This is a genomic window from Streptomyces albidus (ex Kaewkla and Franco 2022) (genome assembly GCF_013870515.1).
Classification (GTDB): Bacteria; Actinomycetota; Actinomycetes; order Streptomycetales; family Streptomycetaceae; genus Streptomyces; species Streptomyces albidus.
This window is the reverse complement of sequence record NZ_JACBXA010000012.1, coordinates 1-56,597: the sequence shown is the minus strand read 5'-3', so window position 1 is coordinate 56,597 and position 56,597 is coordinate 1. Positions and strand designations below refer to the sequence as shown.

At 70.1% G+C, this 56,597-nt stretch carries 49 protein-coding genes and 3 pseudogenes (1 of these 52 running past the window's edge); 14 read left to right on the top strand and 38 right to left on the bottom strand.

Annotated elements, in window-relative coordinates; translation table 11 throughout:
• Positions 1-75, bottom strand: the 5' portion of a protein-coding gene (locus H5J26_RS04280) for a hypothetical protein (RefSeq protein ID WP_181764316.1). Its footprint begins 222 nt before the window's first position; the window shows 75 of its 297 coding nt (coding positions 1-75); it begins with the start codon at positions 73-75; its stop codon lies beyond the left edge, outside the window.
• Between the two features lie 319 nt (positions 76-394).
• On the opposite strand from H5J26_RS04280, the gene H5J26_RS04275 reads away from it, so the two are divergent.
• Positions 395-1,996: an ABC transporter substrate-binding protein gene (locus H5J26_RS04275; RefSeq protein WP_181764315.1), complete on the top strand. Its 1,602-nt coding sequence runs from the start codon at positions 395-397 to the stop codon at positions 1,994-1,996.
• Positions 1,997-2,151: 155 nt separating this feature from the next.
• On the opposite strand, the gene H5J26_RS04270 is transcribed toward H5J26_RS04275, so the two are convergent.
• Complete coding sequence (locus H5J26_RS04270) at positions 2,152-2,511, bottom strand: VOC family protein (RefSeq protein WP_181764314.1); 360 nt, start codon at positions 2,509-2,511, stop codon at positions 2,152-2,154.
• Positions 2,512-3,222: 711 nt separating this feature from the next.
• Here H5J26_RS04270 and H5J26_RS04265 point away from each other — a divergent pair.
• Both H5J26_RS04265 and H5J26_RS04260 read left to right on the top strand, forming a co-directional pair.
• Positions 3,223-4,281, top strand: a complete 1,059-nt coding sequence (locus H5J26_RS04265) for a family 2 encapsulin nanocompartment cargo protein terpene cyclase (protein ID WP_181764313.1) — start codon at positions 3,223-3,225, stop codon at positions 4,279-4,281.
• Between the two features lie 60 nt (positions 4,282-4,341).
• Positions 4,342-5,202, top strand: a complete 861-nt coding sequence (locus tag H5J26_RS04260; RefSeq protein WP_181764321.1) for a geranyl diphosphate 2-C-methyltransferase — start codon at positions 4,342-4,344, stop codon at positions 5,200-5,202.
• Between the two features lie 69 nt (positions 5,203-5,271).
• On the opposite strand, the gene H5J26_RS04255 is transcribed toward H5J26_RS04260, so the two are convergent.
• The 6 genes and pseudogenes from H5J26_RS04255 to H5J26_RS04230 all read right to left on the bottom strand — a co-directional run bounded on the left by H5J26_RS04255 (position 5,272) and on the right by H5J26_RS04230 (position 11,734).
• Positions 5,272-7,215 carry an ABC transporter permease gene (locus H5J26_RS04255; RefSeq protein WP_181764312.1) on the bottom strand — a complete coding sequence of 648 codons (1,944 nt, stop codon included), beginning with the start codon at positions 7,213-7,215 and terminating at the stop codon, positions 5,272-5,274.
• Positions 7,216-7,314: 99 nt separating this feature from the next.
• Positions 7,315-8,115 carry a molybdate ABC transporter substrate-binding protein gene (gene modA / locus H5J26_RS04250; protein ID WP_181764311.1) on the bottom strand — a complete coding sequence of 267 codons (801 nt, stop codon included), beginning with the start codon at positions 8,113-8,115 and terminating at the stop codon, positions 7,315-7,317.
• A gap of 86 nt (positions 8,116-8,201) precedes the next feature.
• Positions 8,202-8,597, bottom strand: coding sequence for a TOBE domain-containing protein (locus H5J26_RS04245; protein WP_181764310.1), 396 nt, complete (start codon positions 8,595-8,597; stop codon positions 8,202-8,204).
• A 494-nt stretch (positions 8,598-9,091) separates the two neighbouring features.
• Positions 9,092-9,504 (bottom strand): annotated as a pseudogene (locus H5J26_RS04240) (VOC family protein).
• 249 nt (positions 9,505-9,753) lie between these two features.
• Positions 9,754-10,392: a DUF4142 domain-containing protein gene (locus H5J26_RS04235; RefSeq protein WP_181764309.1), complete on the bottom strand. Its 639-nt coding sequence runs from the start codon at positions 10,390-10,392 to the stop codon at positions 9,754-9,756.
• A 322-nt stretch (positions 10,393-10,714) separates the two neighbouring features.
• Positions 10,715-11,734 (bottom strand): helix-turn-helix transcriptional regulator, encoded by a 1,020-nt coding sequence (locus tag H5J26_RS04230; RefSeq protein WP_181764308.1) that lies wholly within the window; start codon positions 11,732-11,734, stop codon positions 10,715-10,717.
• Between the two features lie 63 nt (positions 11,735-11,797).
• Here H5J26_RS04230 and H5J26_RS04225 point away from each other — a divergent pair, with 63 nt between their 5' ends.
• Entirely contained in the window at positions 11,798-14,062 is a 2,265-nt protein-coding gene (locus tag H5J26_RS04225) for an ATP-binding cassette domain-containing protein (protein WP_181764307.1), read from the top strand.
• 113 nt (positions 14,063-14,175) lie between these two features.
• Here H5J26_RS04225 and H5J26_RS04220 read toward each other — a convergent pair whose 3' ends face one another.
• Both H5J26_RS04220 and H5J26_RS04215 read right to left on the bottom strand, forming a co-directional pair.
• Positions 14,176-14,940 (bottom strand): maleylpyruvate isomerase family mycothiol-dependent enzyme, encoded by a 765-nt coding sequence (locus H5J26_RS04220; protein WP_181764306.1) that lies wholly within the window; start codon positions 14,938-14,940, stop codon positions 14,176-14,178.
• 151 nt (positions 14,941-15,091) lie between these two features.
• Entirely contained in the window at positions 15,092-16,060 is a 969-nt protein-coding gene (locus H5J26_RS04215; RefSeq protein ID WP_181764305.1) for an AraC family transcriptional regulator, read from the bottom strand.
• A gap of 440 nt (positions 16,061-16,500) precedes the next feature.
• Here H5J26_RS04215 and H5J26_RS04210 point away from each other — a divergent pair, with 440 nt between their 5' ends.
• Entirely contained in the window at positions 16,501-16,953 is a 453-nt protein-coding gene (locus H5J26_RS04210) for a lamin tail domain-containing protein (protein WP_181764304.1), read from the top strand.
• A gap of 148 nt (positions 16,954-17,101) precedes the next feature.
• Here H5J26_RS04210 and H5J26_RS04205 read toward each other — a convergent pair whose 3' ends face one another.
• The 7 genes from H5J26_RS04205 to H5J26_RS04175 all read right to left on the bottom strand — a co-directional run bounded on the left by H5J26_RS04205 (position 17,102) and on the right by H5J26_RS04175 (position 26,711).
• Positions 17,102-19,300: a xanthine dehydrogenase family protein molybdopterin-binding subunit gene (locus H5J26_RS04205; RefSeq protein ID WP_309237767.1), complete on the bottom strand. Its 2,199-nt coding sequence runs from the start codon at positions 19,298-19,300 to the stop codon at positions 17,102-17,104.
• Positions 19,301-19,305: 5 nt separating this feature from the next.
• Positions 19,306-20,295, bottom strand: coding sequence for an FAD binding domain-containing protein (locus H5J26_RS04200; protein ID WP_181764302.1), 990 nt, complete (start codon positions 20,293-20,295; stop codon positions 19,306-19,308).
• Entirely contained in the window at positions 20,282-20,881 is a 600-nt protein-coding gene (locus H5J26_RS04195) for a (2Fe-2S)-binding protein (RefSeq protein WP_181764301.1), read from the bottom strand. The genes H5J26_RS04200 and H5J26_RS04195 overlap by 14 nt, the downstream gene beginning before the upstream one ends.
• Before the next feature lie 211 nt (positions 20,882-21,092).
• Positions 21,093-22,049, bottom strand: coding sequence for a helix-turn-helix domain-containing protein (locus H5J26_RS04190; protein WP_181764300.1), 957 nt, complete (start codon positions 22,047-22,049; stop codon positions 21,093-21,095).
• 59 nt (positions 22,050-22,108) lie between these two features.
• Entirely contained in the window at positions 22,109-23,083 is a 975-nt protein-coding gene (locus H5J26_RS04185) for an AraC family transcriptional regulator (RefSeq protein WP_181764299.1), read from the bottom strand.
• A gap of 139 nt (positions 23,084-23,222) precedes the next feature.
• Complete coding sequence (locus H5J26_RS04180; RefSeq protein WP_181764298.1) at positions 23,223-23,717, bottom strand: DUF6069 family protein; 495 nt, start codon at positions 23,715-23,717, stop codon at positions 23,223-23,225.
• Positions 23,718-23,948: 231 nt separating this feature from the next.
• The gene (locus H5J26_RS04175) at positions 23,949-26,711 is read right to left on the bottom strand and encodes a SpoIIE family protein phosphatase (RefSeq protein ID WP_181764297.1); all 2,763 of its coding nucleotides are present in this window, start codon (positions 26,709-26,711) and stop codon (positions 23,949-23,951) included.
• Between the two features lie 165 nt (positions 26,712-26,876).
• Between H5J26_RS04175 and H5J26_RS04170 the strand changes: the two genes are divergently transcribed.
• A complete protein-coding gene (locus H5J26_RS04170) occupies positions 26,877-27,242 on the top strand; it encodes a PH domain-containing protein (protein WP_181764296.1) in 366 nt (121 codons plus the stop codon).
• 192 nt (positions 27,243-27,434) lie between these two features.
• On the top strand, positions 27,435-28,676 hold the full coding sequence (locus H5J26_RS04165; RefSeq protein ID WP_181764295.1) for a cytochrome P450: 1,242 nt from the start codon (positions 27,435-27,437) through the stop codon (positions 28,674-28,676).
• Positions 28,677-28,715: 39 nt separating this feature from the next.
• Here H5J26_RS04165 and H5J26_RS04160 read toward each other — a convergent pair whose 3' ends face one another.
• The 12 genes from H5J26_RS04160 to H5J26_RS04105 all read right to left on the bottom strand — a co-directional run bounded on the left by H5J26_RS04160 (position 28,716) and on the right by H5J26_RS04105 (position 40,797).
• Positions 28,716-29,531 carry an SDR family NAD(P)-dependent oxidoreductase gene (locus H5J26_RS04160; protein WP_181764294.1) on the bottom strand — a complete coding sequence of 272 codons (816 nt, stop codon included), beginning with the start codon at positions 29,529-29,531 and terminating at the stop codon, positions 28,716-28,718.
• A gap of 147 nt (positions 29,532-29,678) precedes the next feature.
• Positions 29,679-30,320 carry an ATP/GTP-binding protein gene (locus tag H5J26_RS04155; protein WP_181764293.1) on the bottom strand — a complete coding sequence of 214 codons (642 nt, stop codon included), beginning with the start codon at positions 30,318-30,320 and terminating at the stop codon, positions 29,679-29,681.
• Positions 30,301-30,750, bottom strand: a complete 450-nt coding sequence (locus H5J26_RS04150; protein WP_181764292.1) for a DUF742 domain-containing protein — start codon at positions 30,748-30,750, stop codon at positions 30,301-30,303. The genes H5J26_RS04155 and H5J26_RS04150 overlap by 20 nt, the downstream gene beginning before the upstream one ends.
• Before the next feature lie 10 nt (positions 30,751-30,760).
• A complete protein-coding gene (locus tag H5J26_RS04145) occupies positions 30,761-31,186 on the bottom strand; it encodes a roadblock/LC7 domain-containing protein (RefSeq protein WP_181764291.1) in 426 nt (141 codons plus the stop codon).
• On the bottom strand, positions 31,186-33,918 hold the full coding sequence (locus H5J26_RS04140) for an ATP-binding protein (protein WP_181764290.1): 2,733 nt from the start codon (positions 33,916-33,918) through the stop codon (positions 31,186-31,188). The genes H5J26_RS04145 and H5J26_RS04140 overlap by 1 nt, the downstream gene beginning before the upstream one ends.
• A gap of 60 nt (positions 33,919-33,978) precedes the next feature.
• The gene (locus H5J26_RS04135; protein WP_181764289.1) at positions 33,979-34,776 is read right to left on the bottom strand and encodes an MHYT domain-containing protein; all 798 of its coding nucleotides are present in this window, start codon (positions 34,774-34,776) and stop codon (positions 33,979-33,981) included.
• A gap of 416 nt (positions 34,777-35,192) precedes the next feature.
• Positions 35,193-36,185: a DUF3048 domain-containing protein gene (locus tag H5J26_RS04130; protein WP_181764288.1), complete on the bottom strand. Its 993-nt coding sequence runs from the start codon at positions 36,183-36,185 to the stop codon at positions 35,193-35,195.
• A gap of 187 nt (positions 36,186-36,372) precedes the next feature.
• Positions 36,373-37,380 carry an ABC transporter permease gene (locus H5J26_RS04125; protein ID WP_181764287.1) on the bottom strand — a complete coding sequence of 336 codons (1,008 nt, stop codon included), beginning with the start codon at positions 37,378-37,380 and terminating at the stop codon, positions 36,373-36,375.
• Positions 37,377-38,399: an ABC transporter permease gene (locus H5J26_RS04120; protein ID WP_181764286.1), complete on the bottom strand. Its 1,023-nt coding sequence runs from the start codon at positions 38,397-38,399 to the stop codon at positions 37,377-37,379. Before H5J26_RS04120 ends, H5J26_RS04125 begins: the two co-directional genes overlap by 4 nt.
• A complete protein-coding gene (locus H5J26_RS04115; protein ID WP_181764285.1) occupies positions 38,396-39,304 on the bottom strand; it encodes an ABC transporter ATP-binding protein in 909 nt (302 codons plus the stop codon). The genes H5J26_RS04120 and H5J26_RS04115 overlap by 4 nt, the downstream gene beginning before the upstream one ends.
• Entirely contained in the window at positions 39,301-39,687 is a 387-nt protein-coding gene (locus H5J26_RS04110; protein ID WP_181764284.1) for a GntR family transcriptional regulator, read from the bottom strand. The genes H5J26_RS04115 and H5J26_RS04110 overlap by 4 nt, the downstream gene beginning before the upstream one ends.
• Before the next feature lie 345 nt (positions 39,688-40,032).
• A complete protein-coding gene (locus H5J26_RS04105; protein WP_181764283.1) occupies positions 40,033-40,797 on the bottom strand; it encodes an SDR family NAD(P)-dependent oxidoreductase in 765 nt (254 codons plus the stop codon).
• A gap of 97 nt (positions 40,798-40,894) precedes the next feature.
• Here H5J26_RS04105 and H5J26_RS04100 point away from each other — a divergent pair, with 97 nt between their 5' ends.
• Positions 40,895-41,107, top strand: a complete 213-nt coding sequence (locus H5J26_RS04100) for a hypothetical protein (RefSeq protein WP_181764323.1) — start codon at positions 40,895-40,897, stop codon at positions 41,105-41,107.
• 89 nt (positions 41,108-41,196) lie between these two features.
• Here the strand turns inward: H5J26_RS04100 and H5J26_RS04095 are convergent, their stop codons facing one another.
• The 5 genes from H5J26_RS04095 to H5J26_RS04075 form a co-directional block, all read right to left on the bottom strand.
• Entirely contained in the window at positions 41,197-42,156 is a 960-nt protein-coding gene (locus tag H5J26_RS04095) for a cation diffusion facilitator family transporter (RefSeq protein ID WP_309237766.1), read from the bottom strand.
• A 218-nt stretch (positions 42,157-42,374) separates the two neighbouring features.
• Positions 42,375-42,857, bottom strand: a complete 483-nt coding sequence (locus H5J26_RS04090) for a VOC family protein (protein ID WP_181764282.1) — start codon at positions 42,855-42,857, stop codon at positions 42,375-42,377.
• Between the two features lie 84 nt (positions 42,858-42,941).
• Entirely contained in the window at positions 42,942-43,682 is a 741-nt protein-coding gene (locus H5J26_RS04085) for a flavodoxin family protein (RefSeq protein WP_181764281.1), read from the bottom strand.
• Positions 43,683-43,846: 164 nt separating this feature from the next.
• Entirely contained in the window at positions 43,847-45,076 is a 1,230-nt protein-coding gene (locus H5J26_RS04080) for a hypothetical protein (protein WP_181764280.1), read from the bottom strand.
• Between the two features lie 389 nt (positions 45,077-45,465).
• Complete coding sequence (locus H5J26_RS04075) at positions 45,466-46,263, bottom strand: SDR family NAD(P)-dependent oxidoreductase (RefSeq protein WP_181764279.1); 798 nt, start codon at positions 46,261-46,263, stop codon at positions 45,466-45,468.
• Positions 46,264-46,563: 300 nt separating this feature from the next.
• Here H5J26_RS04075 and H5J26_RS04070 point away from each other — a divergent pair, with 300 nt between their 5' ends.
• Complete coding sequence (locus tag H5J26_RS04070; RefSeq protein WP_181764319.1) at positions 46,564-47,190, top strand: GntR family transcriptional regulator; 627 nt, start codon at positions 46,564-46,566, stop codon at positions 47,188-47,190.
• Positions 47,191-47,207: 17 nt separating this feature from the next.
• On the opposite strand, the gene H5J26_RS04065 is transcribed toward H5J26_RS04070, so the two are convergent.
• The gene (locus H5J26_RS04065) at positions 47,208-48,032 is read right to left on the bottom strand and encodes a carbon-nitrogen hydrolase family protein (RefSeq protein WP_181764318.1); all 825 of its coding nucleotides are present in this window, start codon (positions 48,030-48,032) and stop codon (positions 47,208-47,210) included.
• Positions 48,033-48,142: 110 nt separating this feature from the next.
• Positions 48,143-49,471, bottom strand: coding sequence for an MFS transporter (locus tag H5J26_RS04060; RefSeq protein WP_181764317.1), 1,329 nt, complete (start codon positions 49,469-49,471; stop codon positions 48,143-48,145).
• 226 nt (positions 49,472-49,697) lie between these two features.
• Here H5J26_RS04060 and H5J26_RS04055 point away from each other — a divergent pair, with 226 nt between their 5' ends.
• A complete protein-coding gene (locus tag H5J26_RS04055) occupies positions 49,698-50,387 on the top strand; it encodes a DUF2848 domain-containing protein (RefSeq protein WP_181764278.1) in 690 nt (229 codons plus the stop codon).
• A gap of 349 nt (positions 50,388-50,736) precedes the next feature.
• Here the strand turns inward: H5J26_RS04055 and H5J26_RS04050 are convergent.
• Positions 50,737-51,473: pseudogene (locus H5J26_RS04050) on the bottom strand (GntR family transcriptional regulator).
• Positions 51,474-51,729: 256 nt separating this feature from the next.
• Here H5J26_RS04050 and H5J26_RS04045 point away from each other — a divergent pair.
• The 3 genes from H5J26_RS04045 (at position 51,730) to H5J26_RS04035 (ending at position 54,678) form a co-directional block, all read left to right on the top strand.
• On the top strand, positions 51,730-53,091 hold the full coding sequence (locus H5J26_RS04045; RefSeq protein ID WP_181764277.1) for an MFS transporter: 1,362 nt from the start codon (positions 51,730-51,732) through the stop codon (positions 53,089-53,091).
• 49 nt (positions 53,092-53,140) lie between these two features.
• A complete protein-coding gene (locus H5J26_RS04040) occupies positions 53,141-53,965 on the top strand; it encodes a putative hydro-lyase (protein WP_181764276.1) in 825 nt (274 codons plus the stop codon).
• A 254-nt stretch (positions 53,966-54,219) separates the two neighbouring features.
• Positions 54,220-54,678 carry a nuclear transport factor 2 family protein gene (locus H5J26_RS04035; RefSeq protein WP_181764275.1) on the top strand — a complete coding sequence of 153 codons (459 nt, stop codon included), beginning with the start codon at positions 54,220-54,222 and terminating at the stop codon, positions 54,676-54,678.
• A gap of 158 nt (positions 54,679-54,836) precedes the next feature.
• Here H5J26_RS04035 and H5J26_RS04030 read toward each other — a convergent pair whose 3' ends face one another.
• Positions 54,837-55,841 (bottom strand): DUF3048 domain-containing protein, encoded by a 1,005-nt coding sequence (locus H5J26_RS04030; protein WP_181764274.1) that lies wholly within the window; start codon positions 55,839-55,841, stop codon positions 54,837-54,839.
• Between the two features lie 324 nt (positions 55,842-56,165).
• On the opposite strand from H5J26_RS04030, the pseudogene H5J26_RS04025 reads away from it, so the two are divergent.
• Positions 56,166-56,597, top strand: a pseudogene (locus H5J26_RS04025) (hypothetical protein); the annotation flags it as partial.

Below are 56,597 nucleotides of genomic sequence, written 5' to 3'. Positions count from 1 at the left end.
GTCGGGACAATCATGCAGCGATCCGGAAATCACAAACAATTCCCCGAAGGGCCGTGCACAATGCGCCTCCTCCATTGCTTGAAGACGCTGACCAGGAGCGAACTAGCCCGTGCGACACCGCAGTTGATGCGGTAAGGCTTATAGTTGAGCGAGGCATCGACAACTTCCTGCTCACGAAGTGGAAATCGAGTCAGACGGGCGATCCGCGAACCAATGTGTCCATATTGGTTCGTTGACGTGTGATACGTTCCTGCATCCGTATTTGCGGACCCGGTGATCTTTTGTCCGATGCAGGGTGGGCCATTCCGCGCCACCCTGGGCCGGATTGTCACTGCAGATGTATTGGCGTCTCTCCGCACCTCGCCTGTGCGACAGACGATGGAGGGCGCCGACCATGATCCGCAGGACCTTTACGCCACTCGCCCTCGCTGGGCTGCTTGCCTCCACACTCGCCGCCTGCAGCGGCGGAATGGACGGGAAGGGAGGCGAGGGAAAGACCATCGTGGTGGGCACGACGGCGAAAGTCGCGGTCACCCGGGACACCCCGGCGCCCTTCGACCCGGCCGCGTCCTACGATCTCAGCTCCTGGAACATCATGCGCAACACCTTCCAGACGCTGCTGAGGCCGCCCCGTACGGGCACCCAGCCGGTGACGGACGCGGCAAGGAGGTGCGACTTCACCGACAAGCGGAAGCAGCAGTACATCTGCACCATGCGGACCGGGCTGACCTTCTCCAACGGGAACCAGCTGACCGCCGAGGACGTGGCGTTCTCCGTCGAGCGCCTGCTCCGCATCAACCACCAGGGCGGTCCGGCCTCGCTGCTCAGCAACGTCGACAAGGTCGAGCCCCGCGTCGGCAACAAGGTCGCCTTCCACCTCAAGAAGCCGGACGCCACCTTCCCGTTCAAGCTCGCCACCCCCGCTGCCGCCATCGTCGACGGCCAGACCTATCCCTCCGACCGCCTCGTCAAGAACTCCAAGGGAACCGGCTCCGGGCCGTACGTACTTGACGACTTCGACACCAAGGGGCACAAAGTGCTCCTTTCCAGGAATCCGGATTACAGGGGCGGGGCCCAGGCGAAGAACGACAAGATCGAGCTGCGCTTCTTCGACTCCGCGAATTCCATTCAGAAGGCGCTCGACTCCGGTGACATCGACATGATGAACAGCGGCATCTCGTCCCGCTACATCAAGCGGCTGGAGGCGGACCCGGAGGATCAGATCGACCTCGTGGAACAGCCGGGACAGGGCGTGCGCTACCTCGTCTTCGACACGGAGGACAAGACCGTGGGACGGCGGGCCGTGCGGCAGGCCTTCGCCCAGGTCATCGACCGCAAGCAGTTGGTCAGTGACGTGTACTCGCGCACTGCTGAGCCGCTGTACTCCCTCGTTCCCGGCGGCCTGCTGGGGCACAAGAACTCCTTCTTCAACGAGTACGGCGAGCCGAGCGTCAAAGAGGCGAAGCGCACCCTTCGCAAGTCCGATGTGAAGACCCCGGTGAAAATCACCCTTCACCGCCCGAAGGTCCCCCGAGGCAGCTCGTCCGCCAAGGAGTTCGCGCTGCTCGAGAAGCAGCTGAACGACACCGAACTCTTCGACGCGACCGTCAAGACCGAGTCCCCGACTTCCTACAGCTCGGCGGCGGCGGAGGGGAAGTACCAGGTCTACGCCTACGCCTGGCTCCCGGACTTCCCGGACGCGGAGAACTTCATCGCGCCCTTCCTCGAGAAGAACAACGTCCTCAACTCCCCCTTCACCAACAAGGAGATCAGCAAGGAACTCATACCGCGGACCCGGACCGAGCCCAACCGTACGGACGCCTCGACGAGTTTCGCCCGTGCCCAGGACATCGTCGCCGCGGAGGTCCCGGTGCTGCCGTTGTGGCAAGGCAAGGAGTACATCGCGGCGCACGACGACATCACAGGCGTGGAGTGGGCGCTCAACTCCTCGTCCCTGCTGCAGCTTTGGGAACTCGACCGCGGCCGGAGCAACTGACCCCTGCCACGACCGTCTCCCGACTCGGCCGACGCGTGACCGAGCCGGGCCGGGGCCGGGCCGGGGCCGATGAAGACCTCGGAAGCCGGCACGGGTGAAGTCCCGCGCCGGCTACGGGACTTCACCCGTGCCCCGAGCTGAAACCAGGGTCGCGCTCAGTCGTCCCGATGGCCGGCCATGTTCAGGATGTTGCCGTCAGGTGCGCGGACGAAGAACCGGCGCAAGCCCCACGGTTCGTCGGTGAGCGGATGGACGATCTCGTACCCGCGCCTCTGTGCCTCGGCGTATGCGTCGTCGACGGCCGCACCGACCCTGACCGAGGCGACGGGATTCAGGGACGCGCTCGCGTCGCGTGTGAGGAGCTGGACCTCCGCACGGCCGTCCGGCGACCGGTACCGGGCCACCCAGCCGAGGTTCATCTCCTCGACGCTCAAGCCGAGATACCCGGTGTAGAAATCGCGGGCGAGCGCGATGTCCGGGACGACCAGGTTCGCTGTGATGCCGGTGGCTTCCATCGTTACTCCTCGACAGTGACAGGCTTTCCGGTGGCGCGATCAGGTGCACGCGCCTTGCAGCCTGCCACCGAGGTGCGGAATCCGACCCGGCGAAACACAAGTGCGGCCGTCACCGGCGGCCTCGCTTCGGGATCGGCCTGCACCAGTCGAGCGGCACGGCCGACGTCACCGTTGCCAGGCACAGCACGCGAGTTGAGGACCCCGGCCCGCCCGTCCCGGCCGAAACGGCACGGCGTGCGATGCGAGCGGCGTGCGCCTTCCACTTCGATCCGCCGGTTTATGCGCTCTGCGCATGCGCCCGCCCCTTCACGCTCTGTCGGCGTGCTCTCGTCGCTTGCTTAGCTCGGTCCTGCGCACGGCCCCCGCGCTCGCCCCGTACGTTCCGCCTCACTTCCGTTCAGCTTCCCGGAGGGAATGTGTCAGCACCGGACACCGCCACGGACAGCCCGCCCTCGAAGCGCCCTGACAGCAACCTCGGGCGAAGCCCTCACGGGTCTCGGCGTACGGGCCGCGCGGCAGCTGACGACGACCACCGGGGCGGGACGCGGCGCCCGGCCTGAACGCCGGTTTGCGGGCATCGACAGGGCCGCCGTCGTCGAACACCTCGTGACCGCCTACCACCGCTTGCCGTTCTCGTGCCTGACGCAGCCCGGATCCCGGCGAACGTCCAGCTCGCCCGGACTGCGGACCGACCGTGTGGAGTACGCAACCATGAGCACCTCCCCGAACGTCACCGCCGCGTTCTCACCGCCCGGCCCTCACAGTCCCGCCCCTGCCATCCGGGCCCGACGCGGAGGAGCAGTTCCCGGCCTGAGGTACCGGCCTGCCGCACCCGTCGACCCGGAGAAGGTGGCGGAGCTCGACCGGAGGCTGCAGGCCTGGGCACGCCGGCTGGACTTGTTCCCCCCGGAATGGACAGGGGACTTCACGCAGTTCCAGTTCGGCCGGGCAGTGGCACTGCAGCACCCCGCCGCCGTCGACATGGAACGCCTCACCGTCGCCGGCAAGCTGCTGATGGCCGAGAACATCGTCGACAGCTGCTACTGCGAGGAAGACGAAGGCAGAGGTGCCGCGCGCCGCGGCCTGGGGGGCCGGCTCGTCGTGGCCCAGTCGGCGCTCGATCCGTTCCACGCAACTCCCGGGCTGGAGGAGGAATGGCGCCGGGGAGTGCAGTCCGACAGCCCGAGGCGCGCGTATCACTGTGCCCTGAAGGAGTACGCCGCCGTCGCCACGCCGAGTCAGACCGACCGGTTCGTGCACGATGTCGCCCGGCTGCACCTGGGCTATCTGGCCGAGGCCTCCTGGGCGGAGACCCGGCATGTGCCGGAAGTCTGGGAGTACCTGGTGATGCGGCAGTTCAACAACTTCCGCCCTTGCCTGTCGATCGTCGATGCCGTGGACGGCTACGAACTGCCGGAACCGCTCTACGCCCGTCCTGAGATCCAGCGGATCACCGCTCTGGCCTGCAACGCCACGACGATCGTCAACGATCTGTACTCCTTCACCAAGGAGCTGGCGAGCGACCCCGATCACCTCAACCTGCCCCAAGTGGTGGCCGCGAACGAGAAACGCGGCCTCAAGGCCGCCTACTTGAAGAGCGTCGAGATCCACAACCAGATCATGGAGGCGTTCGAGACGGAGTCCGCAGCCGCGTCCGCCGCGTCGCCCCTCATCGAGAGGTACACCACCAGCCTGGCCGCCTGGGTGTCCGGAAACCACGAGTGGCACGCCACGAACACCGACCGCTACAACCTGCCCAACTACTGGTAGCCGAAGTCCCTCACCGTCCCGAAGCACCACAGCAAGGAGCCACCGTTGACGACCTCTCCCATGCGCACCGCCTCCGCGCCGATCCCGAACCAGTCCACTTACCAGACCCGCGTGGCGGACTACTGGAACGCCGAGGAGAACCCGGTCAATCTCGAACTGGGAAAGATCGACGACCTGTACCACCACCACTACGGCGTGGGGGACGCCGACCGGTCCGTGCTGGACGAGCCGGACGCGATCAAGCGCCAGGACCGGATCACTCGCGAACTGCACCGCCTGGAACACGCCCAGGCCGAACTCCTCGCCTCCCATCTCGGCGAACTCTCCCCCACCGACCGCGTCTTCGACGCCGGCTGCGGACGCGGGGGAGGCAGCGTGGTGGCCAACCTGCGGTACGGCTGTCAGGCCGACGGCGTCACGCTCTCCACCAAGCAGGCCGACTTCGCCAACCAGCAGGCGCGCAAGCGGGGCATCGACGACAAGGTTCGCTACTACGAGCGCAACATGCTCGACACCGGCTTCGCCTCGGGTGCGTACGCGGCGTCGTGGAACAACGAGTCCACCATGTACGTCGAGCTGGAGCTGCTGTTCGCCGAGCACGCGCGGCTGCTTCGCCGCGGTGGCCGCTACGTGGTGATCACCGGTTGCTACAACGACACTTACGGGCAGGCCTCCCGTGAGGTGTCTCTGATCAACGCCCACTACATCTGCGACATCCATCCCCGTTCGGCGTACTTCCGCGCCATGGCCCGCAACCGGCTCGTACCGGTGCACGTCGAGGACCTGACGGCCACCGCGCTTCCCTACTGGGAGCTGCGCCGGGAGGCCGACCACCTGGTCACGGGCATCGAGGACAGCTTCGTGAACGCGTACCGCAACGGCAGTTTCCAGTACCTGCTGATCGCCGCCGACCGGGTGTAAGGGTCCGGAGCCACCACGAGAACGGTCCCGTGTGCTGATGCGGAACGGCTGCCGTCTCCGAGGCGCGGCTCAGCGAGTGACAACGGTGACCTCGGTCGCTTTGACACTGGTCCACACGCTGGTGCCGTCGCCGAGTTCGAGTTCGCTCGCCGCCTGGGGGGTGATCTCGGCGATCACGTCCGGGACTTCGGGCGAGGTGATGACGACACGGAGGCGGCTGCCGACGGCGGTGATCTCCCGGACGGTTCCGGGCCAGACGTTCCGAGGGCTGCCCACTGGGCGCTCGCGGTGCACGGCGACGGCCTCGGGAGCGATGATCGCCAGAGCTTCCGTCCCTTCGGCCATGGGGTCTGCGACGAGGAGGGTGCCCCCGCCGCTGAGTGTGAGAGCGCCGTGCGAAGTGGCGCTTCCCGGCCAGGCGTTGCGGCCGAGCATCCGTGCCACCCAGGGAGAGCGGGGGTGCCGGGAGACCTCGCCGGGTGTGTCGTGCTGAAGCGTCCGCCCTGCGTCGAGGACGAGCACGCGGTCGCCGAGCGAGATGGCCTCGACGGGGTCATGGGTGACGATCAGGCAGACGCCGCCGAAGCTTTCGAGGTGGGTGCGCAGGGTGTGCCGCACCTGGGCGCGGGTGGTCTGGTCGAGGGCGGCGAGCGGCTCGTCGAGGAGGAGCAACCGCGGGCCGGCGGCCAAGGCCCGTGCCAGGGCGACGCGTTGGGCTTGACCGCCGGAGAGCTGGGAGGGCTTGCGGCGCGCGAGGTGGCCGACACCGAGCCGGTCGAGCCAGTCCTGCGCGGTGCGGCGTGCCTCTCTCCGGTGTACGCCCTTCGTACGCAGGCCGTAGGCGGTGTTGGCGATTGCCGTCAGGTGCGGGAAGAGGGCACCGTCCTGCGGCACCCAGGCCACGCCGCGCCGGTGCGGGGGAAGAGCAGTGAAGTCGGCACCACCGAGGCGGAGTTGGGCGTGAGCGCGTGGAGTGAGCCCGAGGAGGGCGCGCAGGAGGGTGGTCTTCCCGGCGCCGTTGGGCCCGACCACGGCGATCGTGGTGCCCGCCGGGGCGTCGAGGGTGACGTCGTTGAATCCGGTGATCTCCGCCTGCAGTGAGCACTCTCGCTGTGGAGCTGAGGGTGCCGCAAAGTCGTGTGGGGCGCTGCCTGCGCCCTCTGCCGGCTCGGTGTTTCCCTCCGGCCGATCTACCCTGCTCGTGGCGCGGTTGCCGGTGGCGCCCGTCCAGCGGCCGCGCAGTGCGACGAGGACGGCCATGGCGACCGCGAGCAGCAGCAGGGACACGGAGGTGGCGGCCTCCGGCTGGTCCTGAAGGAGCAGGTAGACCTGGAGCGGAAGGGTCTGGGTCGTACCGGGGAGGTTGCCCGCGAAGGTGATGGTCGCGCCGAACTCACCGAGTGCCCGGGCCCAGGTGAGGGCGGCGCCTGCGGCCAGCCCCGGGGCAACCATGGGGAGGGTGACGGTGAAGAACACCCGTACCGGCGAGGCTCCGAGAGAGGCCGCGGTCTCCTCGTAGCTGGGCCGGAGCCCCGCGAGAGTGCCTTCGAGGCTGATGATCAGAAACGGCATTGCCACGAACGTCGCCGCGACGACGGCACCCGAGGTGTGGAAGGGCAGGACGATGCCCAACTCGCTCTCCAGCCACGGTCCGAGGAGCCCGCGGCGGCCGAATCCCAGCAGCAGCGCGACACCGCCCACCGTCGGCGGCAGCACCATCGGCAACAGCACCAGCGAGCGCACCAGCGCCTTGCCCGGGAAGCGGACCCGGGCCAGCAGCCACGCCAACGGCACGCCCAGCACGAGGGAAAGCCCCAACGCCCAGAACGACACCAGCAGGGAGAGCCGGAGCGCCTCGGTGACGTCGGGACCGGTCAGATGGGAGCCCAGCTCGCTCCACTCGGTCCGGGCGAGGATGCCGGCCAGCGGCAGCAGCAGAAACGCGACCGCGACCAGAGCGGGCACCACGAGAACGGCCGGGGTGCGGGTTCCGGGTGCGCGGAGGCGGCTCATCGACGGTTCCAGGCTCGGGAGTTGAGGGAGTCTGCGGCTGCCTGCGGCCTGGGGCCGTCCGGCACTGGGCCGGCGGCGCCCCAGGCACGCGCGACGCGACTACGGCTTCTGGAAGCCCGCATCGCGGAGGAGCTTCTGCGCCTCAGGGGTGCTGAGCCACTTCACGAATGCGGCGGCCTCCTTGGACTGTTTCGACGACTTCAGGGTCGCGGCGGGGTAGGAGGCGACGGCGTTCTCGTCATCGGGGACCTTGACGGCCTCGACCTCGTCGGTCGTGGCGGCGTCGGTCTTGTAGACGATGCCCGCGTCGGCCTCTCCGAGTTCCACCTTGCTCAGGACAGCACGGACGTTGGGTTCCTGGGAGACGGGCTTGACGTCGACCTTCTGCGCGTCCAGCACCTGCTGGCTGTAACGGCCGACCGGTACTTGAGGAGCGGCGAGGACGACCTTCAGCTTCGGGTCGGCGAGGTCCTTCAGGTTCTCGACCTTCTCCGGGTTGCCCTTCTCAGTGGCGATGACCAGGCGGTTCTTCGCGATGATGGTGGAAGAGCCGACATCGGACCTCAGGCCGTCCATGGTCTTGGTGTCCGCGGTGACCAGCGCGTCGGCAGGAGCACCCTGTTTGACCTGAGCGGCCAGCTCCTGTGAACCGGCGAAGGAGAACGTCAGCTTCGTCCCGGGGTTCTTCTTCTCGTAGGCCTTCCCGGCGGCCTTGAAGACGTCGGTGAGTGAAGAAGCTGCCAGGACCGTCAAGTCGGTCTTGGACGCACTGCTCGAACCGTCCTCGGCGCCGCTGCCCTTCTCGTCGCCGCCGTCGCTGCCGCAGGCGGCCAGCGGCACCAGGAGCGCGGCGGCGGTGAGCGCGGCCGCGGTGCGTCGCCGTGTAAGCGTGGATGACATGAAGTTGAGGCTCCTCGACGGTGCGGATGGAGTGGTGCGGGCGGCGGGCGAGCTGAAGGGGGAAGGGAATCCAGGCACCGGTGCGATCAGGTGAGGTCGATGTGCACGTTGGTCGACTTCACCCTGGCGACGGCCTGCATGCCGACCTCCAGGCCCAGCTCCTCCACGGCCTCACGCGTCAGCAGCGACACGAGCCGGTGCGGGCCGGCCTGGATCTCGACCTGTGCAGCGACATCACCGACCTTGACGGCGGTCACGATGCCGGGAAAGGCGTTACGGGCCGAGGTGTAGGACGCTTCCTCCTCCCCGATGCCGCCCTGGCCCACCTCGATGGAGAAGGCGGCCAGATCCTTGCCTTCGATGAGGCGGCGGCCCCCCTCGTCGCGGTGGGTCGCGACCTTTCCGGCATCCGCCCAGCGTCGCGCCGTGTCAGGACTGACGCCCAGCAGACGAGCCGCCTGACCGATCGTGTAACTCTGCATCCGCGCAACGTAAGCGCCACGCCTCGCATCTGCAAGACGTCAGAGGCAGTCGCATGGCAAATACCACCCGATTTGAGGCGCCGCATCGCAACAACGCGTGGCAACAACGGTGCCGCAGCACCCCGTCGCAGTGAACCGCCGGGACCGATCGCGGAATGAGGGGAGCCGGGATGAGAGTGCCGACGGAGTCTTCGCCACCCGTTCCGCAGTCACCGCGCTGAACGGATCGACGGGGATCGCCGCTACACCGACCGGTGGCCAAGGACCGTCGGCCAACCGGCCCGTCGCCGGTTGTGTGCACCAGGTCGGCGAACGACTTCAGGAAGGCCCGTTCACAGGGCGTTTCGTCCAGGAGACCGCGGACCTGGTCCGCATAGCCGGCGGCGACGGCGTCATAGGACGCCCGGGTGTCTGCCAGCCAGTCCTCAATCCCCACGTCCGGACACGGTAGTTCAGACGACCCGGACGCCCGTCCTCCCGAACGGGCTGCCTGCTCAGCTCTGCGACTGGCCGATGTTGACCATCCAGGGGATGCCGAACCGGTCCGTGCACATGCCGAAGACGTCGCCCCACATCTGCTTCTCCAGGGGCACGGCCACGGAGCCGTCGGCGGACAACTTCTCCCAGTAGCCCCGCAGTTCGGCCTCGTCGTCCCCGCTGAGACTCACCGAGAAGTTGTTGCCCGGGGTGTGCTCCATCCCCGGCGGGGTGTCGGCCCCCATCAGCGTGAAGCCGCTCGAGGTCTCCAGCATGCCGTGCATGATCTTGTCGGCGATCGGGGTGCCGGCCTGGCCGGCTTCACCGAATGTGTTCAGGGCGAGCGTGCCGCCGAAGACCCTTGGTAGAACTCCATCGCCTGACGGGCGTCGCCGCCGAAGGTGAGATACGGGTTGAGACGCGAGGCCATGAGAAACCTCCTGAATCGGAAAAACAGCTGGATTCCGACATTAGCCCGAACTGCTGACAACGGCACCCTCGTGGACGCCGACAACCCTCGGGGCAGCCTCTGGGTCCGCCGTCCCGGGCCGAGCCCGGCCCGGCGGAGCACCGTCAGGCCGGGTGGAGCTCGCAGGCCGCGGTCGTCGCGGAGGTCTCCGGCGGGGCCGGTGCGCTGACCCCGGTCACGTGGCCGGAGGACCGGACGACCCGGGTGGCGTCACTCCGCCGGGACGAGCCCCTTGTAGTCCACGAGCCCCGTGTCCTCCAGGACCGTGATGTGATCGAGGACGACGGAGTTGGCCCTGGTCGTCAACGACCGCACCATCGAGTTGCGGGTCTGGTCACGCACCAGGCCGATGAGGCCGAAGACCGTACCGGCCTGCCTCCGCAGGTCGTTGACGAAGACCCTGTCGAACTGCGCGCCCTGAGCGTTCTGGATCTCTTTCAGGTACGCCTGCTGATCGCCTGTCGGCTCTGACGGGAGCGGGACGTTCAGCGTGCGGCCTGCCTTGATGGCTCGCTTGTCCAACTCCGTGTGCCCGTCGACGAGATGGTCGCCCGCCGTCCGTACGGACCTGCGCGTGCCCCGTTCCTTGGCGGCTTCGCCGGCGGGCAGCTCCCACAGGGCTGCGGCGCGCACCTTCTGGATGAAGTCACGGTCGAGGGGGGTGAGAGGCCCGTATTCGGTCTTCCAGGTTCCCTTGCCGTCGTCCTGCCAGCCCGACCGCGCGACGGCGATGGACCGGTTCCCGTCGAACCAGTGAATGGGAAGCAGCAGGGCAGCGAGGGTTCCTACGACCGCGAGAACGATCAGCATCGTGCCGACCGCCCGCCCCGACGTCATGGCGGACCGCATCCGCCCTCCTCTCCAGACACATATTCAAGGTGCGACGGACGTTAACGGGGGTGTGAGGATGTCGTCGAAGCTTCGTCCCGACTCGACAAGAACCGTTATACACAACGCCCGAGACTGCTAGAGGGGGTACCCGGTACACCGTTCTCCGGGTGGCGTGCATCCGTCAGCGTGCGTGGCGCTGTTCGATCTCCCCGCGAGGTCGTCGACTCCGGCGAATTGATCTTCAGCGGATGCATCGAGTCCTCTGCTCGTGGCCTCCGTCTGCACCGGTACGGGCGGGCGCTGCCAGCACGGGCGGGCGCCGTTCCAGGCGCGCGACCCGTCAGCCGGAGCCCGACGCGTGCCCGCCCTGCCCCGTGCCCGGAGGCTTCTGCGCGCCGGGCTCGTCCGATGCCGCAGCGACGAGCCGTTCGCCGAAGATGCCGCAGGCTTCTGTGAACTGCGTTCCCTCCGCGATCCGGAAGTCCGCGTCGAGGAAGGCGAGGTGGAGGACCAGCCACTGCCAGGAATCCAGCGCGAGGGTGACGTCGGTTCGCCGGTCGCCCACTGGACGGATCTCGGCGTCCTGGAACTTGAGGGCGTCGGCGACGTCCGCAGCGAGTGCGTCGACCTGGAGCCTGACGGTCTGCTTGCCCCTGTTCAGCCCCTGCCGCAGGTACTCCGACGCCGACCCGGCCGGCAGCGGCCGCGGCTCGTACCGCTCCCCGGTCCGCAGCGGCTCGGTGACCCTGTCCAGGCGGAAGACCCGCCAGTCCTGGCGTTCGAGGTCCCAGCCCAGCACGTACCAGCGCAGGAGGTGGTGCACCTGCCGGTACGGCTCCACCCGCCGCTCCGTCCGTTCTCCGCGGGCGCTGCTGTAGGTGAACGTCATCGTCTCCTGGCGGGCGATGGCGTCGGCGAAGAGGCCGAGCTGCTGGGCGGTCACGCTCGGAGCGCGCTGGGGGCTGGTCTCCAGGCTGGAGCGGAGAGCCAGCGCGCGAGGGCGCAGCCGGGCGGGGAGGAACTGGTCCAGCTTGCCGTAGGCGCGGGTCGCGGCGTCGTCGATCCCTCCTCCGGTGGACGGCCCGGTGGCTGCGAGGGAGGCGAGTGCCAGGAGGGTGGCCACCGCTTCGTCGTCGTCCAGGACGAGCGGCGGCATGGTCCGCCCTGCCGCGAGCCGGTAGTAGCCGCCGGGCCCCGGCCGGGTCTCGACGGGATACCCGTAGCCGCGCAGCCGGTCGACGTCCCGGCGGAGCGTCCGCGGACTGATGCTCAGGCGCCGGGTCAGCTCCTCTCCGCTGAACGACCTGCCCGTCTGCAAGGTCGACAGCAGGGCCAGCATCCGCTCCGTGACGTCCGCCATGACCAGCAGCCTCGCAGCCGTCGCGGTCAGGATGTGGCCGCATCTGCTCCTAGCCTCCGAGTCATGACGCAGCGAGCCATCGCCCTTCGCCGGGCCCGCACGAACAACCTGGCCGACGTGGACGTCGACGTCCCGCGCAACCGGCTGGTCGTCTTCGTCGGTGTCTCCGGCTCGGGAAAATCGTCACTGGTGTACGACACGATCGCCGCCGAGGCCGGATACCAGCTCAACGAGACCTTCCCGCCGTTCGCGAGGAACCGGCTGCCGAAGTGGTCGCGCCCGGACGTCGAGCACGTCGAGGGGCTCACCCCGGTGATCGTCATCGACCAGCGCCGGATCGGCGGAAACGCCCGCTCCACCGTCGGCACGGTCACGGACGCCTGGACCTTCCTGCGCCTGTTGTTCTCCCGGCTCAGCCGCCCGCACGTGGGGGAATCGAGCCACTTCTCCTTCAACGAGCCCGCCGGGATGTGTCCGGCCTGCTCCGGCCTCGGCGAAGTGGTGGTCAGTGCCGTGGACCGTTTTCTCGACCTGGACAAGTCCCTCGCCGGCGGCGCGATCCGGCTGCCCGGCTTCGGCAACGGCGGCTACTGGTACTCCCAGTACGCCGACATCGGCACCTTCGACGCCGGCACCCCGCTGAGGGAATGGAGCCCGTCCGAACGCGAGGCGCTGCTGTACGGGGGCGGGGCGGCGGCCGAGCTCGGCCGCAGGCCCCCCAAGGGGTACGAGGGGGTGGTCGAGCGGTTCGAGCGGATCCACCTGCACACCTCCGACAACCTGTCCGAGCGCAAGCAGGAGGCCATTCGCCGGTTCACCCGGGCCGCGACCTGCTCGGAGTGTGCCGGTGACCGCCTCAACGACGCCGCCCGGACGGCCACCGTGCTCGGTCGCACCATCGGCGAGATGTCCCGGCTGGAGATCACCGAACTGCTCGGCCTCGTCGAGGAGATCAGGTCCCCCCGGGTCGCTCCCGTGGTCGCCGCACTGACGTCCCGGCTGGAGGCGATGATCACGATCGGACTCGGCTACCTCACACTGGCCCGGGCGACCACGACGCTCTCCGGCGGCGAGTCCCAGCGGATCAAGACGGTCAAGCACCTCGGATCCAGCCTCACCGAGATGACCTACGTGGTGGACGAACCGACCGTCGGGCTGCACCCCACCGACGTGGACTCGATGATCAAGCTCCTGGAGCAGCTTCGCGACAGCGGCAACAGCGTCCTCGTCGTCGAGCACGACCCGGCTGTCATGGCACACGCGGACGAGATCATCGAGATCGGACCGGCCGCCGGCGCCGGCGGCGGCCGGCTCGTGTTCCAAGGGACGTTCGCCCGGCTCCGGGACTCGGGCACGCCCACCGGACGCGCCCTGGGGCGGCGCCGCCCGGTCAAGCTCGACCCCCGTGCCGCCACGGGTGGCATCACCGTCGCGGACGCCCGCCGCAACAACCTCCAGCACGTGACCGTGCGGATCCCCACCGGCGTGATGACCGTCCTCACCGGCGTCGCGGGATCTGGAAAGTCCAGCCTCGCCGATGAGTTGGCGGCCCAGCACGAGGCCACGGTGATCGACCAGAGGCCGGTGAGCACCAACCGGCGTTCCACGCCCGTCACGTACACCGGCATCGCCCCGGCCGTCCGCAAGCTCTTCGCCAGGCACAACAACCATGTTTCCGCCGGGCTGTTCAGCGCGAACTCCGCGGGCGCCTGCCCCGACTGCAAGGGGCTCGGGGTCGTCCACACCGATCTCGCGTTCATGGACGGCCAGGAGATCGTCTGCGAGACCTGCCGCGGCCGCCGCTTCACCCCGGAAGTCCTCGCGCACACCGTGAACGGGCTCTCCATCGCGGACGTCGGCGACCTCACCATCGACCAGGCCGTCGCCCGGCTGCCCGACGACGACATCTCCCGCGGACTGCACCAACTCGCCGCCGTCGGCCTGGGTTACCTGCGCCTGGGACAGTCGCTGAGCACGCTGTCAGGAGGAGAGTGCCAGCGGGTCAAGATCGCGAAGGAGCTTCGTGAGGCGGAGCTGCCCACCACCTACGTGCTCGACGAGCCGACAACGGGGCTGCACATGAACGACATCGACACGCTCGTGGACGTCTTCGACCGCCTCGTCGAGCAGGGCCACACGGTCGTCGTGATCGAGCACAACCTCGACGTCGTCCGGCAGGCCGACTGGCTGATCGACCTCGGCCCCGGGCCGGGCAAGCACGGCGGGACCGTGCTCTTCGAAGGCCACGTCGCCGACTACACGCACCGTGCGACCCCCACCTGTCAGGCCCTCACACGCACCGACCCGGGGGCGGGGAAGGCCCGTTGAGCGCTGGGGCGTCCCCCGGCCGCACCGGGCAGGCGGATCCCGCGCTCAGTCGCATCCCGGCTGCCGCCGGGCGAAGGACCGGCTCCACGTCACCGGCTCACTGGCCTGGCGGCTCATTGGCTCGCCATGACGATGCAGCGCCGCAGCTCCTCGACCGCCTCCGGAGCGCCCTCGACCTCCACACCGTCCGGTTCGCCGGCGCCCTCCCGGTTCCACAACCGGCGGAGTACGGCCGTCGGCGTGCCGCTCACGGTCACGTCGGCGCTGTCGTCGCCGGCGCCGCTCTCGACAGCGAACAGCCCCGGGCCGGTCCGCACTCGCCATGCCGCTCCGTCCGTGCGCACCAGGAACGTACGACCGGGCGAGCCGTCCAGGATGTCGGTGAAGTATTCGCCCCACTCGGCCACGCCGTACGCGACGAAGACCTTGAGCAGTTCGTCGATGCCGTCGACGGCGAGGTCCGCCGGGACCGGTGCGACCGGCTGCCCGGCGCCGAGTTCGGCGTCGATGCGGTGGACGACCGTCTCCTGCGCCATGCGCCGGATCCAGAAGCCGACGGTCTGATCAGGGGTGTACCAGGAGCCCGCCGGGTCCTCCGGCTTGCGGGCGGCGAACTCCTCGGTCAGCCCGGCGTACGCCCGGTCGAGCAGCGCGAGCGGCTCCTCGTCGGCGAGCTCGCCCGGCGGCCACGGGTCGGGCTCGGCGCCCTCGCGCATGGCCAGGGTCTTGTGCAGGTAGACCTCGCCGACGTGACGGGTCAGGTCGGCGACGGTCCAGCCGGGGCAGCTCGGCACCGCTGCGGTGAGGTCGGTCGAAGCGACGGCGCGAAGGCGGGAGAAGTCCGCCGCGAGGCAGTCGAGGAATCTGGAGTACTCCATGGCGACGAGTTCAGCACATGCTCCCGGCCAGGTCAGCCCTCTTGCTCACGGCATCTCGCAGTGATCAAGTTCCGCGTCGGTGCGGGGTGTTGAGTGCGTCGCCCTCGCATCGCGCCGTACGTCGAGAACGCGGGGGTCAGGCGATGCGGGCTCAGGCGCGCAAGGCGTGGCTGGGCGGCTGCCCGAACACGTCGTGGTAATTCGCGGAGAACTTCCCGGGGTTGGGGAAGCCCCACCGGGTGGCTACGGAGCTGACCGTCGCACCGCTGGCCGGGTCGGCGACCTGGAGGTCGCGGCGGGCACGCTCGAGTCGGACGCGGTGCAGGTAACCCAGGGGGCTGGTGCCGTACTGGCGGACGAAGCTCTGCTGCAGAGCAGGTGGTGAGACGGACACGTCTGCGGCGATGTCGGCAAGGGTGAGTGGACGGTGGGCGTTCGCCTCGATGTACGAGACAGCTCGCCGCATCGCAGCCGGCGCGACCTTGCCGGGGCCGGGCTGGTAGTCGGCCGTCATGGTGGTGTTCGGGAACGTCTTCACCGCCGCCGCGCCGAGCAGGTTGAGTGTCTGGGCGTAGACCAGCGGCTCGGACAGCGGGCTGTCGGGAGTCTCCAGCTGGTTGGCGACGAATCCGACCGTGGAGCGCCAGAACCGGTCCATCGCGGGGGAGACCGGTGTCGTCCCGACGAAGTCGATCTTCTCGCTGCCGCCGTACTCGGCTGCAGCCTGCTCGGCGGCCTGAACGGGCACCGAGATGACTTCCTTGCTGAGGCGGTCCCAGCTGATCGACAGGGGTACGCCCGCCGGGCACACGGCTGTGTCACCGATGCGCAGCCGGGTCTCCGAATCACCTGTTGCGATCGTGAGGCTGCCTCCGGTGACGAAGATGAACATCAGGTAGTCCAGAGGAGCGCACTCGATACTCATGCTCGAATGCACGAGGTGATCCAGGCTCATGCTCCCCGCGGTCGTACGTCGGCCGTCGAAGGTGAAGTCCTCGGTCGGCCCGTACCTCGGCCGGTGGGCGCCGTACATTTGCGCACTCAGGACTTCCGCGGCGCCCGGGTCCGACGTACCGAACCTGGACCGCTCCACCGGCAGCCGCTCGATTTCGACCGACATGATCGCCTCCCGATCCAGCGGTGGCTGAACCTGCAACAGACCTACTCCTTCGACCGTACTCCTCGCCGGAACCTGCACCGACCTGCGGACGGAGGCGCGAGAGCGCCCCGCGGGCACCTTCCGGGTCCCGGCTGTGGCCCACGGACCGCGGACGGGACCGAGGCCGGCCGGAGGGATTCTCAGACGCCGTCTGCGGTCGCCGTGTGCCGGTCCCGGATGCACCGCGCGGCGGGAGACCGACGACGGCGGCCCGGCGAATCGCATCCTGTGCGCCCCGCCGCAGCAACTCCCGGCCCGCCCGGCCGACTTCATGACCGGCGTGGTGGATATCGCTTTATGTCCTGGTTTCGTAACCAGAGTCCTTGAAGACTCAATCAAGCCGTACTCTGAGCGCCTGCCGGATCCTGTGGGGGGAGTCCGGCCCGAAACCGAGGACGAACATGCCCAAGATGCGTACCGCAGCCGCCACCGTCGCAGTGGCTTGTCTGGCCGGCGTCGCGCTGGTCCCGGCGCAGGCTCAGGCCGCCGGCTCCGTCTACATCTACAAGGTGTACTACGACAGCCCGGGCAGCGACCGTGGCGGCAGCAGCAGCCTCAACGCCGAGTACGTGCAGATCAAGAACTCCACCGGCTCGGCGTTCCAGATGCAGGGCCACTCCCTCAAGGACTCGACCGGCCACCGCTACGACTTCCCCTCGTACCGGATCAGTGCGGGCAAGACCGTGAAGGTCCACACCGGCAAGGGCAGCAAGTCCGCGGGCCACCTCTACATGGGGCGCTCCTGGTACGTCTGGAACAACGACAAGGACAAGGCCTCGCTCTACAGGCCCACCGGTTCCCTGCGGGACTCCTGCTCGTACAACTCCGCCCGCGTCGACTACAAGATGTGCTGACCAGCGGGTCCGCCCGACTGGTGTGACAGCGCAAGAAGAAGCCCCGGGTCGCCTGCCCGGGGCTTCTTCGCGGCTCGGCTGGGAGCGCTTGCAGCGTTCGCCGTCTCCGCCGTCGTGGAGCAGGCTGCCGCGGAAAACGCCCCGGCCGTCAGAGGAGTTCGTCGAGTGTGATCGGCAGGGAGCGGATGCGGATGCCCGTGGCGTGGTGGACCGCGTTCGCGATCGCCGCCGCGACACCGACCAGGCCGATCTCGCCGACTCCCTTGGTGCCCAGCGGCGTTGCCCGGTCCGGCTCTCCCACGAAGAGGACGTCCAGGTCCGCCACGTCGGCGTTGACCGGGATGAGGTAGTCGCCGAAGGTCGCGTTCGCGATGCGGCCCGTACGGGCGTCGGTGACGGTCTCCTCGAACAGCGCCTGCCCGATGCCGCCGACCGTCCCGCCGATGATCTGGCTGCGGGCGGTCTTCTCGTTGAGGATCCGGCCGCCGTCGATCGCCGAGACCACGCGGGCCACGCGGATGACGCCGAGGTCGGCGTCGACGCGGACCTCCACGAACTTGGCGCCGAACGCTCCCGCGAACGCCATGCCCAGGGCTGAGGGATCGCCCGGTGCGCTGGCCCCGTCCACGGTCATCTCCTGCCGGCCGTGCCGGGTCAGGATGTCGGCGTACGACTCGCCTTCGTCCGGACGGTCGCGGCGGTGGATACGGCCGTTGCCCACGATCACGTCCTCGAGCGCGCACCCCCGCAGCGGCGACCCGGCGTCCTCACTCACCAGGTCCAGTACGCGCCGCACGACACCGAGGCACGCGTCCCGGACTGCCGTGGCCAGCGCACCCGTCAGCCCCGAGCCGCCCGCCTGCGGGGAGGGCGGCATGTCCGAGTCGCCGAGGTCGAAGCGGACGCGGTCGAGCGCGATGCCGAGGACGTCGGCGGACACCTGCGTCATCACCGTGTACGTACCGGTCCCGATGTCGGTGGCGGCGCTGCGGACGAAGGCGCTGCCGTCGGCGTTGACGGTCGCCCGCGCACGGCAGGGCACCGCGTACCAGGGATAGCCGACGCCTGCCATGCCGTACCCGATGAGCTCGTCGCCGTCCCGCATGGAGCGCGGCGCGGGGTCGCGACGGGACCAGCCGAACCTCTCTGCGCCGGCCTCGTAGCACTCCCGGAGCGCCTTGCTCGACCAGGGCATGCCGCTCACCGGGTGGCGCTCGGCGTAGTTGCGCAGGCGGAGTTCGAGCGGGTCGATGCCGAGGGTGTGGGCGAGTTCGTCGAACGCCGACTCGAGGGCGAAGTTGCCCTGGCCCTCGGCGGGTGCGCGCATGGAGGTCGGGTTGGAGATGTTCAGGCGGACCTGGCCGTCCCTGGTGATCACGCTGGGGCAGGCGTAGGCGACCGCCGACGACGCGGCCAGCGGCTCGAAGTCGTCGTCCTCCATGGCCACGGAGGAGGTGGAGCGGTGGTCGATCGCCACCAGCTCACCGCTCCGCTTCGCGCCGATGGTGATGTGCTGGACGCCGCTGGGGCGGTGCCCGACCGAGGTGAACATCTGAGGCCGGGTCAGGACCAGCTTGACCGGCCGCCCCGTCATGCGTGCCGCGAGCACCGTCAGGATGACGTGCTGCCACACGCGCAGCCCGCTGCCGAAGGCACCGCCGACGTACGGGGCGAGCACGCGCACGGCGCTCTCGGGCACGTCGAAGACCTTGGCCAGGGTCGCGCGGGCCATGGTCGGCCACTGGGTGGTGTCGTGCACGGTGAGCGTGTTCCGGTCCCAGACGGCCAGCGTCGCGAAGAGGCCCAGCGGATTGTTGGTGTTGTCGGGCGTGGTGTAGGTGGCCGAGACCTTCACGTCCGCGGAGGCCAGCGCTTCCTCGACGGCCCCGCGCTCGGAGTCCATGCCCCAGGGGTCGTCCACGCGCTCGGCACGCGGATCGTCGAACCGCGTGACGGGCTCGCTCGCGTCGTAGGTGACCTTGATCAGGCGCGTGGCCGCCACCGCCTGCTCCCTCGTCTCCGCGACGACCACGGCGACGTGCTGTCCGTGGTGGAGGATGCGCTCGTCCTGGAGGGGAGCCGGGGGCGAGGTGCCGATGTCGGTGGCCGGACCGTCGGGGAGCCGTGGCGTGTTGCGGTGGGTGATGACCGTCAGCACGCCGGGGGCGGCCTCGGCCTCGGCGGTGTCGATCGCGGTGATGCGTCCGGCGGCGACCGTGCTCTGGAGGAGGGCGGCGTGCGCCTGCCCGTGGACGTCGAAGTCACTGGGGTAGGCGGCGGCGCCGGCCGTCTTCCGCGCGCCGTCGACGCGGTCGATTCCTGCTCCGATGGCGGGAGGGGCTTCCACGAGGCTCACTGTGCGACTCCCGAGATGTTCCGCAGGGCCCTTACGAGGGTGCGCTGGGCGAGTTCGACCTTGAAGGCCGTGCCGGGGAGCGTCCATGCCCCCTGCACCGCGGCGGCCGCAGCCTCACGGAAGGTCTCCTCGTTCGCCGGTGCGTCGGTGAGGACCTGTTCGGCCTCCAGCGAGCGCCACGGCTTGGACCCGACACCGCCGAGCGCGACCCGGGCCTGGCCGATCGTCCCGTCCTGCGTCACGAGCGCGACGGCTGCCGAGGCCAGCGCGAACTCGTACGAGGCGCGGTCGCGGACCTTGAGGTAGCCCGAGGTCGCGGTGGCCGGCAGGAACGGGATGGTGACGCCGGTGATCAGTTCGCCGTGCACGAGGACGTTCTCGACGTCGGGGCTGGTGCGCGCCTCCCGGTAGAACTGCGTCAGGGGAACGCTGCGGCGCCCGGACATCCCCTGGAGATGGACCACCGCGTCCAGGGCGACCAGTGCGACGGCGAGGTCGGAGGCGTGCAGCGCGACGCAGCGCTCGCTGACGCCCAGGATCGCGTGCATCCTCGCGCTGTCGGCGACGGCGGCGCATCCGGATCCGGGCTCGCGCTTGTTGCATTCGGCCACCCCGGGATCGCGGAAGTAGCGGCAACGGGCGCGCTGGAGGAGGTTGCCGCCGATCGTCGCCATGTTCCGCAGCTGGGTGGAGGCACCGAGCAGCAGCGCCTGGCGGACGAGGGGGAAGTCCTCGACGACCGTGGAGTCGGCCGCCAGCTCCTCCATCGTCGTGAGCGCCGCGACGTGCAGGCCGTCGTCGTCGCGGGTGATGCCGCGCATCGGGAGGCGTGTGATGTCGACCAGCCGCTCGGGCGCGAGCACGCCGTCCTTCATGAGGTCGAGCTGTGTCGTTCCGCCCGCCAGGTAGGACGCGTTCGTGTCTGCGGCGAGCAGGTTCACGGCCTCGTCCACGTCGGTGGCGCGGGCGTAGTCAAAGGGAAGCATCGGTGCCTCCCCGGGGTGCCCTGGCTGCTGACGCGCTGCCTGCTGACGCACCGTCTGCCGACGTCCTGCCAGCCGACGCACCGTCCGCTGACGCCACCTCACGGATGGCGGCGACGATGTTCGCGTACGCGCCGCAGCGGCAGAGGTTGCCGCTCATGTACTCGCGGACGTCGTCGTCCGAGCCCGCACGGCCCTCCTGGATCAAGGCGACCGCCGACATGATCTGGCCCGGTGTGCAGAAGCCGCACTGGAAGCCGTCGTGACGCACGAAGGACTCCTGCAACGGGTGCGGTCCCTCGGCGCCTGCGAGGCCCTCGATCGTGGTGACCTCCTGGTCGTCGCACTGGGCGGCCAGGGTCAGACAGGACAGCACGCGACGGCCGTTGACGTGTACGGTGCACGCCCCGCACGCACCCTGGTCGCAGCCCTTCTTGGTCCCGGTCAGGCCCATGTGGTCGCGGAGCGCGTCGAGCAGGGTGACCCTGGCGTCGAGGTACAGCTTGTACGGGCGGCCGTTGACGGACAGCTCCATTGGCGTGTCCCCCACGACTTGCGTGCGCCGCGGCCGGCTCAGCGCTTTGGCCATGCGTCTCCTCCGATGTTTGGAACGCCTGTGCGGCGTCCTTGCTGCGGACGGGTCCCTGCTGAGGGGTGCGGAGTTCACGGCGGGACGAACCCGCGGTTCCTCGTGCATGTGCGCACGCTCGCGTGAGTCCGATTTTCACAAAACCGGCATTCAGCATAGTTCGCACGAGGGTGCGTGCTGTGGAGCCGGGCGGCGTCGCACCCGGCAGGAATCAGATCGCGAGGGTGCTCTCCGGGCTGACGCCGTAGACGTCGTGGTAGCGCGCGGCGAAGTTGGCGGACTTCGCGAATCCCCAGCGTGCGGCGACGGCCGCCACCGTCGCGTCGTCGTCGGGGTCCGCCGCGAGCAGGTCGAAGTGCGCACGGTCCAGACGGATGCGGGTCACACAGCCCCACGGCCCGGTGTCGTGGTGGCGGGCGAAGGCGATCTGGAGCGCGCGGGGGGTGACGCGGGCGGCGGTGGCCATGTCGCTGAGTCCGATGTCGAGGTGTGCGTTCGCCTCGATGAACGCGACCGCCCTCCGCACGGCGCCGGGCGTGGCGTCACCGCCGTCCTGCGAAGTGCTCTCTCCCGCACCGGTGTTGGGGAACGTGACCAGTGCGCCGGCCGCGACCGTACGGGCCACGTTTCCGAGCACGAGCGGTTCGCTCATGGCTTCGGGGCTGGTGGCCAGGACGCGGCGCACATAGCCCACGGTGGTGCGCCAGTGGTCCGCGAGAGCAGGAGACGCGGGCTGCAGGCCGGTGAAGTGGAGGGTGTCGGCCGGCTGGTCCTCGGCCAGGCCCGCGACCTCCGTGAGGAGGGACTGGTCCAGCACGACGGAGCCGAAGTCCAGGTTGTGCGCGAGGGCGGTGAAGGGCCGGTCGGGCGGTGCGATGACCGCGATCTCGCCGGGGCCGACGCGTTCGCCGCCGCCTTCCCAGCGGTGCTCCACCCATCCGGTCCGGGGTTCGACCACCGCGAGGGACTCCAGCGGGTCGGCGTCGTAGCCGGTCTCCATGGACAGCGTCACGTCGTCGACGCAGAACGGGCCGAAGTCGTAGCGGGCGTGCCGGATCAGCTGGTCGCCCTCCGTGCCGCTCATGCGCAGGCTCGTCCCGTAGGCGGCGTTCATGAACTCGCGGCCGGCGTCGAGGTCTGCGGTCTCGAACACGTTCCGCTTCGGCATCCGACGCCGTCCGTTCTCATGAGCGGTGGTGGTGTCCATGAGCATCTCGCAGCGAGGGGTCAGGCCCGGAGGGTGTGACCGGGCGGCTGTCCGTACACGTCGTGGTAGTGCTCGGCGAAGGTGGCCGGCTTCGAGAAACCCCATCGGGTGGCGATGGAGGCGACCGTCGCCCCGGTGGTGGGATCGGTGATCTGGAGGTCCCGGTGGGCCCGCTCCAGCCGTACGCGTCGCAGGTACTCGAGCGGGGTCGTGTCGTGGTGCCTGACGAAGGCCGCCTGCAACGCCTGCGGGGAGGCGGAAGCCGCAGCCGCGATGTCGGCCGACGTGAGGGGCCGGTCGGCGTGGGCCTCGATGAACTCGGCGGCTCGACGCACGGCGGCCGGCGAGACCTGTCCGGGGCCGGGGAGGTAGTCGGCGGTCATGGTGGTGTTCGGGAACACCCGCACCGCTGCCGCACCGAGCAGATTGAGGGTCTGGGCCTGCACCAGCGGCGCCGACAACGGGCTGTCGGGCGTCTCCAGCTGATGCGTGACGAACCCGACCGTGGAGCGCCAGAACCTGTCCATCGCCGGGGAGACCGGCAGCGTCCCGACGAAGCGCACCGGCCCGTCCCCGTCGCCGTACTCGGCTGCCGCGCGCTCTGCGGCGGGCACCGGCACCGAGAGGATCTCCGCCCGCAGGCGGTCCCAGCTGATCCGGATGGGGACCCCGGCCGGGTAGAGCGCCGTGTCCCCGACGGTCAGGCGCGCCTCCAGGTCACGCGAGGTGACGCTGAGGGAGCCTCCGGTGAGAAAGACGAACATCAGGTCGTCGAGGACCCCGCAGTCGGCACTCGTGTCCATCGTGTGCACGAGGTGGTCCAGACTCATCCCGCCGGCGCTCGTACGCCGGATCCCGAAGGTGAACTCCTCTGCGGAGCCGCCGTTCTGCCGGCACTCCCCGTACATCTCCTTGGTGACCGACTCGGCCAGCGCCGGGTCCGACGTGCCGAATTCGAACTGTTCAACGGGGAGTCGCCCCGTGTCAACCTTCATGATCGCCTCCACCACGAGGGTGGCCGTACTGCGAGACCTCTCTTTCGAAGGTACTCCGCGCCCACCCGATAACGGAGGGCCCGCGGTGCGGCTCACATACGGGCCCTCGTCCCGGTGCCGACGTGGGGCGATGCCCGCTTCAGCGGCCCTCGGCGTGCCTCAGCCGCCGGGTGAGCGGCGGGACGACGACCGCGGCGGCCACCAGATGGGAGAGGCAGAGCACGACCTGCGTCGAGACCGCGGTGTGCGGGGCGAGTATCGGCGGGATGAGCGACAGCGCTGTGAGGACGACCGTCGTGATCAGGAAGATGCGTGCGGGTCGCTTCGCCCATCGGGCGAGGACCACCGCGAGGACGATGCCGACGACGGAGTAGAGGAGGACCCCGAACGCGAAACCGAAGGGCGGGATCTCCTGGCTGCTCGCGTCACCCGGTGAGGCCACATCCATGGGGACGCCGAGGCCGCGCGCACCGAGGGCGAACACCTCGGTGACCGCGGCGCCGGCGAGGGTGGCGAGTACGCCTACCAGCCAGACGGGCCGGGTGGTGACGAAGGAACGGACGGGGCTCGCGGACGTCGTTCCGGCCTGTCCGGGCCGGGGTGCCGTCACGTCTCCGGTGGGGTGGTCGCTCATTTCTGCCTCCTGCTTCGCTGCTGTTCGGGGCCCTCGGACGAGGGCATCGCAGAGGCAGACAGGGGCGGGGAGAGGAACTCATCGGAACCGGCGTGAAGCGTTCGGGGAACGGCTCGCAGGAGGGCGCGCGGTCCGGCGTGAGCCGTCCCGGGGTGTGGGGGCGTGGGGGCAGGTCACCCGGCGGTTCGCGTACGGGCACGCGTGACGCGTACAACTGCCGCGCGGGGCGGGTCAGTTGGCGTTGGCGGGGCCTGGCAGCGGCTGCTCGGTCCAGATGACCTTGCCCTGCTTGGTGTAGCGGGTGCCCCAGCGCTCGGCGAACTGGGCCACGAGGAAGAGTCCGCGCCCGCCCTCGTCCGTGTGCGCCGCATGGCGCAGATGGGGCGAGGTGCTGCTGTTGTCGGAGACCTCGCAGATGAGGTAGCGGTCGTGGAGCAGGCGGACCCTCACCGGTCCCGACGCGTGCCGGATGGCGTTGGTGATCAGCTCGCTGAGGATCAGCTCCGTGGTGAACGCCAGCTCTTCAAGGCCCCACTCGGCGAGCTGCTCGGAGACCGCGGCACGCGCGCCGGCCACGGCGGCCGGGTCCGCGGGCAGCTCCAACTCGGCGATGCGGTCGCCTTCCAGGACGCGGGTGCGGGCGACCATCAGGGCGATGTCGTCCCCCTGGCGGGCCGGGAGCAGGGCGTCGAGCACCGTCTCGCACGTCTCCTCGGGAGACCGGTCCGCGCTCACCACCGCGTCCCGCAGGATCCGGAGCCCGGTGTCTATGTCGCGGTCGCGGCGCTCGATGAGGCCGTCGGTGTAGAGCACGAGGCGGCTGCCCGGGGGCAGTTGGAACTCCACCGACTCGAAGGGGAGACCCCCGATGCCGAGGGGCAGTCCGGACGGCACCTCGGGGAAGTCAGTCCCGCCGTCGGGATCCACGAGCACGGGCACCGGGTGACCTGCCCTGGCGACGGCGCAGTTGCGGGAGACCGGGTCGTAGATCGCGTACAGGCAGGTGGCCCCGGTGATCGCGTTCTCGTCACCCGCAGCCACGCCGTCCTGGTCGATGCGGCCGACCAACTCGTCGAGGTGTCCGAGGAGTTCGTCGGGCGGCAGGTCGAGGGCGGAGAAGTTGTGCACCGCTGTGCGCAGGCGCCCCATCGTCGCCGCGGCGTGCAGTCCGTGCCCGACGACGTCCCCCACGGCGAGTGCGACACGGGCACCCGGCAGGGGGATGACGTCGAACCAGTCGCCGCCGACGCCGGCCTGCGCGGGCAGATACCGGTGGGCGACCTCGACGGCGCTCTGCTCGGGCAACGCCCGGGGCAGCAGGCTCCGTTGCAGAGCGACGGCCATGCCGTGCTCACGGGTGTAGCGGCGGGCGTTGTCGATGGACACCGCGGCGCGGGCCGCCAGTTCGGCGGCGAGGGAGAGGTCGTCGTCCTCGAAGGGCTCCGGCTTCTCCGAACGCCAGAAGTTGACCACGCCGAGCAGGACGCCCCGCGCGCGCAGCGGGGCGGCGATCAGCGAGTGGATCCCGTACTCCAGGACGCGGGCGGTGCCTTCGGGATCCTGGACGCGCCAGTCGGGGGACTCACTCAGGCGGGGCTCGATCTCCGCCTGCCCCGTCTCGAAGCCGCGCGCCTGCGGCGAGGACTCGGCGAAGGTGATCAAGTCGCCTTTGGGGTAGAGGGGATGGTCCTCGCGGACGCCGCTCACCGCCGTGCGCCGCATCTGCATGCCGCTGCCCGCGGCGGGCTCCTCCCCGCGCAGCACGGGCTCGGCGAGGTCGACGGTGACGAAGTCGGCGAACCGGGGCACCGCCACCTGCGCGAGTTCCTCAGCGGTGCGCGTCACGTCAAGGGTGGTGCCGATGTCCCCGCTGGCGTCGTAGAGCAGCTTCAACCGCGTACGGACCAGCTTCACGCGGCTGGAGAGCAGGCGCAGTTCGGTGGTGTCCCGGAGGGTGGCGACCCAGCCCGGCGGCCCTCCGTTGCGGTCCGTGAGGCGGTTGTTCACCGCGAGCAGCCGGTCGCCGGCGGGCAGGACCTCGTCCGTGGCGACGCGCCCCGAGGCCAGGAGTTCGGTGGTGCGCGCTTCGAGGCCGAGTTCGGTGACGTGGCGGCCCTGTGCGTCCGCGGGCAGGTCGAGCAGCCGGCTGGCCTCGTCGTTGGCGAGCAGCAGGCGGCCCTCACCGCTGACTATGAGCACCCCTTCGTGGACGGCGTGAAGCACCGCGTCGTGGTGCTCGTACATGCGCGTCATCTCGCGGGGCCCCAGACCGTGGGTCTGCCGGCGCAGCCGCCTGCTCACCAGCGCCGTCCCGCCGGTGGCCAGGGCGAGGGCGGCGGCGGCAGCGCCCAGGACGAGCGGGAGCTGCCGGTCGACGACGCCGCTCACCTTCTCCACCTTGATACCGGCGGAGACGAGTGCCACGACCTTGCCGTCTTCCCTGGTCACCGGCACGACCACCTGCACGATGCGGCCGATGGTGCCCTCGACGGTCTCGGTCTGGACGCGCCCCCGGAGGGCCGGGCCGATGGTGCCGACGAACTTCTTCCCGATCCTGTTCCTGATCGGATGCGTGTAGCGGATCCCGTCCTTGTTCATCACGACGAGGAAGTCGACGCCGGTCCGCTTGCGCGCCGCCTCCGCTCGCGGCTGGAGGACCGCGCTCGGATCAGGGGAGGAGAGACCGCTGACCACACCGGGGGAGTTCGCGAACGACTCGGCCACGGCCAGCGACCGGTCCCGGGCGGCCTGTGTGCCGTCGCGCCGCACCTGGAGGACGAGAGCCGTCACCGCCGCGAGCACGAGCAGCAGGACGACGGAGACCTGCAGGACGAACACCTGGCGGGCGACGCTTCCTTCGCTCAGCGCCGACCGCAGGCGTCCCACCGACGGTCTCGGCGGGTCCTCGCGCTCGAACTCCTCTTGCTTCTCACGTCGGCTTCGCAGCCGCCGTTCAGCAGCCAGGGCCTGGAAACGTGCCAGCGGTCCGGCCATGGCCCATGTCTACACTGCCCGCGTTCCCACGTCGACCAGGGGTGCAAGGGGGACCTGCGGTAACGCTGGGGCACGGCCCGGCTCCGCTTCCTCGGTACGGACGGTCCCGGACGCCTCTGCGCGTACAGTTCAAAGATCGTGCAGGTTCGGCAACTGGGGGCTGTCATGGCACTGTTCGGGAACGCGCACACGATCGATCCGGTGACGGCGCAGCAGGAGTACGCGCGGCTGCTGGGGCACGGCGAGCAGGTGCATGCCGCATACCTGCTGATCCGGGACACGATCCTCTTCACCGACCGGCGGCTCGTCCTGGTCGACAAGCAGGGGATGACGGGCAAGAAGGTGGAGTACCACTCCGTGCCGTACCGGAGCATCTCGCACTTCGCCGTGGAGACCGCGGGGACCTTCGACCTCGACGCGGAGCTGAAGATCTGGATCTCCAGCGACCCCAACCCGATCCAGAAGACCTTCACCAAGGGCGTCGACATCTACGAAGTGCAGGCCATCCTCACGCAGTTCGTGGCCAGGTAGCCCTCGGCGTCGCACGTACGGGGGAGCCCGGGCGGCGCGCCGCGGTTCACCCGGTCGTGCTTCACGCTCCGCAACCCGGCGCGCCCCCGTGTGCGCCTGCTCGGGGCGAACTGCCCCTGGATCGGGGCGAGTCGGGCACATAGCGTGGCCGCGATCGGCTTCTGCCTGCCTTCGAGTGAACCGAGGCCCGCCTTGTCCAAGCACCCGTTAGCGCCGGACATCCTCTCACCGCAGTTCGCAGCAGATCCCTACTCCGCCTACCGGGTCCTGCGGGAGCACTTCCCGCTGCTGTGGCACGAGGCCACCGGCAGCTACGTCATCTCCCGGTACGCCGACGTCGAACGCGCCTTCCGGGACGAGGTGTTCACGACCCGGAACTACGACTGGCAGCTCGAACCGGTGCACGGCCGGACCCTCGTGCAGATGAGCGGACGCGAGCACGCCGTGCGCCGGGCACTCGTCGCGCCGGCCTTCCGCGGCAGGATGCTGGAGGAGAAGTTCCTGCCGGTGATCACGGAGAACGCCCGCGAGCTCATCGACCGGATACGTGGGGCGGGGTCGGCCGACCTGGTCGACGACTTCGCCACGCACTTCCCGATCAACGTCATCGTCGACATGCTGGGCCTCGACAAGGCCGAGCACCCCAGGTTCCACGCCTGGTACACCTCGATCGTCGCGTACTTCAGCAACCTCTCCCAGGACCCGGAGATCACCGAGGCCGGCCACCGTACGCGCGACGAACTGGCTGCGTACATGATCCCGGTGATCAGGGAGCGCCGGAAGAACCTCGGCGACGACCTGCTCTCCACGCTCTGCGCCGCCGAGATCGACGGCACCGCGATGAGCGACGAGGACATCAAGGCGTTCATCAGCATCCTGTTCGCCGCGGGCGGGGAGACCACGGACAAGGCCATCTCCAGCCTGGTGGGCAACCTGCTGCGAAACCCCGCGCAACTGGCGGCCGTTCAGGAGGACCGGGGCCTCATCCCGCAGGCGCTCGCGGAGACGCTGCGCTTCACGCCGCCCGTCCACATGATCATTCGTGAGACCGACGAGGACGTCGAGCTCTCAGGGGGCGTCATCCCGGCGGGCTCCACCGTCAACTGCCTCATCGGAGCGGCCAATCGGGACGGCGAACGCTTCGCACACCCCGAGACCTTCGACATCTTCCGTACGGACCTGCCGACGCGTTCGGCGTTCTCCGCCGCGGCCGACCACCTCGCCTTCGCGCTGGGGCGGCACTTCTGCGTCGGCGCTCTGCTCGCGAAGACGGAGGTGGAGGTCGGCGTCGGCCAACTCCTGGACGCCATGCCCGACTTGCGCCTCGAAGAGGGCTGCGAGCCGGTGGAGCAGGGGGTGTTCACGCGCGGTCTGCAGTCTCTGCCCGTACGGTTCACGCCGGCCGCCGGGGTACGGGCGGGGGCCGGGGCCTGACGCGTCGCGGGCCCCGACGGGCTGCGGCCGGCGGGGAGTTCAGCGGAGCGTGATGACGTTCCCGGTGACGAGCGCGGCGGCGTCCGAGACGAGGAAGGCGATCGTCTCCGCGACCTCGGCGGGGTCGGCGATGTGGAAGTGCGTACCGCTCGACGCGACGGCCTCCCGTACCGCGTCGGTGACCCAGCCGGTGTCGGTCACCGGGGGATACACCATGTTGGCGGTGATCCCGAGGTCCGCCAGCTCCAGCGCGGCGGACATCGTGTAGTTGGTCTGCGCCGCCTTCGCCGCCCCGTAGGAGACCTCTTCGGGGAATCCGAGGTCACCGCCGGAGGTCAGGCCGACGATCCGCCCCCAGCGCGCACCCCGGTCGCGGCTGCGTCGGGCGAGCTCGGAGATCAGGAGGGCGGGGGCCATCGCGTCGACGGCGAACTGACGGTTCCAGGCCTCCGCGGTGACGGGGTTCTGTGAACGGCCGAGCCGGTCGGTCGGGCGGGGCGCGAAGGAGTCCTGCACCCACCCGGTCGCGTTGTTGATCAGGATGTCCACGGGGCCGAGCTTCTGCTCGGCCACGTCGAAGAGTTCGGCGGGCGCCGCCGGATCGCTCAGGTCCGCCTCGAGAGCCTCCGCGCGCCCGCCCGCGGCGCGGATCTCCTCGGCGACCCGCTCCCCCGAAGCGGCGCGGTGCCGGCGGTAGGCCTCGGGTGTGCCGGGATCGACGGGGTCCTCGACGCGGAGGTATGTGCAGAGCACGGCGACACCTCGTGCCGCGAGTGCACCCGCGGTGGCCGCTCCGATGCCGTGGTTCGCTCCGGTGACGACGGCGACGTGACCGGAGGTCCGGGTGTGGGGCATGCGCGCAGTGGTAGCAGATGCCGACCGGGCTCCGGCAAGCGGATTTCCCGCGACGACGACGCCCGTACGCCCGTACCTCCGCGCGCCGGGCCCGTCCCCGGCCCACGCCCTCGGGTCGTCACGCCCTCGCGTCGTCGCGTCGTCGCGTCACGGAGAGCCGTCCTCCTGGCGCGCGCTGTAGATGTTGCGGGCGTGCTCGACGAGGGCGATCAGCACCTCCTTCGCGGAACCCTGCTCCCGGGCGTCGCACATCACGACGGGCGTGCCCGGGTCGAGGTCGAGAGCGCTCCTGACCTCGTCCGCGGGATAGGTGTGGAAGCCCGCGAAGCAGTTGACGGCGACGATGAACGGGATGCCGCGGCGCTCGAAGTAGTCGACTGCCGGGAAGCAGTCCTCCAGACGCCGGGTGTCCGCGAGCACCGCGGCTCCCAGCGCGCCGCTGACCAGTTCGTCCCACAGGAACCAGAACCGGTCCTGGCCGGGTGTGCCGAACAGGTACAGCGCCAGGCCGTCGCGGAAGGTGATGCGCCCGAAGTCCATGGCGACGGTGGTCGTGGTCTTTCGCTCGACGCCTTCGAGGTCGTCCACCGGGCGTCCCGCCTCGGTGAGCTGTTCCTCCGTACGCAGCGGGCGGATCTCGCTCACCGAGCCGACGAAGGTCGTCTTGCCCACCCCGAACCCTCCGGCCACGAGGATCTTGAGCGACAGGTAGGGGCCTGGCCGCTCGGGGCGCCGCTCCCCCGGGTGCCGTCCGTCGGGGTGCCGCTGGTCAGAGTGCACGGAGTCCATCGATCACTTCCCTGAGAATGTGCTCGTCCGGGAGCTGCGCCGGCTCCACCGGGCGGCTGACCCTGATGAGTCCGTCGTCCAGCAGGTCGCCGAGGAGCACGCGCACCACCCCGACGGGAAGGTCCGAGTCGGCGGCGATGTCCGCCACCGAACTCGGCGACGCCCTGCACAGCGCGAGGATCGCCGCATGCTCGGGTGAACGGTCCGGCGGGGCGCCCTCGTCGGCCTCACCGGCTTCGACGACCGCGATCAGGTCGAAGGCCTCGCTGGTCGGCCGGGCACGGCCCGCGGTCATCGCGTACAGACGCACCAGCGGTCCTGCCTCGTCGTCGAACCATTCCGGTGTCGACGGCGGGGTGCTCGGCGGAGGGCTCGGAGGGACGGGCCGTCCCGACCCGTCGTCGAACCACTGCCTCGGGAAGTCCGTCATGGCAGGCGCGTCACTCCTGGAAGGGCGCGTGGGCACCTGCGCGCGACGGCACCGCCATGTGCTCGGCGACGCGCGTGACCAGCCGGGCCATCTCGTAGGCGACGAGGCCCACATCGGCGTCCGCGTCGGTGAACACGGAGAGGCATGATCCTTCGCCCGCCGCGGCGACGAAGAGGAATCCTCCCTCCAGCTCCACCATCGTCTGCACGACGGCGCCCGCCTGGAAGTGACGCCCCGCGCCCTTGGCCAGGCTGTGGAAACCCGACGAGATCGCGGCGAAGTGCTCCCCCTCGTCCCGCGACAGGCTGGTGGAGGTGCCGATGAGGAGACCGTCGCCGGAGAGCACGACCGCGTGCCGCACCTGCGGCACCTGTGAGACCAACTCGTCCAAGAGCCAGTCGAGTTCGCCGGGGGAGGCTTCCATCGTCCCGGACATCAGGCTTCATCTCCTTGTGGCGGTGTCTCGGTGTTCCTGGAAGCGGGGGGAGGCGGTGGTTGTCGGTGCGCCTCCCCCCGCGGGCCTGCGCCGCTTCCGTTCAGCCAGCCGCTGCGGAGCGCGGCCATGGTGGCGCGTGCGCGTTCCGGCGAACGTCCGGCGGCCGTGGAAGCCGAAGGAGGCGGACCGTTGGGGGGTGCGGTGTGCGGGGGGTGGGCCGGGGTGTCCCGGAGCTGCGGTGCCAGGTTCGCCTGGCGTACGCGCCGTGGCAGCGGCGCGGGCTCGCCCGCGGGCAGATCCTGTACGGGCTCCGCGGGGTGTTCGGACAGCCGCTCCGCCGGGGCGGCTGTCCGGCCGTCCGCACCGGGCCGGTGGAAGTCCTGGACGGCCGACGGGTATTCGGGCGGCTGCTGTGCGGGCCCGCGGGAGCGGGTCACGTACACGGGCCGCGTCTGGAGGCGGCCGAGGAACGAGGCGTTGCGGCGTGCCTGGAGCACCGGGGCGTCTTCGGCCGCGGGTGCGGGTTCCGACGCGGGTTCCGGAGCAGGGAGGGGGGCACGTCCGGGCGGATCGTCGCCCGCCTCCCCCGGGAGGACGGACGTCTCCGAGGCGGCGGTGACCTCCGGTGAGCCGGCCGGTCGCGGCGGCACGTCCTTCTCGAGCTTCTCCAGCAGTTCCTCGGGGATGAGCACGACAGCGGTGACACCGCCGTACGCCGAACGCTGCAACGAGACCTGGATGCCACGGCGGTGCGCGAGCCGGTTGACCACGAACAGGCCGAGCCGGTCGGTGTCGAGCAGGTCGACCTGCGAGGACTCCGCGATCTTGCGGTTGGCCTCCGCGAGGGTCTCCCGGCTCATGCCAAGGCCGCGGTCCTCGATCTCCAGCGCGAGTCCGGCGCCGACGCGTTCACCGCGTACCCGCACCTTGGTGTGCGGGGGTGAGAAGGCCACGGCGTTCTCGACGAGTTCGGCGACGAGGTGGGTGAGGTCGGCGACGGCCGCGCCCGCGACGCGGGTCTCCTCCGGGATCTTGACCTCGACCCGGGTGAAGTCCTCCACCTCGGCGACCGCCGCACGCACCACGTCGAGCATGGGGACGGGCTTGCGCCAGCCGCGTACCGGTGCCGCTCCGGAGAGGATGATCAGGCTCTCGGCGTGGCGGCGCATGCGCGTCGTGAGGTGGTCGAGCCGGAAGAGGTCCTCCAGCTCCCGTGGATCGTCGACGCGGCGCTCCATGGCGTCCAGCAGCCCGAGTTGGCGGTGCAGAAGGACCTGGCTGCGCCGTGCCAGCTTCACGTACACGCCGGATATCCCGCTGAGCACTTCGGCGCGCTCGGCGGCTGCCTTGATCGCGGCACGGTGCACGGCGTTCAGTGCCGAGCCGACCTGCCCGATCTCGTCCTCCCCGCGGCGCTGCACCGGGGCCTCGGCCTCGATGTCGACCTCCTCGCCGGCGTGCAGCCGTCGAAGGGACCTGGGGAGTTTGCTGCCGGCCAGTTCGAGGGCGGAGTTGCGCATGCCGACCAGTTCGACGACGAGGCCGCGTCCGATCTGCATCGAGATCAGCAGCGAGAGCAGCACGCCGATCAGGCCCAGCACGACCGCGACGCCCGATCCGCCGAGCACCTCGAACGCGAACGGGTCGGCCTTGTCCGCGGCCGTGGTGCCCGCGCGCTTCTCGGCCTCGCGCAGGTCCTTGACGACGGAATCCGCGGACTCGTCCCACTTCACCTCCGAGCCGGCGGCGCGCCCCGGTCCGGCAGCCGCGATCGCATCCTCCATGCCGCGCAGTTCCCGGTACGGCTTGCCCTTGAGGACCGTGCGGTAGACGGCCTCGTCCGACGAACGCAGGTCGCCCACCGCCGAATCGAGGAGCACACGCTGGGACTCCATCGAGCCGACGAAGGTGCGGTAGCGCTCCTGGGTCATCACCCCGTCGGTCCTCGAACTGCCGACGACGGCGTCCTCGCGGGCGATCATCTCCCTGGCGCGCGAGAGTTCCTGTACGACGCGTGCCTCGGAGGCGACCGCGGAGCCCTGCCCCTCGCGGGGACCGGAGGCGCGGACGCCCGTCAGCGCACCGCCGACGGCGAAACCGTCGTCGATCGTGCCGGAGTACCCCCGGTACGCCTCGTCCCAGCGCGCCTTCTTCCCGGTGATCCGCTTGCGCAGAGAGCCCAGTTCGCTGGTCGACTCCGTCAGCCGTTCCGTGCGGGCGGGGAGTTCGTCGCTGAGTGCGGCAGTGTCCGTGCTGCTGGCGTTCACTCCGCGCCGAAGGTCGGCGGCGGCGGCTTCAGTGGCGCCGGCCCGGCTGTTCAGCGTGTCCAGGCGTGAGGCGTCCGGTTTCGCGATGTACCGCGTGGCGGCGCTGCGTTCGGCCTGTACGGCGGTGACGTAGTCGCTCACCGGCGCGAGCAGGGTCGCGTTGACCTCCTTGAACCGGGACAGGTCCGAGACGTTCTGCGCTGTCGTCACCGTCGCGTAGCCCCACAGGGCCATCAACGACACGACGGGCACCATCAGGAGCGAGACGATCTTCGCCCGGACGGACTTGGGACGGAGCCGGGCCGGTACGAACGACCACGGCCCGGCGTCACGCCCGGGCCCGGGCCCGGCGGCCGGCGGTACGGGCGGCGCCTGCGAGTCGCGCAGCGCATGCCGCGGTCCGCTGCCGGGCGCGGGCTTCTCGTCGTCGTGCCAGCTCTCGGCCGACGCTCGGATTGCACGCATGCTTCCTCGATCGCGGTGTGAGAGGTGAAGTGGAAGGTGTGGGGCGGGAGTCGGACGGGATCAGTTGGCGGGGATACGGACGCCGTGAGTCTCGACGTCGTTCAGCCGCTCCACGGCCGACTCGGACTCCTTGCGCTGCTGCGCCGTGGGCGAGAGCGCGACGAAGGCTGAGGTCAGGAAGAGGAAGGAGCCCAGGACCACGGTGAGGGGGAAGATGAACTCCGTGGCTGTGGCGCCCGCCAACACGGCCTGGCCGGGGTTGATGTGGATGCCCACGGCAGCCATGCCCGTGTAGTGCATGCTGCTGACCGCGAGGCCCATGACCAGTGAGGCGACGATGGCGCCCCCGGCACCGTGCACGCTCAGAGCCGCCCACAGGGCCGCCGTTGCGGCGGCGACGGCGATCAGCACGGACAGGCTCACGATCAGGAGGTCGTAGGAGACGTCACCGTGGAGTCGCAGTGCGGCCATGCCGATGTAGTGCATCGCGGCGACACCGACCCCGGCGCCCAGTCCGCCCGTCAGCAAGGAGCGGACGCGCGAGGTGCCGTAGCCGACGGTGAAGATCCCGGCGCCGACCACGAGGACGGCGACGAGCAGGCTGAGCACGGTCAGCGGGACGTTGTAGCGGATCGCGGAGCCGGAGACCCCGAAGCCCAGCATGGCGACGAAGTGCATTGTCCAGATGCCGGAGCCGATGGCGAGCGCGGCGGTCAGCAGCCAGTTGCGGCGGGGCTTCCCCGCGGCGGCGAGGGCCCGGACGGTGCACCGGAGTCCGAGCGCTGAACCGACGCACGCCATCACGAAAGACAGCAATGGCGTCAGCCATCCGAATGTGAAGTGGTGCATCTGACCCACAGGGCTTCCTTTCGACGGGTTGCTCTGGGGCGTCGGACGCTAACACAGGAATTTCACATGCGGTTGACCGTCTTCCATATACAAGAAAGCGCGATCACTTCTACTCCTTGGTATACCAAAGGTAACAACAGGCCCCCCACCTCGCGGAACACCGGATCCAACCCTCGATCCGATGCCGAACTCGTCTGCCGCACAGGCCTGTTGGGAAATTCCGGAGCGTGTCGGCGAAGTGAATTCCACCGTGGTATTTCACAAATGACGAGGCATCAGAAAATGGACTGCCCATCGGGGTTCTCACAGTTCCGCTTGGCACTGTTCACGCACCCGAAGCGCTCGACGGGATCAACCGCCCATACAGCCTGAAAGAGCCCGCCAGGGCCGTAGCCCCGAACGGGCTCCCGGGAACGGGCGCGAGGTCACGCCTCCGGGGCGAGGGCCACCCACACGGGGCCCCGCGCGAAGGGCAGCCGCTTGCCGTCCTTGCCGGTGAAGGTGGTGCCGCCGGTGGCCGACGGCCGCTTCCAGCGGGCCTCGTACTCCTTGCCGTCCCGAAGCACCAGCGCCCGGCCCGAGCCCACCGTCTCGGTGAACGGGGTGACGTTGCCCCCGCGGTCGCCGAAGTCGGACCCGCGGATCTTCACGTACTGCACGACGACGGTGGCCGCGCCGAGCTGTCCGTCCCCCGTCGTACGGGCGGGGGCTCCGTCGATCGTGACGAGCCAGCGACCCCTCTCCTCCGACCAGCGGAAGGAGAAGCGTGCGGCCGGGTAGCGGACGCTGCGCTCCTTGGTCTTGCGGCCGCCACTGGGCGCGGAGCCGAAGCGGAATCCGATGTCGCGAGGGGCGCCGACGTCTTCGGTGACACTCGCGGAGGCGGCACGACGGAGGCGGAGGTAGAGGTTGTGCGGTGCCGGCCGGTCCGTGCCCCGGGTGAACGCCTCGGGCAGACGGCCGGGCGGAACGGCCGTCAGCGGAGCGGATTCGATCTTGGACTGCAGAGCGGACTGGACGCCGGAGTAGAACAGCGCCGGCTGGTCGAACTGGCGCAGCAGCTCCAGGTCCGACTCCCGCGCGCTGCGGACGGGCCCCACGGTGGAGGGGAGGTCGGACGCAAAGACGGCCAGTATCCGGCTGAGGCCCGCCTCGACCTGCTCGATGTAGACGATGTCGGCCTTGTCGATGCCGGTGTGGGGACGCGCGGCCTCCACGTTGTCGATCTTGACCGTCATCACCTTGTCGCCGATGGTGCGCCCGCCGGTGAAGGGCGAGCGCTTCCCCTCGTCACCGCCGCCACCGCCTCCCCCGCCACCGCCACCGCCCCCGTCGCCGCCTTCCGAGTCGCAGCCGGCTGCCAGCAGGGACAGCCCTCCCGCGATCAGTACGGTTCGCCGCGTTCCCGTCCACACCATGGTCGCCCGCCTCCTTCTCCTGTCCCTTGGGAGGAGGTTCCCGCCAAGGACCGTAAGACCGGCACCTTGGAGTGGAAAGCATCCGAAGGCGCGCTTTCAGGGATGTTCTATGACATTGCAGTCGACTTCGCTCATCTCATTGTCATCCCGGTTGTAACCCGCGGCGGGCAGCGCCGTCCACCCCTGGTCAGGAGGCAGTGCGCTGGCGGAGCAGCCGGAAGGCCGCCCAGATGACGACGGCTGCCAGGGCGAGGACGATGCCCGTCTCCACGAACTGGATCGGCCAGTAGTGCGAGGCGGGGTGGATCTGAGCGAAGACGTCCCTGCCTCCTTCGTGGTCGAGGCACCGCTCCAGCCGGGCGGACGTTTCGCTGTCGAAGCAGTCGAGCTCGTTGATCCGCCGCCCGTCGTCCGTGATCAGCCCCAGGCTGATCTGGTCGGCGTCGTCGGGTACTTGGCTCGCCTTGAGGCCGCTCAAGTGGGTGGTCGGCCACAGACGGGCCCGGTACATGTCGGCGGCGACGTACACCGGCAGGAACGCGCCGAAGGCCAGCCCCATCGCGGGCAGCGTCCGCTTCGCCAGCAGCCCGGCGAGAGCGCCGACGGCCACCGCCAGGACCGTGTAGGCGAGGGAGACCACGCCCGTCGCGTGGAAGACGTCGCTCATGTACCAGGGGTTGACCAGGCTCTTGTCGTACGACGTCCACACCCACCTGATGGCAGTCGTCAGCAGCAGCGTGCCGGCGAGGACGACCGCCGAGGCGGCAGCCAGTCTCACCGTCAGCCAGCGTGCCGGGGACACGGACTGAGTCCAGCTGAGTGCGGCCGTGCCGTTCTCCAGGTCGCGCGCTACGAGCACACCTCCCGCGTAGGCGGCCACGGCGAAGGGCGTCCAGGCGATGACGGCGGCGCCGATGTCGAACGCGCCCATGTAGTCGAAGCTGGGGCACTCCGGCACCCCCGGACCGGTGCCGCAGCTCTCGTAGCCGGCGAACCGGTCGGCTTCCGCACCTTGGCCGTACAGCCACATGAGCCAGCCGACGAGGGCGGCGACCAGGATGGTCCAGCACCACAGCGCCGCGCGATGCGTGCGCAGCGTCAGCCAGAGCAGGCCGCGCGGACCACGGGCGGCACCGGATCGGTCAGGGGCTTCGGCGCTCTCGGGACGACGGGAGCCGATGGTCGGGACAGTCATGCGGCCGCCTCCTGACGGGATGTGGGGGTGGCGTTCCCCGTGCCGAGCAGCCGGAAGGCCGCCCACAGGACGACAGCTGCGAGAGCGAGGACGATGCCGGTCTCGACGAGCTGGATCGGCCAGAAGTGCGAGGAGGGGTGGAACTCCAGGTAGAGGTCCCGGGCACCGTGCACGTCCAGGCACTTCTGCAGATCGGCGGGGGACGCGACGCCGTAACAGGAGGAGTCCTGGACCCTCGCACCGCCGTCCTTGACGAAGCCCATCTCGCCCAGCACGGGGTCGCTGTGGATCCGGGCCGCATCGAAACCCGTCGCTCCGACCCTCGGCCACAGGTCGTACCGGAGGGAGTTGAAGGCGAGGTGCACGGGCAGGAACGCGGCGAAGGCCAGGCCCATCGCGGGCAGCGTCCGCTTCGCCAGCAGCCCGGCGAGAGCGCCCACGGCCAGGCCGAGAACCACGTGGGCGAGGCTGATCACGCCGGCCGAGTGGAACACGGCGTCGAAGTGCCAGGGGTGGAACGCCTGCTGGGTTCCGAACGACCACGCCTGCCTGAAGATCAGCGACATCACTGCCGTGATCGCCATGATCAGCACCCCGGGGACGGCCAGCTTGGCGGCGAGCCAGCGAGCAGGGCTGACCGACTGGGTCCGGGCGAGGGCCGCGGTGCCGTTCTCCAGGTCGCGCGCTACGAGCACCCCTGCGGCGTAGACGGCGACGGCGAACGGCAGGAACGTGATCATGTTGGAGAGGAGGTCGAAGAGCCTCATCTCGTCCACGGGAGGGCACGCGGGTCTGCCTGGCCCACCGCAGCCGTCCCACTGTTCCCTCGTTCTGGCGATGTCGTACAGCCAGAGGAGCCCGCCCGTGGCGACTGCGGCGAAAGCGGCCCAGCCCCACAGCGAGGCGCGGTGCACCCGCAGCGTCAGCCAGAGAAGTCCGTGCGGGCCCCGCCTGCGTGCCGGGGCCGGCGTTCCGGGGGAACCGTCAGGGAGGCGGGAGACCTCAGTGGGGGCAGTCATACGGCGGCCTCCAGGCGTGGCGCCGGGGTGGCGCTCCGGGTGCGCAGATCGGGGGCGTCGGGGTTGCGCAGATGGGCGAGCAGCACTTCCTCCAGGGACGGCTCCTCGACGTCCCAACTCCCGGCGTCCGTATCGCCGTTCGGGCGGACCAGTGCCGTACGGCCGCGTCCGGCGCCCCGTTCCTCGATGACCGTGTGCTGCCCGAACTCCCCCTGCATTCCGGTCAGTCGGCGATGCGCGGCAAGGATCTCGTCGCACTCGCCCGCGAGTCGCATACGCCCGGAACCCAGCAGGAACAGATAGTCGCAGGCACCCTCCAGCTCGGCTATGACATGCGAGGACATCACGATGGTCGTGCCGTGCTCGACGGTCTCGGCCATGAGCGCGCCGGTGAGCCGTTGCCGGGCCAGCGGGTCGAGGTCGGCCATCGGCTCGTCCAGCAGCAGGAGTTCGGCGCGCTTGCCGAAGGCCAGGGCGAGGGCGACACGGGTGCGCTGGCCGCCGGAGAGCTTCCGGATCCTCGCTCCGGGCTCGGGCCCGTCGTTGTAGGCGATCCGTTCCGCGGCGGCCTGATCCCAGCGACGCGGGTTCAGTTCGGCACCGAGCCGCAGGGTCTCCGCGACCGTGAGCTGCGGGAACAGCGGCTTGCTCTGGGCGACGTAGGCGAAGCGCTCACGCACCTCGGCCGGGGTGCCGCCCAGCATCCGGATCGTCCCCTCGGCCGGTCGAAGCAGCCCGGACGCCAGGGCCAACAGGGTCGACTTCCCCGCCCCGTTCGCACCGACGAGCGCGCAGATCCGGCCGGTGGGCAGCCGGAAGGAGCAGTCCCGCAGGACGTGGTTGCTGCTGCGCCCGTACTTCATGTCGAGCCCGGCCGCCTCAAGTGCGGCCCCTTCGTAGGTCATTGCTCCCCCTCGGGAAATTCCTCGTCCAGTGCGGCCTGGAACAGCGCGGCGACGCTCTCCCGGTCGAGCCCCGTCGTGTGGGCCCGCCTCATCCACTCGGTGAGTTCCCTGCCGAGAGGTGAGCCCGTGGCTGCGCCCACCAGCGACTTGCGGACGAACGTGCCGAGCCCGCGCCGGGCCTCGACCAGTCCCTCGCGTTCCAGCTCGCGGTAGGCCTTCAGGACCGTGTTCGGGTTGATGGCGGTCGCTTCGACGACTTCGCGTGCCGTGGGCAGCCGGTCGCCGGGCTCCAGCAGGCCGAGCCGCAGGGCCTGCTTCGTCTGCTGGACGATCTGCAGATACGTGGCCACGCCGCTGCGGCGGTCGATCCGGAACTCGATCACACACTCAACCTCCTTTCACTAATGAAGTAGTGAAAGGGTGAGGCAGGTTCGACTCCGGTGTCAACAGACACCTGTTCGCGTGAGGTTGCGGCCAGGGGCGCGACTGCCTTTCAGGGCCGCTCAGTTGGTGTGCGTGACACCGAAGACATCAAGGCCGGCGGGGTGTTGTGGGCCGCGGCGACCGGGCCCCGCGTGCGCGTCGACGCCGCGGACTCCCCAGCTCCACGCGCACCGCCGCGGAACCACTCGTCACCACGCCGAGCCAGGACCCCGTCAACGAGGGTTCACGGGCCGGGGGGGCCGAAGCACCGGTGTGTGGATCCGCCAGAAAGCTGCGGCGGAGGCTCAAGAGCCGTACCGCGCACCGCCGTTGACCTGGACGATCTGACCCGTGACATGCCGGGCCCCCGGGGAGGAGAGCCAGTGGACGGTGTCCGCGACGTCGTCGGGAGTGCCCGCCCTGCCCGTGACCGTCTGGGCGACCAGCGTCTGCCGCCGCTCGTCCGTCATGAGGTCGCCGAAGAACTCGGTGTCACCGATGTAGCCGGGAGCGACGACGTTGACGGTGGCCCCGTGCTCGCCGAGACGCCCCGCCATGTCGTACGCGTAGGGGTGGAGAGCCGCCTTCGCGGCCGCGTACGAGCCGGAACCGGAGCCGCGGTAGGCGGCGATGGAGCTGATGAGCACCACCCTGCGCCCGGGCGCCGCGAGGTGCTCCACGAGCGCTTCGGTGAGCAGCACGGCGGAGAGGACGTTGGCGTTGAAGTTGCCGGTCCAGTGCCGGGCCACGCCTGCGAGGCCGGCGGGGACGTTCTCCGCGCCCAACTCGACGTTGCCGCCCGCGTTGTTGACCAGCACGTCCACCCGCTCGTAACGCCGGTCGATCTCCGTGCGCACGCGTTCGGCGGCCTCGACGATGCTGAGGTCGGCGTCCAGGGTCTGGATCTCCCCGCTCACCCCGTCCTCCGCCGACAAGCTCTCCGCGGCCTCCCGCAGCACCTCCGCGCGCCGCCCGATGAGCAGCACCCGGTCGCCGTCGGCCGCGAACCGCCGTGCCGTGGCACGGCCGATGCCCGTGCCGCCACCGCTGACGATCACCACTCGTGACATGCCGCGCTCCCTCGTAGCCGTTGCCCGCGCCTCGCCGTCTGCGATCCGACCGGCTCCGCGCATGGCCCACCCGACGTGGTTGCTGCACCATGGACGCATGTCTGACAACGACGGTGATCGCCCCCGGCGAGCCGACACACGCTACATGACGGGCATTTCGATCGGAATGGCCACCGGGTCGGTGCTGGGGCTGCTCGTGTTCGACAACATCGCGCTGGGCATGGGCGTGGGCCTGCCCATCGGGATCGCGATCGGCATGATGGGGCAGCCTCGCCGCAAGCGCGGCGCGAGCCCCTCGGACGACGGCTGATCGACCTTGCGTCGAGCGGCGGCGAGTTCTGCGGCGGCACGCCCCGACGGGCGTGCCTCACCGGCTCGTTCGCCTCTCGCTCCTCGACTTCACTCGTCGACTGTCAGAGCCGCTTGAGGAGTTGACCCCGTGGCCGTGTCGGACGGCGGGGCCTCGGTGATGTCGAGGAAGACCGGATCCGCGTTCGGCAGCGCCTCCACGACAGAGGTCTTGATCCGCTCCGACACCAACTCGACCTCCTCGCTCTCCAAGCCGGGAGCCAGGTCGATCCGTGCCGCCACCAGCGTCGACTCCAAGCCGAGCTTCATCGTCAGCAGCGACTCCACATTGTCGATCTCGGGCTGCGCGTCCAGGATGGCCAGGATCTCCCGCCGTAGCCCGGGGTCGGCCGCCTCACCGATCAGCTGGTCACGGGTGTCCTTGCCGAGCCAGAAGGCGACCAGCACCAGAAGCAGCCCGATCGCGAAGGAAGCGGCCGCCTCCCAGACGACTTCGCCCGTGACCATGTGCAGTGCCATGCCGGTCATGGCGAGGAGGACGCCGATCACGGCGGTGCCGTCCTCGGCGAGGACCGTACGCAGCGCCGGGTCGCGGAGACCTCGTGAACCGGGGTCCTTACGTGCCTGGTGGACCGCCCTGATCAGCGAAGTGCCCTCGGCGAGAAGGGCGACGCCCAGGACGACGAGCCCCACGGTGTAGCCGCTGTGGGACTCCTGCGAGCCGCTGATCAGAGCCTCGTAGCCCTGGAAGAAGGAGAAGCAGCCGCCCATCACGAAGATGCCGACCGCCGCCAGCAGCGACCAGAAGAAGCGCTCCTTGCCGTATCCGAAGGGGTGCTTGCTGTCCGCGGGCTTCCGGCTCCGCCGCAGCGCCGCCAGCAGGAACACCTCGTTGAAACTGTCCGCGACCGAGTGCGCCGCCTCCGAGAGAAGGGCCGGCGAGCCTGCGAAGACCCCTCCCACGACCTTCGCGACGACGATCACCAGATTGGCACCGAGCGCCACGAAGACCGTCGTGCGGGTCTTCCGGTCCGAGGACTTGCCACTCACGTGAGCGTCACTGTCGTCTGCATCAGTTCCCGGTTCCCCCGGATGTGCGGAGCAGTCGTGCCGGATCTCCGATTCATCGCCACGATTTCGCCGTCACCGATTCATCTGCCCCGCCTCCGATTCCCCTTCCAGGCAAGGGCGTTCCACGGCCCCGCAGGCACGAAGCGGCCCCCGCGCCAGGAGGCGCGGGGGCCGAACCGCTGTCGGACCGGCGGGGTTCAAGCGCCGTCGTAGGCCTTCCGTACGGCGGCGATGTCGAGCTTCTTCATCGTGTACACGGCCTCACTGGCACGCTTCGCCTTCTCGGCGTCGGGGTCGCCGATCATGTCGATCAGTCCGTCCGGGATGACCTGCCACGACAGGCCGTACTTGTCCTTGAGCCACCCGCAGTGACCTTCCTCGCCCCCGTCCTCGGTGAGCCTGCTCCAGTAGTGGTCCACCTCGCGTTGGTCCTCGCAGTGCATCTGGAAGGAGACGGCCGGGTCGAACGTGAACTGGGGCCCGCCGTTGACGCCGACGAACCTCTGCCCGTTGATCTCGAATTCGACCGTCAGAACCGAACCCGGGGTCCCGGGCCCCGCCTCGGTGTAGCGCGTGATCCTTCCGAGCCTGGAGTTCTTGAAGACCGAGATGTAGTAGTGCGCCGCCTCTTCGGCCTGCCCGTCGAACCACAGGCTGGTGGTGAAACCGTCGTGAGCCATCGGTGCCTCCCCGCATGGTGTCTGTAGCTGTACCGACCGGCCCTGTACGGCGGATTCATCGCGACCGGCGAAGATCTTCCCGGATCAGCGGTGTTCGGGGTTCTCGGAGTCGTGACGGCAGCCCGCGTCCCAGTCGGTGCGCTGGTTTCCGTACGCGGGCACTCCGCCGGCGTCCTTCAGCATCCTCGCCAGGTGCAGCAGATTCCAGGTCATGAAGGTCAGGTTGCGGTTGGTGAAGCTGTTCTCCGGGCCGCCGGAGCCGGGGTCGAGATAAGAGGGGCCGGGGCCCGCCTCGCCGATCCAGCCGGCGTCGGACTGCGGCGGGATGGTGTAGCCGAGGTGCTGGAGGCTGTAGAGGACGTTCATGGCGCAGTGCTTGACGCCGTCCTCGTTTCCGGTGATGAGGCATCCGCCGACCCGCCCGTAATACGAGTACTGCCCGCGGTCGTTGAGGAGGCTGGAGCAGGCGTAGAGCCGCTCGACGACCCGCTTCGTCACGGAGCTGTTGTCACCGAGCCAGATGGGCCCGGCCAGTACGAGGATGTCGGCGGCCAGGACCTGTTCGTACAGCTGCGGCCAGACGTCCCGCTCCCATCCGTGCTCCGTCATGTCCGGCCAGACGCCGGTCGCGATGTCGTGGTCGACGGCTCGCACCACGTCGACCACGACGCCCTGCGCGGTCATGATGCGGCGGCACCGGTCGATGAGGCCTTCGGTGTTGCTGCGCTCCGGGGAGCGCTTGAGCGTGCAGTTGAAGATCAGGGCGCGCAGATCGTCGTAGCGGGCGGGCGGGTCGCCCTGGGCGGGAGCGGCGGACGCGTTCACAGGCACTCCTGGATTTGCGGATGGCGGCGCCTCACGGAAGAGCGCGGCCGTCCGCGCGGCCCGGGGGCGTACTGCGTGCAGCGGAGAGGGCCACGAGCACCTGGCGCCGGTGCGTCGTGACCCTCACCCGTGTTCGTTCCGTACGGCTCAACTACCGGACGGCCTCAGTGCACCGGCCGTACGCGAGCGGTGTCCGTGCTGGCCTTGAAGGTGGTGGATCCGGCGAACGCGGCCCGGTAACCGTGCCTGCGCAGGTCGTCGTAGAGACGGTTGACCTTCGAGACCCGGTCCCGGACCGTCGCGTCGCAACGTGCCACGCCCTGGCTGTTCGTGACCGCCTCGCACAGCTGGCGGGTCTTCGTCGTGTTGCTGAACTTGACCGTCTGGCCGGCGACCGGAGTGCCGTCCGAGCGGGTCAGGGTGGCGGACAGGCCCTTGACCTTCAGGGTCGGCGGGTGGAACCACCGGGACACGGTGGCGGTCCTGGCCTCGAGCCGCGTCTTCGCTCGCTGCGCGTCAGGGGCGCTCACGGCCAGTCCGACGGGGGTCGTCAGCCCCGTGAAGGGGACGACGGTCTGCGCGCCTCCGCCCGCCGGAACCCTCACCACCCGGTCGTTGCCGAAGTCCGCGATGTAGAGGTTGCCCGAGGAGTCGAACGCGAGCCCCTGCGGGCTCTTCAGGCCTGTCGCCGGAACGGTGGTCTGCGGGCCGCCGCTCGTGGGGACCCTCACCACGCGGTCGTTGCCGGAGTCGGAGATGTAGAGCCCGCCGGCGTGGAGCGCCAGACCTGTCGGCTGGGAGAGGCCGGTGGTGGGGACGGTTGTCTGCGGACCACCGCCCGCCGGGACCTTCACCACGCGGTCGTTGACGAAGTCGGCGATGTAGAGGTCACCGTTCGCGTCGAGAGCCAGCCCTGCCGGGTGCAGCAGGCCGGAGGTGGGCACGGTCTCCTGCGGGCCGCCGTCCGCAGGGATCTTCACCACGCGGTCGTTGAAGCTGTCGGCGATGAACAGGTCGCCCGCCGCGTTGACGGCCAGCCCGAGGGGGCGGAGAAGATCGGTTCCCGGGACGGTCTCCTGCGGACCGCCGTCGGCCGGGATCTTCACGATCCTGCTGTTGACGGTGTCGGAGATGTAGAGGTCGCCCTGGGCGTCGAAGGCCATGTACGTCGGGCGGGTCAGCCCGGTCGTGGGCACCGTCTCCTGCGGGCCACCGCTCACGGGACGCTTCAGCACCGAGTTGTCCGCGTAGTCGGAGACGTACAGCGAAGCCGTGCCCGGAGTCGGCGCCTTCGTCCCGGCCGCCGGTGCGGCTGCCGCGAAACCGCCGGTGAACAGCGTGAGGACCGCCGTCAGCGCCGTCAGCCGGAGCCACGAACGGCTGAGCCTCGGCATACGTCCCGGACGGCGTGGCGGAGACGATTCCCGTCTGCGTGACCGCGTGGAATCGGGGACTGAGGAGCGGCTCATCGACACACCCACCTGTTCCGGCCGGTCGGCCTGCGCCGTACCGGCCTCCAGAGACGGCAGGCGCACCCGGCATCGCAGAAGCTCCGAAGCGCACGAGCGAGGGGAGCGGGGAGCGCCGTTGACGTGATGAGCCGTCACCACGCTGCGGCCGGGCCGGTCACCCCGCCGCGCCGCCGGGCGCGGTCCATCAGCGGCGACCCTAGGGAGCCCCCCTCGCACCCGGTGCGCACCACGCCACCGCCCGCTCGGCATCCCACCCCAACGGCAGGGGACACGACGGGACTGACCGAACCGGACGGTGGCACATGTGCCCGTCAGGCGATGTGCGAGCCGCCGTTGACGTCGTACGTCGCGCCGGTCACGTATCCGGCCTCCCGTCCGAGCAGGAAGGAGACGACGTTGGCCACGTCGTCGACGGCGCCCACACGGCCGACGGGGATGTCCCGGAGCAGCGCCTCCTTACGCTCGTCGGTGAGCGTGCCGCCCATGATGTCCGTGTCGATGGAGCCGGGCGAGACGGTGTTCGCGGTGATGCCGTACGGGCCCAGCTCCCGCGCGAGGGTCTTGGCCAGGCCGATGACGCCGGCCTTGGACGCGCAGTAGGCGGCGAGGCTGTAGACGGCACCGCCGCGCTGCGCCGAGGCGGAGGAGATGTTCACGATCCGGCCGAGCCGGTTGTCCGCCATCACGCGTGCGGCCGCCTGCGTCATCAGGAACGTCCCCCGCAGATTGACGTCCACCACGCGGTCCCACTCCTGAGGCGTCACCTCGAGGAACGGCACGGGGGAGCTGACTCCGGCGTTGTTGACCAGGCCCACCAGCTGGGGCAGTTCGGCCACGATCCGGTCGGTCGCCGCACGGACCTGCGCTTCGTCGCGGATGTCCGCGCCGAGTCCGAGGGTGGGGACTCCGTGCTGCCGGGCGACCTCGGCGGCGACGCTCTCGCAGGCGTCCTGGCCGAGGTCGACGACGGCCACGGCCCAGCCCTCGCGGGCGAGACGGTGGGCGGTGGCCCGCCCGATCCCACGCTCCGAGGCGGCGCCGGTGACGATCGCGGTGGGCTGCTCGGGGAAGTCGGCGGCGGGGTACGGGGTCAGGACGGTGCTCGGCATGAAGGGCCTCCTTCGCGGATGTACTTCTCGGACGGGCGTCTCGGGCGGGGCGTCTCAAGCGGGCGTCTCGGGCGGGCTCTCAGGCGGGCTCTCAGGCGGGAGCCGGGCTCGGGCGTCTCAGGCCGCCTCCCGGACACGTTCGGCGAGCTCAGCACCTGTACGGGGACGGGAGCGAGGGTGGACAGGGGCGTGGTGAAGGCGTGTAATGTGTGTGTATACAGGCTGTATGCAATGCCTGTTCGAGATCGGTGCACCCGAGTCGGGGCCGGGTGCGATGACGTCGGTGGGGAGAGCTTGACTGTGTTGTCCGGGCGTCAGAAGGCCTACACGTTCCTCAAGGAGACGGTGCTCACCGATCCCGCCATGCAGGGCGAGTTCCTCTCCGAGCAGATGATCGCCGACCGCGTCGGGATCTCCCGTACGCCGATCCGCGAAGCGCTGCTGCTGCTCGCCGCCGAGGACCTCGTCAGCCTCGTGCCGAAGCGCGGGGCCTACATCGCACCCCTCTCCGGCCGCGAGATCGGCGAACTGATGGAGATGCGCGCCCTGTTGGAGCGCTACGCCGCCCAGCGCACAGTCACCATGGGCACCGCCCCGGTCGCCGAGATGGACGCGATCCTCGAAGAGCAGGCGAAGCTGCGCGGCACCGACAAGGCCAAGGAGTTCATCGAGGCCGACCACCGCTTCCACGCCACGCTCGTCGAAGCCGTCGGCAACAAGCTGATGGCCAAGCAGTACGACGCGCTGCGCAGCCGCCAGGTCCGCGCCGGCGTCACCGCCCTCTACCGTTCGGGCGGGCGCCAGGAAGAGGTCTGCGTCGAACACAGGCGCATCATCACGGCGTTGGCCGCGGAGAGGGCGGATGTCGCCTGTGCCGCGATCGACGCGCACATCGCGGCCACCAGGCGCATCCTCGCCGAGGGCTGACGCCGTGCGGCACCGCCTCACAGGCGGCGGTTGTCCAGCACGGCCACCGCCCGGCGGACCCGCTCCGTCTCCTCCACGTCCACCTCCGCCACGATCAACTCGGGTTTCTCGCCGGCCTCTTCCCTGATCCGACCGTCGGGGCCCACAAGCATGCTGTGGCCGATCCCGGTGGGCGCCTTGGTGGGCTTCTCGATGTCCGCCGCCTGCTCCTCCTGACCGGCACCCGCCCCTTGCGGAGCGGGCGGCGCCTGCCCGACCGCGGCGACCCAGGTCGTCGCGTCCAAGGCGCGCGCCCTGGCCAGCAGTTCCCAGTGGGACAGCTTGCCCGGGCCGGTGCCCCAGGAAGCGGGCACCACGGACAGCACGGCGCCCTCGTCGGCGTGGGCGCGGAAGAGTTCGGGGAAGCGGATGTCGTAGCAGGTCGCCAGCCCGACCCGTACGCCCGCAACGTCGATCGTGACGACCTTCGTCCCCGGTGCGACCGTGTCGGACTCGGAGAAGCCGAAGGCGTCGTACAGGTGGATCTTGTCGTACGAGGCCTCGACGCCGGGGCCGGTCGCCAGCAGGGTGTTGGCGACCCGTCCGTCCGGCGACGGCGTGAACATCCCCGCCACCACGGTCAGTCCGTGCCGCCGCGCCGACTCCCGTACGCCGTCGGCCCACGGCCCGTCCAGCGGCTGCGCCAGCGGCCCGAGGGGGATGCCGAAGCGGGCCATGGCCGCCTCGGGGAAGACGGCCAGCTGCGCCCCCTCGGCGGCCGCCCGCTGAGCCAGGTCGTCGATGGTGCGCAGGTTCTCCTCGGGGTCGGTGGTCGAGGTGAACTGGCACAGTGCGGTGCGCAGCGTCGTCACTGCGTCTCCTTTCCGTCCCCCACGGGCACGTACGGGACGATGCCGAAGAGTGCGTGTCTGCGGTCGTGCGGTCGGAGGGCCGGTCGGTACGTGCGACCGCGCTAGTGCGCGCCGCCGGCGGCCGCCTTCGCACCCCGGACCTCTTCTGAACGCTCGTCCAGCAGCTTGGTGTACGCCTCGTCCTCATCGTGGTCGGCGTCCCGCCCGAGCAGCACACCGGAGACCGTGAGGACGGCGGTGATCACGAGGTATACCGCGAGCGGCAGCCACGTGCCGAAGGTTCCGAGCAGGGCCGTGAAGATCAGCGGCGCCACGGCGCCGCCGATGACACCGGCCAGGGTGTAGGCGAGGGACGAGCCGGTGTACCGCAGCCGAGGGCTGAACTGCTCGGCGACGAAGGCCGCCTGAGGTCCGTACAGCATGGAGTGGATGACCAGCGCGCCCACGACGCCCAGCACGAGCAGCCCCCAGGAACGCGTCTCGGCGAGGGGGAAGAAGACGAAGGGCCAAACACCGGCCGCCACGGCGCCCGTCAGGTACATCCGCCTGCGGTTCCAGCGGTCCGACAGCGCGCCCGCGAGCGGGATCAGGAAGATCTGCAGCCCGGAGCCGATCAGCACGGCGGTGAGCGCCTCGCCCTGTGCCATGCCGAGCTTCTCGGTCACATAGGTGAGGACGAAGACGGTGAACATCGCGTAGAGGACGTCCGGTGCGACCCGGGAGAGGATCGCGGCGGCCAGCGGCCTGCGCTGCTGGGCGAAGACCTCACGGACCGGTGCCTCCGGCCGCTCCCCTCCTGCCTCGACGGCCTTGAAGACCGGGGTCTCCTCCAGGTGCGTGCGGATCCACAGCCCGAATGCGACCAGCACACCGGAGAGCAGGAAGGCGATGCGCCAGCCGTACGAGAGGAACTGCTCCTCCGTGAGCATCGCGCCGAGCGCCGCGAGCGCCCCGTTGGCCATCAGGTTGCCCGCGGGAGGTCCGACCTGCGCGGCGGAGGCCCAGAAGCCCCGCTGGCGTGTACTGCCGAACTCGCTCGTCAGCAGCACCGCACCGCCCCACTCGCCGCCGACGCCGACGCCCTGCGCGAACCGCAGCAGGACGAGCAGTGCGGGCGCGATGGGACCGGCGACCGCGTGGGTGGGCAGGCAGCCGATCAGGAACGTGGCCACGCCGACCAGCACGAGGGTGGCGACGAGCACGCGTTTGCGCCCGATGACGTCGCCGAGCCGCCCGAAGACGAAGCCGCCCAGGGGACGTGAGACATAGCCCACCGCGTAGGTGGAGAAGGCGAGCAGCGTGCCGGTGAGCGGATCGCCGGAGGGGAAGAAGAGCTTGCCGAACACCAGCGCGGACGCCGCCGAGTAGACGGCGAAGTCGTACCACTCCAGCGATGTGCCGGTGAGGCTGGCGGTGAACGCCTTGGCCAGTGTCCTTCTGTCCGGGCGGACTGTGCCGTCCGGACCGCCCGGGCCGTGGTGCGGGCCCGGCTCCTCCGCTGCCGCCTGCTGCGACGTGTTGTGGTCCACGGGGGCTTCCTCACGGTCGGGGACCTCTTTGGTACAGGGGCATACTTGCTGTATACAGCTCGTATGCGCAACCCTCGGGGTGCGGAATTTACCGACGCGAAACCCAGCCCGACCTGGAGGTATCCCCATGTCCAGCCTCTTCTTCACGCTGCCGGACGGCACCCGGCGCACGGCCACCGTGACACGCCTGCTCAACGCCGGGTATGCAGGCCGTAGTCAGGAAGACGTGGCTGCCCATGTGGCGGAACTGGCCGAACTCGGCGTGCCCGCCCCCTCCACGACTCCGGCGCTCTACCCCGTCTCCCCCTACCTCGCGCAGCAGGTGGACACGGTCGCCGCGCAGCACGGAAAGACCTCGGGCGAGGCCGAATGGGCACTCGTCGTCGACGACACGGGTGACCTCTTGCTGACCGCGGCCTGCGACCACACCGACCGCGAGCTGGAGACGTACGGCGTCGCCTGGAGCAAGAACGCGGGCCCGGACGTGCTAGCCGAATCGGCATGGCGGCTGACCGACGTGGCCGACCGCCTGGACAGCCTCACCCTGCGCGCGTGGGTGACCGGCGAGGACGGCACCGAGGAGCTGATCCAGGACGGGACCGCCGGCGAGCTGCTGACACCGCATCACTGGGCCGACGTGCTGAAAGGTCGAGGGGAGCTGGAACCGGGCACGGTGCTGATCTCCGGCACGATCCCGATGCGTCACGGCGTGAACCAGTTCGCCGCACGCTGGCGCGTCCAGCTCGCGGACCCCGACACGGGCCGGGAGATCTCCCTCGGGTACGACGTGGTGCCCATGCCGGAGCCCATCGGCTGAGTTCGGGGGCAGCCCCGGGAGACCGCTGCCCGAGGCCGTCCGGGCCGTGGTGCCCGGGAGGACTGTCCGGGAGCGCGCCCGGGAGCACAGCCCGGCAGCGCTGCCCCCGGGGCGCAGCGCTCTTCAATCAGAGCCCGGTAGTAGTGAGCCGGTGGTAGTGCCCCGGAGGTAGTGAGCCGGAGACGGCGGCCGAGGGACCGTGAGTCGGCGCCCCCGACTCGACTTTCAGGCGACCCCCGGCTCGACGTCCCCCCGAACCGGGGCGGCCGACGGCCGGGCCGGCGGGACCGGCCGAGGCCGGGAGACCGGTCCCGGCCCCCGGTCCCCGCCCCCGGTCTCAGCCCTGGTCTCAGTCGTCGGCGCCCATACGCGTCGCGTACGCCGCGACGATCTGGTCCCTGGAGTCGTCCAGGTACCGCGCGAGCATCCGCTCCGCACCCGCCGCGTCCCCGGAACGCAGAGTGCCGAGGATGTCCCGGTTGCGCGCGAGATAGGGCTCGTGAAGACGGCGCGGGCTGTCCATGACGTGGAGGGCCAGCCGGAGTTCGGCCAGGACGCTGCGCATGACCTCGTCCGTGCGGGGGCTGCACCCGAGGGCGACGAGTTCGTGGTGGAAGTGGATGTTGGCGGTCGCCACGTCCTTCCACCGGCGCTCCTTCGCGGCGTCCTGTCCGTCGGCGACCGTGGCGGCCAACGCGTCCAGCGCGAACGGCGGTTCCCCGAGCCCCCGTACGACACCGCACTCGACGAGCTTTCTCACGCGGTAGATTTCGAGCACTTCGTCCACGGTGAGGACCCGCACGAAGACGCCCCTGTTGAGCTGGTGCTCCAGCAGCCGCTCATGGGTGAGCAGCCGGAACGACTCCCGCAAGGTGTTCCGGGAGATGCCGAGCGCGCCGCCTATGTCCCCCTCGGACAGCCGGGCCCCGGCGGGAAGAACCCTTCGGCGATCCGGGTACGCAGCACGCCCGCGACCCGCTCAGCCGTGCCGGTCCGGCTGAACAGCGCGCGGGCGCCGGCCAGTTCGGCCGTCTCGCTCGGCAGCGCCGGCCCAGGGTCGGTCGTCGCCAACTGGTGCCTCCTCATGTTTCGCCTTGCCCGCGGGCCCGTACGCCCGCAGGCCGTGCGTGCGCAGACTTTCCACCCGCGGGCCTCCCGTCCGTACGGCGGCGGGAGCCGGGCACCGGCGGCTGAAACCAGCCGCGGAACGCAGATGTAGCAACGAACCCCTTGAAGGATCGTTCAACGATCCTCTACGTTAGCCGGACATCAGCCTCCCCCGGCGTCCACACCGGCCGGCCCGCGTTCCCGGCGGCGCCCCTCTCCTCTCTGCGAGGTGCAGATGAACAGCAACCCGATACCCAGTGCCCCACAGGACGGCACCGGGTCCGAGCACGGGTCCGCCACCGGCGCGGGGGACGGCCTCGCGAAGAGCCCGGGGCAGGCCCCCGGGCAGGACGGCAGCGACACCGGCGGCGGTGCGTTCGCCTGGTTCCGCGAGCTCGGGGCCTCCGGGCGCCGTGCCTTCGCGGGAGCGTTCGGCGGCTACGCCCTGGACTCCTACGACTTCTTCACGCTGCCGCTGGGCATGGTCGCCATCGGCGCGTACTTCGGTCTCAACCCCGGCCAGACGGGCCTGCTCACGACCGTCACGCTCGTCGTCTCGGCCATCGGCGGGGCGCTCGCCGGAATCCTGGCCGACCGCATCGGCCGCGTACGGACGCTGATCCTGACCGTCATCATGTACGCGCTGTTCACGCTCCTGTGCGGCTTCGCACCCAACTACGAGACGCTGCTGGTCTTCCGCGGCCTCCAGGGGCTGGGCTTCGGCGGCGAGTGGGCGGTGGGCGCGATCCTCGTCGCCGAGTACGCCACCGCCAAGAACCGCGGACGGACGCTCGGTGTCGTCCAGAGCTCCTGGGCGGTCGGCTGGGCGCTCGCGGTCGTGGTCTACACGATGGTCTTCCAGTTCCTGGACGAAGCGATCGCCTGGCGCGTGCTGTTCTGGACCGGGGCCCTGCCCGCCCTGCTCATCCTCTACGTGCGGCGGAACGTGAAGGACGCGCCGCAGGCAGCCGAGCAGCGCAGGAACAGCCGGGACAAGGGCTCGTTCAAGGCGATCTTCGCCCGCGACCTGCGGCGTACGACGCTCTTCGGCGTGCTGCTGTCCACCGGCGTCCAGGGCGGCTACTACACGCTCGCCACGTGGGTGCCCAGCTACCTCAAGACGGACCGCGGTCTGACCGTCGTCGGCACCGGAGGGTTCCTGACGTTCCTGATCTCAGGCGCGTTCATCGGCTACCTGACCGGCGGCTATCTGACCGACAAGCTCGGACGCAAGCGCAACGTCGCGGTCTTCGCGGTGCTCTCCGCGATCTGCGTCGTCGCCTACACCAACGTGCCCACGGGCGCGAACACCCTGGTGCTCTTCCTCGGCTTCCCGCTCGGCTTCTGCATGTCGGCCATCTTCAGCGGCTTCGGCTCCTTCCTCAGCGAGCTGTACCCGACGGCCGTGCGCGGCACCGGCCAGGGATTCGTCTACAACACCGGCCGTGCCGTGGGTGCGTTCTTCCCGACGCTCGTGGGCTTCCTCGCCGGGAGCTGGGGCGTGAGCGGTGCGCTGATCTTCGGTGCCGTCGGCTACGCGGTGGCCCTGGTCGCGCTGCTGGGGCTGCCGGAGACGAAGGGACGCGCGCTGGTCTGACGGGCGCCCCGGTACCGACCCTGCCGAAACGACCGGAAGGAGCACCGACATGTCCCGTACGGCACACGAGAGTTCACAGGTCGGGGAGACAGCCGCCGTGCCGGTCTCCCGCCCCGACGAGGCGCGAGCACGCTTCCGTGCCGGTGCCACCGCTCCGACCACGGGATGGGCGCCCGGGTTCACCCAGGCCAACCTCATCTCGGTGCCGCGCGACTGGGCGTACGACGTGCTGCTGTTCTGCCAACGCAATCCCAAGCCCTGCCCGGTGCTCGACGTGACCGACGCCGGGGAGACCGCCACCGTGCTCGCCCCCGGGGCGGACCTGCGTACGGATCTGCCCGCCTACCGCGTCTGGGAGCACGGCGAACTCGTCGAGGAGCCCGCCGAGGTGACCGGCCGGTGGCGCGAGGACCTGGTGACCTTCCTCATCGGGTGCAGCTTCACCTTCGAGTGGGCGCTCGCGGATGCCGGGGTGCCGCTTCGTCACCTGGATCAGGGGCGCAACGTCGCCATGTACGTGACCGACCGCCGGTGCCGCCCGGCGGGGCAGATGCACGGACCGATGGTCGTCTCCATGCGGCCGGTGCCGGCAGATCTGCTGGAGACGGCGGTGACGACGACGGGCCGCATGCCCGCCGTCCACGGCGCGCCCGTCCACAGCGGCGACCCGTCGCTGATCGGCATCGCGGACCTGGACCGTCCCGACTTCGGCGACGCGATCGAGCTCCAGTCCGGCGACGTGCCGGTGTTCTGGGCCTGCGGCGTGACACCGCAGGCCGCGGTCATGGCCTCCCGTCCGCCCTTCGCGATCACGCATGCGCCGGGGCGCATGTTCGTCACGGATGTACGGGACGACCAGTACCTGGTCGCGTGAGTGGCCGGAGTCGTGTGAGCCGCCCGAGTCGCGTGGGGTGAGCGCGCAGGGCCGGGCGGGCGAGGCCAGGCAGGCCCGGCCTGGTGACCGCCGACGTCACCTCGCCCGGGGCCTGCTCCTCTCCAGTGCTCCTCTTCACCCGCAACGCCGACTACTTCAGGGGGCTGGACAGCGCGGTGGATCTCGTGGCGGTCTGAACGGGCACAAGCCCCCAGCCGCCCCCCGAGTCGTCCCGTTCAGAAAGGCACCGCCCCATGAGCACCCGACCGCCGCTGCCACCGTTCACCCTCGAGACCGCTCGGCAGAAGGTCCAGGCCGCCGAGGACGCCTGGAACACGCGGGATCCGGAGAAGGTCGCCCTCGCCTACACCGAGGATTCGGTGTGGCGCAATCGCGACGCGTTCGTCACCGGCCGTGCCGCCATCGCCGAACTGCTCACGAAGAAGTGGCAGCGCGAGCTGGACTACGCGCTGCGCAAGGACCTCTGGGCCTTCGAGGGCAACCGCATCGCGGTGCGCTTCCAGTACGAGTGCCATGACGCCGAGGGCCAGTGGTGGCGCTCGTACGGCAACGAGCTGTGGGAGTTCGACGAGCGGGGCCTGATGGCACGCCGCGAGGCCAGCATCAACGACGTGCCCATCGAGGAGAGCGAGCGCCGCATCCTCGGGCCGCGACCCGAGTCCGAACGCGGTCAGGGCATCCCGCTGCGCTGAGACACACCTGGCACGACCGGCCGGCGGCGGGCCTCAGGTCCACCGCCGGCCGGTGCCGCACTCGTGCCGGGTCCTGCTCGTGCCGGTTTTTGCTTCTGCGGAGCCGTACTCATGCAGGGGGTCGTGCTGCCCTACTCACCCTTGCCGGGAGCGGCGCGTCAGGCCTCCTCGTAGACCACCCAGACCTGGCCGCGGTCGAAGGGCATGGGCTCGCCGTTCGACTGCGTGAAGGTCGTGCCCGACTCCGCCGTCGGCCGCTCCCACTTCGTCTCGTACGCCTTGCCGTCGCGCAGCACGGTCGCGTCGCCGCTGCCGACGGTCTTCTCGTACGGGGTGCCTCCGTCGTCCGGCGGCATGTCCACCTTCTGCACGACCACGGTGTTGCCGCCCAGACGCTTGCCGCCGGTGCTCTCGGCGGGCGCACCGTCGAAGGAGGTCAGCCAACGGTCCTCGTCGGCAGACCAGTTGAAGGTGGTCTGTGCGGAGCCGTAGTCGACGGTGCGCTCGTCCGTCTGCTGGCCGCCGCCCGGCGCCTCGTCGGCGAAGCGGAAGCCGATGTCCTTGCTCTTGCTGGCCTCCGGGGCGGCCGCGAGGATCTTGTCGGGGTGCGCGTAGAGGTTGTGCGGCGCCTCGTTGTCACCCCCGCGGAAGTACGCGTCCGGGAAGTCGTCGTGCGAGACGCCGTACAGCGGGGACTTCTCGATGAGGTCCACGACGCCTTCCCGCGCGCCCGAGTAGGCGAGCACGGGGCGGTCGAACATCCTCAGCTGCTCGACGTTGTAGGCCCGGGCGCTGCGCACGGGACCGAGCCCTTCGGGGAACTTGCTCGAGAACACCCCGAGCAGCCGGCTCAGTCCGCCCTCCACCTTCTCCACGAAGACGATGTCGGCGTTCTCGAGTTCGGTGTGCGGACGGGCGTCCTTGTGGTTGTCGATCTTCACCGCCATCACGGGGGCCGGGTCGGCGGGCAGGCCGGTGAAGGGCGAGGTGGCCTCGCGCGGCTGTGAGCCCTGCTGGCTCGGCTGCGGCGGTTCCTGGGCGGCGGAAGGACCTGCCGTACCGGCTGCGAGCGCGACCACTGCCAGCGCTGCGAGCAGACGCGTGGCCCTGCGTATGCCTGCCGGTCTGCCGCCGGACGGCGACCGGGTGGGTATGCCTCGCATGTCAACTGCCTTCCGTCGTGGGGGATTCGGAGCAGGCCCACCCCACCTCTGCCGCGTGGGCTCCGTCAATACCGCGCGCCCCGCTTCCTGACGGGTCCTCGGCCATCGGGGGCGGGGCGTGAACGGGCTGATCCTTCCGTTGATCGCGTAGCGTGTGATTCGGGACGAATCAGACATTCACGGGGTCCGGATTCACGGAAGGGCGGTGATCGGGGCAGTGCTCGAAGCCATCGGCGGCACCACGTCGAGTACGCCCGACCCTCCCTCACCTTCGCGCGCTCCGGACGGCATGGCCGCAAGGGGCGACTGTCCGGGCGGCGCGCGATGACGAGCGACGGCCACGAGGAGCCCTCGTCCGTCCTCCCGGGTGAACTGCTCGACCTGGTGGGCGATGCCGTCGTCCTGTGCGACGAGGGCGGAGCCGTGGAGGGGTTCAACCGGGCCGCGGGCCGGATCTTCCCGCGTCTGCGGGTGGGCGAGGTGCTGAGCACGCCGACGGCCGGTCCGCTCGCGCAGGCCGTCGCGCGGGGAGCGGACCGGTTCGCCGCGGCATTCGAGGACCGCAGTCTCGACGGGCGACGGAAGCCGTGGCAGGGGCGGTCGGCCTGGCTGGTCCGCGACACGAGCGCCGCAAGGGACTGCGAGGAAGCCCTTCTGACGGAACGTGACAGCTCGGCCTTCCTGGAAGCGGCCGCACAGCGCCTGGGATCGTCGCTCCACCACGCCAGTACGGTCCGCGCCCTGGCCCGGGCGGCC

What these genes read in the sequence shown, in the direction of transcription:
- H5J26_RS04275 (WP_181764315.1), top strand. Translation starts at nt 395, where the DNA reads ATGATCCGCAGGACCTTTACGCCACTCGCCCTCGCTGGGCTGCTTGCC.
- H5J26_RS04270 (WP_181764314.1), bottom strand. Translation starts at nt 2,511, where the DNA reads ATGGAAGCCACCGGCATCACAGCGAACCTGGTCGTCCCGGACATCGCG.
- H5J26_RS04265 (WP_181764313.1), top strand. Translation starts at nt 3,223, where the DNA reads ATGAGCACCTCCCCGAACGTCACCGCCGCGTTCTCACCGCCCGGCCCT.
- H5J26_RS04260 (WP_181764321.1), top strand. Translation starts at nt 4,342, where the DNA reads ATGCGCACCGCCTCCGCGCCGATCCCGAACCAGTCCACTTACCAGACC.
- H5J26_RS04255 (WP_181764312.1), bottom strand. Translation starts at nt 7,215, where the DNA reads ATGAGCCGCCTCCGCGCACCCGGAACCCGCACCCCGGCCGTTCTCGTG.
- modA (WP_181764311.1), bottom strand. Translation starts at nt 8,115, where the DNA reads ATGTCATCCACGCTTACACGGCGACGCACCGCGGCCGCGCTCACCGCC.
- H5J26_RS04245 (WP_181764310.1), bottom strand. Translation starts at nt 8,597, where the DNA reads ATGCAGAGTTACACGATCGGTCAGGCGGCTCGTCTGCTGGGCGTCAGT.
- H5J26_RS04235 (WP_181764309.1), bottom strand. Translation starts at nt 10,392, where the DNA reads ATGCGGTCCGCCATGACGTCGGGGCGGGCGGTCGGCACGATGCTGATC.
- H5J26_RS04230 (WP_181764308.1), bottom strand. Translation starts at nt 11,734, where the DNA reads ATGGCGGACGTCACGGAGCGGATGCTGGCCCTGCTGTCGACCTTGCAG.
- H5J26_RS04225 (WP_181764307.1), top strand. Translation starts at nt 11,798, where the DNA reads ATGACGCAGCGAGCCATCGCCCTTCGCCGGGCCCGCACGAACAACCTG.
- H5J26_RS04220 (WP_181764306.1), bottom strand. Translation starts at nt 14,940, where the DNA reads ATGGAGTACTCCAGATTCCTCGACTGCCTCGCGGCGGACTTCTCCCGC.
- H5J26_RS04215 (WP_181764305.1), bottom strand. Translation starts at nt 16,060, where the DNA reads ATGTCGGTCGAAATCGAGCGGCTGCCGGTGGAGCGGTCCAGGTTCGGT.
- H5J26_RS04210 (WP_181764304.1), top strand. Translation starts at nt 16,501, where the DNA reads ATGCCCAAGATGCGTACCGCAGCCGCCACCGTCGCAGTGGCTTGTCTG.
- H5J26_RS04200 (WP_181764302.1), bottom strand. Translation starts at nt 20,295, where the DNA reads ATGCTTCCCTTTGACTACGCCCGCGCCACCGACGTGGACGAGGCCGTG.
- H5J26_RS04195 (WP_181764301.1), bottom strand. Translation starts at nt 20,881, where the DNA reads ATGGCCAAAGCGCTGAGCCGGCCGCGGCGCACGCAAGTCGTGGGGGAC.
- H5J26_RS04190 (WP_181764300.1), bottom strand. Translation starts at nt 22,049, where the DNA reads ATGCCGAAGCGGAACGTGTTCGAGACCGCAGACCTCGACGCCGGCCGC.
- H5J26_RS04185 (WP_181764299.1), bottom strand. Translation starts at nt 23,083, where the DNA reads ATGAAGGTTGACACGGGGCGACTCCCCGTTGAACAGTTCGAATTCGGC.
- H5J26_RS04180 (WP_181764298.1), bottom strand. Translation starts at nt 23,717, where the DNA reads ATGAGCGACCACCCCACCGGAGACGTGACGGCACCCCGGCCCGGACAG.
- H5J26_RS04175 (WP_181764297.1), bottom strand. Translation starts at nt 26,711, where the DNA reads ATGGCCGGACCGCTGGCACGTTTCCAGGCCCTGGCTGCTGAACGGCGG.
- H5J26_RS04170 (WP_181764296.1), top strand. Translation starts at nt 26,877, where the DNA reads ATGGCACTGTTCGGGAACGCGCACACGATCGATCCGGTGACGGCGCAG.
- H5J26_RS04160 (WP_181764294.1), bottom strand. Translation starts at nt 29,531, where the DNA reads ATGCCCCACACCCGGACCTCCGGTCACGTCGCCGTCGTCACCGGAGCG.
- H5J26_RS04155 (WP_181764293.1), bottom strand. Translation starts at nt 30,320, where the DNA reads ATGGACTCCGTGCACTCTGACCAGCGGCACCCCGACGGACGGCACCCG.
- H5J26_RS04150 (WP_181764292.1), bottom strand. Translation starts at nt 30,750, where the DNA reads ATGACGGACTTCCCGAGGCAGTGGTTCGACGACGGGTCGGGACGGCCC.
- H5J26_RS04145 (WP_181764291.1), bottom strand. Translation starts at nt 31,186, where the DNA reads ATGTCCGGGACGATGGAAGCCTCCCCCGGCGAACTCGACTGGCTCTTG.
- H5J26_RS04140 (WP_181764290.1), bottom strand. Translation starts at nt 33,918, where the DNA reads ATGCGTGCAATCCGAGCGTCGGCCGAGAGCTGGCACGACGACGAGAAG.
- H5J26_RS04130 (WP_181764288.1), bottom strand. Translation starts at nt 36,185, where the DNA reads ATGGTGTGGACGGGAACGCGGCGAACCGTACTGATCGCGGGAGGGCTG.
- H5J26_RS04125 (WP_181764287.1), bottom strand. Translation starts at nt 37,380, where the DNA reads ATGACTGTCCCGACCATCGGCTCCCGTCGTCCCGAGAGCGCCGAAGCC.
- H5J26_RS04120 (WP_181764286.1), bottom strand. Translation starts at nt 38,399, where the DNA reads ATGACTGCCCCCACTGAGGTCTCCCGCCTCCCTGACGGTTCCCCCGGA.
- H5J26_RS04115 (WP_181764285.1), bottom strand. Translation starts at nt 39,304, where the DNA reads ATGACCTACGAAGGGGCCGCACTTGAGGCGGCCGGGCTCGACATGAAG.
- H5J26_RS04105 (WP_181764283.1), bottom strand. Translation starts at nt 40,797, where the DNA reads ATGTCACGAGTGGTGATCGTCAGCGGTGGCGGCACGGGCATCGGCCGT.
- H5J26_RS04100 (WP_181764323.1), top strand. Translation starts at nt 40,895, where the DNA reads ATGTCTGACAACGACGGTGATCGCCCCCGGCGAGCCGACACACGCTAC.
- H5J26_RS04090 (WP_181764282.1), bottom strand. Translation starts at nt 42,857, where the DNA reads ATGGCTCACGACGGTTTCACCACCAGCCTGTGGTTCGACGGGCAGGCC.
- H5J26_RS04080 (WP_181764280.1), bottom strand. Translation starts at nt 45,076, where the DNA reads ATGCCGAGGCTCAGCCGTTCGTGGCTCCGGCTGACGGCGCTGACGGCG.
- H5J26_RS04075 (WP_181764279.1), bottom strand. Translation starts at nt 46,263, where the DNA reads ATGCCGAGCACCGTCCTGACCCCGTACCCCGCCGCCGACTTCCCCGAG.
- H5J26_RS04055 (WP_181764278.1), top strand. Translation starts at nt 49,698, where the DNA reads ATGTCCAGCCTCTTCTTCACGCTGCCGGACGGCACCCGGCGCACGGCC.
- H5J26_RS04045 (WP_181764277.1), top strand. Translation starts at nt 51,730, where the DNA reads ATGAACAGCAACCCGATACCCAGTGCCCCACAGGACGGCACCGGGTCC.
- H5J26_RS04040 (WP_181764276.1), top strand. Translation starts at nt 53,141, where the DNA reads ATGTCCCGTACGGCACACGAGAGTTCACAGGTCGGGGAGACAGCCGCC.
- H5J26_RS04035 (WP_181764275.1), top strand. Translation starts at nt 54,220, where the DNA reads ATGAGCACCCGACCGCCGCTGCCACCGTTCACCCTCGAGACCGCTCGG.
- H5J26_RS04030 (WP_181764274.1), bottom strand. Translation starts at nt 55,841, where the DNA reads ATGCGAGGCATACCCACCCGGTCGCCGTCCGGCGGCAGACCGGCAGGC.